This window comes from Enterococcus sp. UD-01 (assembly GCF_044909655.1).
Lineage (GTDB): Bacteria > Bacillota > Bacilli > Lactobacillales > Enterococcaceae > Enterococcus_L.
Genome location: NZ_JBIYEU010000004.1, coordinates 1 through 57,671, shown reverse-complemented (window position 1 = coordinate 57,671; position 57,671 = coordinate 1). Strand labels below are relative to the sequence as shown.

The following is a 57,671-nucleotide window of genomic DNA, read 5'->3' as shown; positions in this document are numbered from 1 at the left end:
GATATTTTTTTGCATATTTCAATAAACCAAACATAAAGACCTCCTAATTTAAAAGCGGAATGAGCCCGTTTAGCCTTGTAAAAAAATGTACAACACTTTCTTACGCAAGTCTTGTACTGATCATCATCAACTCAATTCTTTCGTTGTGATTCTCAGCAAATAGGAAAAATCGATTGTGGCGCTTTTTGCCACAAACTATTTTTATCTTTTTCCCGAAAGGCTGGCTCATGCAGCTGGATAATTTAAAAGCGGAACAGGCTTGCCCAGCTCTTCGGAAAGGTACAACACTTTCTTGTGAAAGTCTTGTACTGTTCATCATCAACTCAATTCTTTCGTTGTGATTCTCAGCAAATAGGAAAAATCGATTGTGGCGCTTTCTGCCACAAACTATTTTTATCTTTTTCCCGAAAGGCTGGCTCATGCAGTTGGATAACACTAAGTGCGGAACAAATACGCTTAATCTTGTAGAAAATTAGGAAATTGGCTTTGAGACGCTTTTTGTCTCACTGGCAATTTATCTATTTTCCTAAAGATTGATTTGTGCAGCTGGATAATTAATGCTAAGGTTCAACACTTTCTTACGAAAGTCTTGTACTGTTCATCATCAGCTCAATTCCATTCACTGTGATTCACAGCAAGTCTTGTACTGTTCATCATCAGCTCAATTTCATTCACTGTGATTCACAGCAAGTCTTGTACTGTTCATCATCAGCTCAATTCCATTCACTGTGATTCACAGCAAGTCTTGTACTGTTCATCATCAACTCATTTCTTTCACTGTGATTCACAGCAAGTCCTGTACCGTTCATCATCAGTTCAATTTCATTTACTGTGATTCACAGCAAGTCCTGTACTGTTCATCATCAGCTCAATTTCATTCACTGTGATTCACAGCAATTCAAGCTAATTTTTTCGTATATTTCTGATAAAACTAGAATAAATTGACCATTTATACAAAACTTTAGAAAATATAAATGAAGCAGCTTTTCCCTCCTTCAAATTTATTCCTCCCTATTGTATATCAATCTTCGTTTCAAAGAAAGTCGCTCGCCTAAAGTCTTGTTTATTTGTTACAATGAGTAAAGCAAGTTAACTTCGAAGGAGAAAACAATTATGAATGAATTTATTAAAGTCATTTTATTATTTTTCATCTACTCATTTATCGGCTGGCTTTGGGAAACGATTTATTGTTCCTTAAAAGCAGGGAAATTTATTTATCGCGGCTTTTTGTTGGGTCCATATTGCCCTATTTATGGTTTCGGTATATTAGGCGTACTTTACTTTTTAGAGCCGCTAAAGCAAAACATCGTTGTCCTTTATCTATTATCCACGATCCTAGTAACTGTTTTAGAATATTTGACCAGTTATGGTTTGGAAAAAATGTTTCATGCTTCCTGGTGGGATTATAAAGATGTTCCTTTAAATATCAATGGACGGGTGGCATTGCCGGTTTCACTGTTTTGGGGTGTTGGCTGTGTGCTAATTGTACGTGTGATTCACCCAAAAATCATGTTGCTGGAAACTTTTTTAGCCAATAAGTTTGGAATTATTTTGCCTATCATTTGTCTTTTCCTATTAATGTGTGATTTAATTTATACATTAGCAAATATGCAAAGCTTCAGAAAAGCGACTGCTCAAATTAGTGCTGCAGTTGAGCAACAGCGACAAGAGTTATCGAATGTGCTAAATGAAAAACGTGGTGCGCTGTCCGCGAATCTTTCCGAGCTAAAAGAAACAGTTACAGAAGAACTGAATGATCGGAAAAAAGCAAAGAAAACCGAGCGCATTGTCCGTTTAGAGGAGTTTAAAGAAATACCGGCAATCAAAAATATTATGACACATATGAACTTTAGCCAAAAACGTTGGGTAAGAAACTACCCTAATTTATCCCTAAAAAACATACTTAATCCTGAAGAAGTAAGAAAAATTATGAATAAATTTCCAAAAAATAAGTGATTTTATTTGATAAGTATAACAGTTTGTAACAGTGTCTTAGGATCATGAGAAACGCTTTAAGTTGGCTGTTCATCCGCAAAAAGCTCGCAGTAAATGCCAAGTAGATGAACAAAAAATATTACAGAAAATGCTTCTTTTCGATAAAATGTAACAAATTGTAACAGTACTGAAATAAAATAGCCTCTATTGATTAGTATAATAGGTGGAGTTGGATTTAGTTAGGAAAGGTGTTGGATTCAGTGAAGGTAAAAAAATTGATACCATTTTTAGCTGTTATCATGTTAATAAACGCCGCTTTGCCAGTCGGTGCTTTTGCAGAGTCGCTAGATGACTTAAAAGAGAAAGAAGCACAAGCTGAACAAACAGGAAAGGCGCTTAATGATGATATCAATACAGCCTTAAATGATGTTAATGAAAAATACGCTGAAATTGAAAAACTCAAAAAAGATATTTCCAAGGCTGCTGAAACAATCGAAAGCTCTAAAGCCGAAATTACAGCAACTGAAAAGAGTATTTCACGCCGTAAAGAAATCGTTGGAGATCGTATGAAGGATATCCAGCTCAATGGGGAAGAGCGTACATGGCAGGTGTTATTAGATGCTGAAAATGTATCAGAATTCTTTAATCGAGCGTTTGCAATGACCATTTTACAAAATGCAGAAAAAGAAAAAATAGATAGCTTATCTAAAGATAAAGAAAAACTTTCTGAGCTTCAAAAGACTGTAAAAGATAAACAATCAGAGCTACAAGCCAACGAAGCTAAGTTACAGGAAGAAGCTTCAGCGATGGACGAACAAGTTCTCGCATTAAAAGAGCAATTATCTGCTAATCAAGCAACCTTGCAGCAAATTGCCGACAAAAAACAAACAGAGCAGCAACGGATTGATAATCAGAAAAAAGCAGCCGCAGCAGCTAAAAAGCAGCAAGCAGAAGCGGTAGCTGCAGCTAAGAAGCAAGCCGAATCAGCATCAAGTTCAGCTGCTGACAGCTCATCAGAAAGCCAGTCTTCTAGTTCATCGTCAAGTAGTGATGAAACGCCAGTTGTGACGCCACCGTCACAGCCAGATGAAACAACGAATACGGATGGCAGTAGCAATGGGGGCAACGACACTACCAACGGTCGCGTTCTTTACATGCAGTCAACTGCGTATTCATGGAGAGAAGCAGGCTCTGGCTACATCACAGCAACCGGGATTGATCTTCGTTCTCAAAGTAATGTGATTGCAGTCGATCCAAGCGTCATTCCTTTAGGTTCACTTGTTGAAGTTGAAGGCTACGGTATGGCGATTGCCGGCGATACAGGCGGAGCCATTAAAGGAAACATTATTGATGTTCATTTCCCAACGGTTGACCAATGTCTTACTTGGGGCCGCAGAAATAATGTTAAAGTTGTTATTCGTTAAAACAGATTTGTTTAGACACTCCTTGCGAGTGTCTTTTTTAGTGCAAATTATTAGAAGTATCTTAAAAAAAATAAGAATTAATGCGCCGCCAAAAAATACATGTTACACTGCTATAAAGAAAGAGAGGAATAACAATGATTCGTTTTGCAACAAAAGAAGATGGACCAGCGATTGCTCCATTAATTTTAGTTATTTTAAAGGATATGGAATTGCCTTTGTTAGAAATCATTTCAGAAGAGATGCTTTTGACAATTCTAGCTGAAGCTGTTGCAGATCCTGATTATCGCTACGGCTATAAACGCGGATTAATCTGTGAATATGAAGGGCAAGTAGCCGGAATTGCTTTTGGTTATCCCCATGAAGATGAAGCAATTATTGACAAGCCCTTGAAGAAAGTTTTGCATAAATATCATTTAGATGAGGAAATCAGAATGTTCGTTGACCCTGAGACATTGCCAGATGAATGGTATTTAGACTCAATTTCTGTAGATGAAAAATATCGCGGCTTGGGAATTGGCTCAAAATTATTAGACGCATTGCCTAAAATTGTGCAAAGAGATGGTAAAAATATTTTAGGACTAAGTGTGGATAAGGGCAATCCTAATGCGAAACGTTTATATTTACGCAAAGGCTTTAAAGATGTCGCTGAAGTAATGATCAGTGGTCATCTTTACGATCATATGCAAAAAAAGATCAGCGAATAGACTCGCTGATCTTTTTATTTAACAAGTTGTCCAGCCGAGTGTCGGCTTATTGTTTCTTTTTTTCTTACGATTATATAACCAATAGTCCAGTACAGCGGCAACACAGATGCATAAGGGCGCATCCTGATCATCGGCTACATTTAAGCAAAAGTAATTGCCGGAAAATAAAGTGGCTTTGCTCATTTCCATAATTTTTTGATTTACATGATAAATCGAATAATAATGGTTTTTAATGTCGCCAAGGACTGTCCAGTGCAGCTGCTGAACGTAATAAAAATCTGCATGTAAATTTAGAATTTTGCGCATTGCGCCGATTTTTTCAAAGCCTTTATACAATTCAAAGCGCGAACCAAAGGTAAAAGAGGTCTGTTTCACGCGAGCGACCAGTTCGCCATTCATCGCATAAAGTGAGAGAATATCCCCACGAGTACCCCAACGACCGACCAATAAGAAAAGAGACTTGCCGTCTTCGTCTTTGACAATCGTACGCGTCACATTACTTAATTGTTGTTCTTGGATAAAAAACTCGGACACCTTGTCTCACCTCTTTTCGTCGTTCGTTTCGCTCAAACAATAATTATAAATTTTCTCGGATTGCCCGTAAAATAGCCTCGCCTACACCGTTTTCCAAATTTGTAGAGGTAACATATTTTGCGTGCTCTTTGACTTCTAATTCGGCATTGCCCATTGCAAAGCTAACACCGGCCCATTGCAGCATGCTAACATCATTAAAATTATCACCGATTGTCATCACCTCTTCAGCAGAGAAGCCGCGTTCCTTCGCTACTCTGGCAACAGCAATGCCCTTTTGGGCGTTTTTATGGTTGATTTCAATATTATTCTGAGCGGAAGCAGTTACTGCTAAATCAGGTAGTTGTCTGATTTGAGCACTGGCTGGCGCTAACACTTTAGGGCCGTCAATACTAAAGCCGATGATTTTTAAGACTTCAATATCTTCCTGCTGAATCAATGTCCGCATGTCTTCAATATATGTGATATTTAATAAAGACAAATGAGCAGCAGCCATCGCAATAGCTACCTTGTAAGTCAAGTGAGGCATCGTAGTCGCTATATGAGAAGCAAAGTTTTCAATTCGTTTTTCTTGTCTCTCAGAATAAATTCCTTTATTTGTAGATACTTCAAAGTAAATATCATGGGCGTCTAAAATATCCAGCACATCAGCCACAACTTGCTTTTCAATGCCGGCTGTAAACAATGACTTGCCGGTTTTATCTAAAACTTCTGCTCCATTTAAGGTAATCATGGCACAATCGATGCCCGCTTCTTCCAGCGCTGGTTTTGCTTCAGTATAAGCTCGACCAGTGGCTACCATAAACTCGATACCAAGACGTTCTGCTTCACGAATTGCTGAAGCATTATCTTTGGAGATCCCCATTGTAGAATTTAATAAGGTTCCATCCATATCTGAAGCTATTAATTTAATCATAAAATTTTCTACTCCTCGTTTATTTAACATATCTATAGTTTACCATGTTTTTTCTATTTCAGCGCAGAAAAAAATTACTTGTCACCCTAAAAAATATCAGCTATGCTAAAGATGCATATGAAACAGCACTCTAAGTAGTATTATTCAGATTAGATGTAGGGGAAATCAGTAAAAACTAAAGGAGGAATATCGTTGAAAACAATTATTCATAATAGCTGGCAAGAGGTATTGGCAGATGAATTTTCCAAAGAGTATTATTTGAAATTAAGAGAATTTTTAAAGCAGGAATATAGTCAACAAACCATTTATCCAGACATGTATCATATTTATTCTGCATTAGAATTAACACCTTACGAAGAGGTGAAGGTTGTCATTTTAGGACAAGATCCTTATCATGGACCTAATCAGGCGCACGGCTTAAGCTTTTCAGTCCAGCCGGGTGTGAGAATTCCGCCTTCTTTGGTTAATATTTATAAGGAGCTGCAGGATGATTTAGGCTATCCGCCCGTTTCACATGGCTTTTTGGAAAGCTGGGCCAAGCAAGGTGTGTTGTTGCTGAATACTGTTCTGACCGTTCGCAACGGCCAAGCCTATTCTCATAGAGGGCAAGGCTGGGAAATTCTAACGGATGCTATCATTAAGAAACTGAATGAACGGGAAAAACCAATTGTCTTTATTTTGTGGGGCAAACCGGCTCAGGATAAGATTAAAATGATTGATACAAACAAACATATCATCATTAAATCGCCGCATCCTAGTCCTTTAGCTGCACATCGGGGCTTTTTCGGATCAAAACCTTTTTCAAAAACCAATCAAGCATTAGAACAGCTGGGAGAAACGCCAATAAACTGGCAATTGCCTGATACAGTGTCATAAAACAGATGTTTCTGTTATAGTGCAGTTTGCTGTTTTTTGAAGTGTGATATTAGAATTAGTGTTTTTTCAACTGATACAGCTAGAAATAACTGTTATTTTCTTAAAGAATGGTGTATGATTAATGAGTATAAATAATCATTGGAGGGTATATCGTGGAACTATTCGATAGCTTAAAATTTAAAGTCATTCGCCGCAATATCAAAATTGTTTTCCCAGAGGCAACAGATCCTCGTGTTTTAGGAGCTGCTGCTCGCTTGAAAGCAGAAGAATTAATGGAACCTATTTTGATCGGTAAACAAGAAGCGATTGTTGAAGCAGCACATGCACGCGGTCTTAAAACATCCAACTTCACCATTATTGATCCTGATAATTATGAAGGCTGGGAAGAGATGGTCGCAGCATTTGTTGAACGTCGTAACGGCAAGGTAACAGATGAAGATGCACGCAAAATTTTGAAAGATGTAAACTACTTCGGTACAATGTTAACGTACATGGGCATTGCCGATGGTATGGTCAGTGGCGCTATTCACTCAACAGGTGATACAGTTCGTCCTGCTTTACAAATCATCAAAACAAAACCAGGCGTAAGCCGTACCAGTGGTGCTATGATCATGGTTCGCGGTCGCGATCAAGAAAAATATATTTTTGCAGACTGCGCCATTAACGTTAACCCAACTGCACAAGAACTAGCAGAAATTGCGGTAGACAGTGCAAAAACAGCACAACTCTTCGACATTGATCCGAAAGTAGCAATGATGAGCTTTTCAACAAAAGGTTCAGCTAAAGCACCAGAAGTTGATAAAGTCGTTGAAGCTACCAAAATTGCAAAAAGCTTAGCACCTGATCTTGAAATTGATGGAGAATTACAATTTGATGCTTCTTACGTCGCTTCTGTTGCTCAATTAAAAGCACCGGATTCAGCTGTCGCAGGTCAAGCAACAGTCTTTGTTTTCCCAGAACTACAATCAGGAAATATTGGCTACAAGATTGCGCAACGTTTAGGTAACTTTGAAGCGATTGGACCAATCCTGCAAGGCTTAAACAAACCTGTTTCTGACTTATCACGTGGAGCGAACGAAGAAGATATCTACAAATTATCAATCATCACTGCCGCTCAAACATTAATGGACTAAAAAAATCAAGATGCTGGAAAGAACCGCTAGGGTGCTTTTCAGCATCTTTTTAATTTATTGTAGTTATTTTTACATTAGTTCGGTATACTACACTACATAGAATAAAAACAGTAAACAATAATTAACAGGTGATGATAATGAAAATTTCAATTAATAATCCAAATGAAACAGAACGCTTGGCTGAACACATCGGCTCTGTTGCTGAGGCTGGCGATACGATTATTCTTTCCGGTGATCTTGGTGCCGGCAAAACAACATTGACCAAAGGCATCGCTTTAGGTCTTGGCATTACGCAAATGATTAAAAGCCCGACCTACACAATTATTCGAGAATACCAAACAGGTCGTTTGCCGCTTTATCATATGGATGTCTACCGGATTGAAGCGAGTGCGGAGGATTTGGCACTGGATGAATATTTTGAAGGAGACGGTTTATCGGTTGTAGAATGGGGCCAGCTTTTGGGCGAATTTTTGCCGGCTGATTATTTAGAAATTACGCTTGAAAAAGATCCAGCTGATCTAGAAAAACGAGAAGCGGTTCTACAAGCAAGCGGCCCTAAAGCCGAAGCCTTTTTAAAACGAATTCAACAAAGACTGGAGGAAGTGAAATGACAAAAGTCGAATTTACAATTCGAGAAGCTATTCCTAGTGATGCAGCAGAAGTGCTGAGCACATTGGAAGTAATCGGCAGTGAAACCCCTTTTCTGGTAATGGATGAAAAAGGGATGGAGATGTCAGTAGAGGAAATGAGTGAAAATCTCGCAAATCTTTATGAATCCCCCAATAATGTGTTGTTTGTTGCACTGGATGGAGCAAAGGTTGTCGGAACGGCGTCAGTCAAAGCTTCCTCCAAAAAACGCATGGAGCATATCGGTGAGATCGGCATCAGTATTTTAAAAGATTACTGGGGCTTTGGGCTGGGGAGCCTATTGATGGAGGAATTATTGCTTTGGGCCAAAGCAAGCGGAGTCATTCGCCGTTTAGAGTTGACTGTTCAGCATCGGAATCAGCGAGCGATTCATGTCTATGAAAAAATCGGCTTTCAAACAGAAGCAATCATGCCGCGCGGCGCCAAGACAGATGACGGTGAGTTTTTAGACGTTCATTTAATGAGTAAAATGATTGATTAATAGGATAAGCAAAGGACAAAAGTTAAACAAGCTTTTGTTCTATTTTTTTGTAACGTAGCGTTACTTGGATGTCACAAGTTACTTCTTCTTTTTCGTGTAACCACTTTCTGTTTTGCTCTATATTCTCTGCTGTTCAGGCGTTATACTAAAAGCAGATAAATTACTGAAGGAGCTGACACACAATGTCAAAAGGAATTAAAATCGTTACAATCGGCGGCGGATCAAGTTATACACCTGAATTAGTAGAAGGATTCATCAAGCGCTATGATGAACTGCCTGTTCGCGAATTGTGGCTAGTTGATATTGAAGCAGGAAAAGAAAAATTGGAAATTGTTGGCGAAATGGCGAAACGAATGGTCAAAGCGGCTGGCGTGGATTGTGAGGTTCATTTAACCTTGGATCGTCGTGAAGCTTTAAAGGATGCCGATTTTGTTACCACTCAATTACGTGTTGGTTTATTAGATGCGCGAATTCTAGACGAACGCATTCCTTTAAGTCATGGTATGATCGGTCAAGAAACCAATGGTGCCGGCGGAATTTTTAAAGCCTTAAGAACGGTACCTGTTATTTTAGATATCGTTGAAGACATGAAAGAGCTATGTCCAAATGCTTGGTTGATTAACTTTACAAATCCGGCTGGGATGGTTACGGAAGCTGTTTTACGTTATGGTAATTGGGACAAAGTCGTTGGCTTGTGCAACATTCCAGTAAATGCTGTTTTTGAAGAAGCAGCGTTATTAGGCGAAGACAATCGTGATTTATTCTTCCAGTTTGCAGGAATTAATCATTTACATTGGCATACAATTACAGATAAAAACGGCAACGATCGAACGGATGAACTAATTAAAGTCATGTACGGTCAAGACGACGCAAAATCAATCGTAGCGAATATTAAAGATAACAATTTAATTTGGGAACAAGTAGAAAACCTGCATATGGTACCTTGTCCATATCATAACTACTACTACTACACTGATAAAATGCTGGCAGAAGAATTAGAAGACTTCAAAAACAATGGGACACGTGCAGAAAAAGTTAAAGAAATTGAGCATGAATTGTTTGAACTATACAAAGATCCAAACTTGGATTACAAGCCAAAACAACTGGCAGAACGCGGCGGAGCTCGCTATAGTGATGCAGCCTGTGAAATCATCAACTCTATTTACAATGACAAACGCACAACCATGACAGTCAGCACGAGAAACAATGGAACCATTACAGATTTGCCGGCTGAAAGTGCAGTTGAAGTAACATGTACTATTACTGGAAAAGGCCCTGTTCCATACAACTTCGGCAGCTTTGAGCCAGAACAACGCGGCTTACTGCAAGTAATGAAAGCAATGGAAGAGTTAACCATCAAAGCAGCTGTGACCGGCGACTATGGAACTTTATTACAAGCATTTACCATGAATCCGCTAATCACAAGCGGGGATGTTGCTAAAGAAGTGATGGATGAACTATTGGAAGCACACAAAGCATATTTACCAGCTTTCTTTAAATAAAAAATAAGAGGACTCTGAAAAAGAGTTCTCTTATTTTTTTTTCTGCACTTCCTTCGCCAGATATTCCACGGTATAAAGGGCAGGAACCTGCGAGGTAATATCGCTGTCGCCGATTCGTTCGGTTGAAATATAATAAGGAATATTCACATCCGATAAAGCAGCGATTGCTGATTTTTCACTATTAGTAATTGAAATAATGGAGCAGTCGTTTGCGATAAAATGGTTTAAATAATTCAGAATTGCTTCGTTTTCGCCACTAACAGAAAGTGCAATGACACAGACATTTTTCGCAATACTTTTATTGAAAAAATTGACCGGATGATTGACCGGATCTTCGATATGAAAGGCCATACTAAAAATAGAAGAAAAATACAGCGCTCCGTATTCCGCGATAATTTTTGAGGAGCCGGCCCCAATAAAAACCACCAGCTCTTTTTCCGATAACAGCTTCGCTGCTGCTTGCATTCGCTCCTGATAAAAGGCTTCTGTTGAACGCTGGATAAAATTAGTAAACGACGTTTCATCTACTGCATGAGTCGTCACTGGTTCTGCCAATGATTTGCGGTAAAGGTTTAACTTAATTTTAAATTCAGAAAAACCTTCACAGCCGAACTTGCGGCAAAAACGCAAAATACTGGCTGTACTGCTGTGGGTTTCCTTAGCTAATTCACGAATGCGCATATAGACAACTTCATCCATATGAGCAGCTACATATTTATAAATTTCTAAATCAATAGGACTTAAATCAGGACTATAATCTAAAAACAGCACATTTTCACCACTTTCTTTTCTTGTAGGTCGTTAAATCAATACTATAAACCAAATGCTTAACTGGCTGACCAGAATAATCCTTATAAAAAGTTTGAATAACCTGCAGCCCGTTTTTGCTGGCAACTTTTTGTGAAGCCAGATTTGTGTCACGAATAATGGAACAAATTCGCTCAGCTTTTAAATAATTGGCGGCATAATTCAGACATAGACAGCTCGCTGCACTGGCATAGCCTTGATTCCAGTAACGCTTGTTTACCAGATAGCCGATTTCCAGCAGCTTTTCTCCTTCAACCTCCGAATAAACAATGCCGCATTGACCGATAAAGTGTTGCGTCGCTTTATCAATAATTGCCCACAAACCAAAACCGTTTTCCTCATAACTGGTCAGATTCCAATGCAGCCATTCCTGTACTTTTTCCTTCGTAAAAGGCGCTTCATACGCATACATCGTTTCCTCGTCCTGTAAAATAGCACCTAATTCCGTTACATCCTCTATCGTCAATTCTCGTAAAAAAAAACGTTTATTTTCAAGTATCTTTTTGGCTGCCATTCATGTTCCTTCTTTCTAAACTACATGTAAAGGTAAAGACATCACTAATTGCTCGCCGGCAGGACCGGCAACATGCCTATTTGTGTAACAGAAACCACTACGTTCATAGAGTTTTTGTGCAGGAAGATTTCTTTGATTAACAGCCAAAACTAGTTCATTGGCTTCTGGAAAATGCTCTTGAACAAATACCGGCAACAGCTGCAGTACTTGTTTGGCATAACCGCGTCCTTGATAACGTGCATCTGTGGAAAAGGTTCTTAACAAGAGCGCTTGTTGATTACTTGTGTATAAGTCTACGTCTTTTCCCTCATCTAATACAAAAAAATTCGTAAGCTGTTTTCCTTCAACACCTATTATGGGATGAATGAAAGGATTCGTCAAAGCGATTTTAAGTGGCAATTCTGGTGTACCGGTATAAATCAGCTGTTGTTCCGTCAATTGATAGTCCTGAATAAGGGCTGAAAAAGCTTCATTGTATTTTCTTAGTAACATCTGAGCACGTCCTTTCCTGAGGGATCAAAGCTTTTACTATTTTACCATATTAATGCTAGTTTACCGTTTATTTCAATGTGTTCATTAAAAAAAGTGAAAGGATTGTGACAGACATTTGACATGATTTTAAAAGAATGGCGGGAGTTTGGTGGTTAAGTTTCTTTGTATACTTGGTTCATCAGGTAAGACAACTGACAAAAATAGTCGCCCGTGACTTTAAATGAGAGGAGATGCAGGGATTTGGACATTAGTTCTTTCGAGCAGCAGGATAAGGCAATCAAAAAACAAGGAAAAATTATCAAGAAGCTGCAAAAAAGAGTAAAAGCTGAACAGCAGAAAAAGAATCAACTTGCGTCTCAATTGCAGCGCTTGCGTAAACAATTGAACGAATGAAAAAGCAATAATTGAAGGAGGAAATCAACAAATGACAGCATTAAGCGGAGTAGATGTAGTTTGGCGTTTTCGATTAGCCGAAGATGAAGGAAATGAAAAAGCTTGGGGCTTAGCCTACAGCACAGAAAATGGTTATTCAAAATCAAAAGAAAGTGAAGCAACGGTTACCAAAGACGGCAGCGTGGTGACACCCGGAGCGACTGAAACAACCGTAACAGCTACGACTCTTTACAAAATCGGTTCCACTCAAATTGATAAATTAGAAACCGCCATGGATGAAAACAAACGCGTGCAAATTTGGCGCATTAATACAAAAGAAATCGGCACTGGCGCCAACGAAGGAAAATACAAAGCAAAATATTTTGAAGGCTATTTTACTTCATTTGAAGAAACCGATTCTGCCGAAAATAAAGTGGAATATTCGCTTGAATGGGCAATTGAAGGAACCGGTAAAAACGGCTTTGCTTCTTTAGTTGTCGATACCACTGAAGGCGGCGATTATGAATTTAAAGATACAGTGAAGGTTGAAGGGCAAGCACAAGCTTAACCAAAACCTGACAGCAAACGAGAGGTTAGCAAGCTCTAGCCTCTTTCACATAAATTAGGAAAGCAAGACAAAAATCAGCTTTCATTATCAGGAGGAAATAACATGGAATTAACAATGAATGAAAAAACATTTAGCTGTAAATTCGGCTATGGCTTTTTAAAAGAAATTAATCAACGTTACTCTATTGAACGCAGCGGCATGCAGCTGAAATTAGGCGTGGGAGCGATTGTTTCGAACCTGCTTATATCAGATGTCGATACATTATTTGAAGTTTTATTGATTGCCAATATGACAGAAAAGCCACGTCTGACTGTTAAATTTTTAGAAGAATATGTAGAACAAAACGGGACGAAGGAATTGTTTGAAGTTGTGATTGATGAATTAAAAAAGTCGGAATATACCGGGATGATGACAGCCAAAATGCTGGAAGAAGCTCAAGTGTAAGCACCGTAGCATTTGACGAAATTTATGCACAGGTTCGCTTAAATTGTCTGCGTTTTTTAGCGATTGACGACCTGCAGGAGATTGATCGTTTAACGATTTCCGAGTATGAATTACGGATGAAAGCGTATCAGTTAAAGCAGTTAGACCGGCAATTTGAAATCCATCTACAAGCCTGGGCGACAGTGATGGCTGGACAAACTAGAAAAGGCAAGCCGGTTTTTCGAACCTTTGAGAAATTCTTTGATTATCAAAAAGCAGAAGAAAAGCTGCTGGGACGCCAAAGAAAAGTTTCTCCTGATAAAGAGAAGCTGCACGATTGGATTGCTAACTTTAATTCATAAGAAAGGAGGAAGTCAATGGGCAATAAACAAGAAATAACAGCGATATTATCTGTGGTTGAGAATAATTTTTTTAAAACCATAAAAGAGGTAGAAGCGACTGTCAATCAAGCGACACAAACCACCAATCAGCTATATGAAGCTCTACAAAAGCTCTCCGGCAATTCTGTCAATGCTCAAAGCTTTGATGACTTTAAATTAGGGGCACAGGAAGCTTCGAATCTGATCGATCGTTTAGGGGAAAAATTAAAGAACCAATTTGCTTTAGTGGTACAAGCTCCGAATCTGTCAGATGCGGTGACGACCGTCGATTCTGCGATAAAAGGGATTAACGACAAGCTAAAACAATTACACCTGCCCAGCTTAGGGGAAATGTTTGCCGGTGAGACCTCTATATTTGCACAAATTAACAGTAAAGTAGACGCAACAACTCAATCCTTTGGCAATTTAGTTCAAGGCTTTGATGACAAACGGAAAAAAATGGCCGGCAGTATCGCAAACTGGAAAAAGAATTTGAGCGACTTTTCGCAAAATACACAATATCAGATGAAGCTTGCTGGCATGCATATTCGTAGTCAGCATCCGGCCGTTGCTGCATCAGGTGCAAAATTTTCTACAATGTCCAGTTTAGTAGGGAGCAGTTTAGCCAATGTAGGCGCTAAATTCAGTGGCTTTGGCAGTCAAATCACTGGCATGGTTAATAATTCAGTTGTTTTATCAACAGCCTTCAGCGGGATTGGTAAGTCGCTTAAGACCTCTACTGATGTAGGAAAAACAGCTTTGAGTACAATGGTGCAAGGCTTGACCTCTGTTTTTGGCTTTGCGCTGAAGGCGTTGGGCCCGGCAGCAATTCTAGGAGTGGCTTTAGCCGGCTTTGGTTTACTGGATAGTGAATTTGGCGGTCAAATAAGCAGTATGATCGAAACCGCAACGACCAAAGGACCAGAGCTTATCAGTGGTTTTATAGAAGGTATTGTAACAAAGCTTCCTGAATTAATTACTACTGGTGCACAGCTAGTCAGTGGATTAGCCGAAGCGATTTCAGTGAATCTGCCGTTTATTATGCAAGGAGCGATCGATTTACTGAATGCACTGGTTCAAGGTGTGATCGAAAATTTACCGACATTAATTCCGGCTGCTTTGCAAATTATTGAGTCTTTAGCCACAAGCTTACTGACAGCAGCACCTCAATTATTAATGACCGGTTTAGATTTATTACTGGCATTGGTAAACGGCATTATTGAAAACAAGGATCAAATCATCAGTACGGTGAAAAACATTCTGGAGACCTTTACCACACAAATTACGGAGAACTTACCGGAAATTATTCAAAAGGGTATTGAAATTTTGACGAAACTGGCCGAAGGAATTGCTTCTGTTTTACCAGAATTAATCCCGATTGCTTTAGAAGCTATTACTACTCTGGTACGAACACTTTCAGAGAACTTACCGAAACTATTAGATGCAGCGGTGGAAATCGTTGGGAAGCTTTGTGAAGGCTTACTTGCCAATCTACCTCAGATTTTATCGGCAGCGGTGGGTCTAATTTTGGCACTCGTTCAGGGAATTGGCGAAAGTATTCCTAAAATCTGTGCTGCTGGCGCGAAGATTATGCTAAAACTGTTGGAAACAGTTATAAAAGCAGTGCCCGATTTAAAAGATGCCGGGATGAACCTGATTAAAGGCTTAATCGATGGTATCACCGGTATGGGCAAAGCGGCTTTGGATGCAGTGAAGGGACTTGGAAAAAGCATCGGCGATACGTTCAAAAGTATCTTCAAGATTCACTCGCCTTCTCGTTGGATGCGTGACGAAGTCGGTGCGATGCTTCCAGCAGGACTTGCTATTGGAATTGAGCGTAATGTGCATGTTGTCGATCAACCAATGGACAAATTGGCCTCGCAGATCATGCTGCCAAGCTTAGACTCTTTAGACCAGCATATGGACACCATTCAAGAGGTTTCTGTTCAATCAAGTAGTAAACTGCAGATGGTTCAAAGTAAGCAGCCGGCCACGTTCAATATTAGACTCGGCAATCAGCAGTTCAAAGCCTTTGTTGCGGATATTTCCGAAGCAATGGGGCAAGACGCTGCGATTAATTTAGCTTTTTAGAAGGAGGAGAAACCATGTACTATTTTGAAGACACACAACTAAAGAACCATAAAGATGATTTATTTCTGCCTTCTTCTGCGATGCTGTATGACGGCAATTATATTGAAAAAATGATTGCAGGGTATCGTACCTTAGCGGTAACAGGCAGAGAAATGCTGTCTCTTGATATTGAAACGCAAGAAACACAGGTCGGCAGTTTAAAACTGAACCAAAAGCTGCCGGCGCGTACTATTAAAGTGACGTACCAGCTAATCGGTCAAGATGCTCAGGATGTACAGAAAAAGTATCATCAGCTAATGCGGCTGCTCTATAGAGAAAAGCCTGTCGAAATACGTTTTAGAGATGAGCTGGACTACCACTATCATGGACAATATGCAGCCTCAGATGAGGTGCGCGGGGATACCAATATGATCATTTCAAGCGTAGAAATTCTTTGTACTGATCCTAAAAAATATGCAGTGTTATTAAAAACTGATGGAACGATTACCACCTATTTACCCTATCCGATTACCCCGGAAAAAATTGAAGTAACGATAGCACGCTTCGGTACAATTAGAATTCAGAATGAAAACAAATCCATTCAAATTACCGGCTACCAGCTGAATGCCGGCGATCAACTTGTTTTTGATTTTCTCAAAGGGAAAGTTTTTGTAAATGGGATTGATCAAACCTTTTTATTAGATTTGGAAAGTGATTTTGAGAATTTCTATATTGAGCAAGGACAAACGATTACGTGTACGAATGGCACAATGCTAATTTCTTATCGGGAGGTGCAGCTATGAGTGAAAGTGTTTATTTTTTTGATGAGCATCAGCATTTACTGCGAATCGTAAACGAAAGTGAACTGGTTGAGGTAATTCAGGAAAAAGAAATTACAGCCAATCAGTCAGAATTATTAAAAGACACATTAAATGTTTCCACTATTTATGACAAAGAATTAACGAACGCATCTTATATGGCAGTAAAAGAAGAAACGAATGTTTATAGTCTGTATCGGATCGTTATTGATAGTGAAGCTGAAAATCTGCTTTCTTTTGTTGGGATAGCTTTTGCACCAGATGAACTAGATTCCTATGTGGTGAAACATCTGCAGGTTAAAAATGCCTCAATTAAAACAACACTAGAAAAATTACTGACAGAAACAGAATGGCAGGTAGGCAAAGTCGCGGCTGACTTACCCTTAATAACAGCTGATTTTAGCTATTCCTCTGTTCGTGATGCACTCAAAGAAATTCAGACAAAGGGCTGTGAAATTTTATTTAAATATGAAATTGACGGCATTGGTATTACCAAAAAATGGCTGGAAGTCTATCAGGAGATCGGCGAGAAAAGTAATCAACGATTCACTTACGGAGACAAAGCCTTAAGCATTGTCAAAGAACAAGATCGCAATCAGGTGTATACAAGCTTGATTGGTCGCGGTCGTGGAGAAGACGTTGGCGATGGTCAAGGCAAACGCGTCGAATTTACCTCAATTGAATGGAAAAAAGCCAATGGAGATCCCTTGGACAAATCTAAAGGGCAAAATTGGTTGGAGTTTCCTGAAATGACGAAGTTATATGGGATTCCGCTGAAAAACGGCGGCATGCGAAAACGTGAAAAGGTCATTACTTTTGACCAAGAAGAAGATCCGGAAAAATTATTACAGCAAACTTACCAAGAGCTGATCGAATATTCACGTCCGCTGACGCAATTTAAAACCGAAATACTTGGCGGCGATACCATTGGAAATACTGTTACGATTCATAACCACGAACGCAGCTATCATTACCAAACACGCATCTTTAAAGTGAAAGTTGATCGGTTAACCGGTAAAGTGGAAGCGGGCTTAGGAGATAATATTACCCAGAGTATGTCAAAAACCATTTCTGAGTTAAAAGGCAATGTAGAAACACTGGAAGAAAAAAAGATGACCTTCTATGATTCTGAGGAAATATCCAAGTGGCAGGATGACATTATTCGCGGAGCTAAAGGCGGTTCGATTAAGTTAATGAACGGAATTGAAACGGGTAAATCTAAAAGCCGCGAGCCCTATCAAATGGTTTGGATGAACAAGGATTCTCTTGAAACGAGTGATCACTTTTTAGTAGCGAACAGCGAAGGAATTGGCTTTATTGATGGTGATTTTAACAAAGGCAACTATAAAACTGCTTGGACAATTGATGGTAAATTTAATGCTGATTTTATTCAGGCAGGCACTATCAGAGGACGAACTATTGAAGGCTGTACGTTTAAGACTTTAGATAAAACTTTCCAAATTAAGATTTTAGATGGAACAATTCTTTTCAGAGACAAGCTGGTTGATAAAACCTTAGGAACCATTTGTGCAACGTTAAGTGACAATCAGGTAAATGGCTTTGCTGTGATTCAAGAGCCGGGCTTCATATTTTCTTTAAATTCTAAAAGTAAGAACGCGGGGAAGGGCTCTAATTATGTTATCCAAATCCCTAAAGAAAGCACGATGGAAGAGCCTAAGCTTAATTCCAGAGCAACCTGGAAGCATAATGGCGATTTGCAAATTGATGGAAATCTTCATATTAAAGGAAAGCTTTTCATAAATGGGAAAGAAATTGTTCCGGGGCAGCAAGGCGGTAATAGCGGCGGTGCTGGAACTGGCGGCTATCCAGCGGAAATAACCAGTCAAATGGACAAATTTGCTTGGGATTTATGGTCCTTTTTATTATCAAGTGGCTACAGCAAAGCGGCCGCCGCTGGCATACTTGGCAACGTTCAACAGGAAACAGGCGGAACGATGGATCCGGATACCCTGCAAGACGGTGTTGGACCCGGTTATGGACTTGTACAGTGGGATGGTTCAAGGTATCCCTTAGTCGGCAGTCCGACATCTGATGGTATTGAATACGTAAAACGTCTAATTAACGTAGCGGGAATCAATGATAAATACAATTCACTTTTAGGTCAAGCACGTTTGTTGGATTGGAGCATGTATAATGGCCAATGGCTAGCAGCTGTAGAACCTGGATCTGTCGCACAGTTTAAAGCGTTAAGTGATCCGCAACTGGCTGCTTATGTCTTTGAGGAAAATTTTGAACGTCCGGCGGAAAATCATCCGGAAAGACAAGGCTACGCACAAAGTTGGTACAATAAATTTAAAGACCTCAAAGCTTCGACGACAACCGGAAAAGCCGGCCTTGATCATTTAGAAACCTTGTATAAACAACCTTTAGGAAATGGTCAATGTTATGCAGTTCCTGCAGAATATTCCGGCTTCTTGGGTGGCTGTGGTTTAGGAGCAGGAACAAGATATGGTTTGAGCCATGTAATTGGTGATACCTCTGCTGCGGCAGATATCGGCAGCGCCTATAATTGGGCGGCAGTCGGCTGGAAGGTAATATTCAATCCGTCCTATCAGGATCTAGTCACCGGCGCAATCATTAACTGGCGACGAGGCGGCAATATTGGCAACTTTGCAGTGGATGGTACTTACGGACATACCGGAGTGATCCGAGGAGTAGGAACTGGCGTTTTTCAAACCTATGAACAAAATATTGGTTTGGGACAAGTTGTAGGAAAATATGAACGAGCATGGGTTGGTTCGAGTGAAATTAGTTCGATTATTATTCCACCCAAATAACTAGTTATAGAAAGGAGTGAGTAAATGTCGATTATTTATCCGATTTTTTTATCTATTACACAACCAAACGACAACATTCCCAGCATTGTGATTCGTCAGTTTGATGAAGGTTCGCAAGTGCTGGATGTGACGGTAACGGAAAATGGGAAACCGAAAGACATTTCAAATTTAACCCCCTTTTTCTGCGTGAAGCAAGGACATCATGCAAGCTTAGGTTTATCTGAACAAAAAGTCAGCAAGGTGATTGATGCGAAAAAAGGGAAGCTACAATATACATTGACCAATTATGATATGCAGGCTGTCGGAGAAAATACCGCTTATTTCAGCTTTAGAGAGCTAAAAGAAGATTTAAGCTGGAGACAGCAATTTTCAACGAGAGACTTTTCTTATCAGGTCAAAGAAAGTATTTATGATGACGGTATTCAAGACAGCAACTACATTTGGACATTTGAAGAAATTTTACGTTATTTTACTGAATGGGTGAAAACATGTCAGAACACATATGATGACTGGTATTTGGTCGCTCAGGCAGAGCTGAAACGCATCATTAGTGAGTTTCAAGAATGGATTGCTGCAGGTCAAACTCGCTATGACGAATGGACAAAGGTGCAAAGAGCTGAATTTGACCAATGGTTTGCATCGATTAAACAGATTTTAGATGAAGCAGCAGCGGGCAATCTTTTAAATCTGATTGAGGAGCTAAAGCAAGCTCATTTTACTTTAAAAAGCAGTGAAACAGGCATCATCCGTACCATCCGTGATGATAAGTTCAGCTTGAATCACAGTGTAGAAAAATTAGGAACCGTTGCACATAAAAAAATAGATTCAGCTTTAGTGATTGCTGAAATTGACAGTCAACAGCAGGATACGTTCTATTTACGAAAGGTGGGATCCATTTAATGGCGGAAGTAGAAATTAAAAAAGTAATGGAAACAGATCAAGCCGGCATCAAACGTCAAGTCTTTCCAGAAACACATGTAAATGCTGTACTTGGGTTGGAAAATATAGCGACAATAGGAACCGGCGTAACATCCATTAATGGCAAAACGGGTGATATTACATTGACGGCAAAAGATTTAGGCGTGGAAGGAACTGGCATTACAATAGACAAGGTGGGATCAGTATGACAGATATCGTTGAATTGAAAAGTAACGGCGTAGTGGTATACCCGAAAACCCATGTAAGTGCGGTAGAGGGAATCACAACAATTAAAGGCGAACAAGGAGAACCCGGCCCAGCCGGCCCAGAAGGACCAGCCGGCCCAGCCGGTGTCAATGCAACAACGACAGCTCCTGCAACTTCAACAACAGCTGGACTTATGAGTGCAGCTGACAAAACCAAATTAGATACATTACCAACAATAACTTTCAATAAGGTGGGATCAGTATAATGGCAGATATCGTACAATTAGAAGAAAAAGGAAATTTACTTTATCCGAAAACACATGTAAGTGCGATTGATAATTTAGATGAAGCAGTAGTAAAAAAGACAGGCGATGAAGAAATTGCTGGGGTTAAGAATTTTAAAGATGCTATTCAAATAAATGGGAAAAATTTATTGGATATTTTTTATCCTGTAGGTGCGATCTTTCAAACGTTAAATTCTACAAATCCAGCAACTCTTATGGGAGGAACGTGGGAACGAATCAAGGGAAAAGTACTAGTTGGCGTTGACGAAGGTGATACAGATTTTTCTCTGGGAAAAACAGGTGGAAGTAAATTACATGATCATGGACTAAGCAAAGCCTATGCTCAACTTCAAATGACTGGCACTACATTGGCTTATAAAGGTTTATCAAAAGATATACCTGAATATAAGGCAAATGTCAGAGCAAATAATTTTACGGCTTTAGCGGATAGTACGACTTTAGCATGGGGAACCGCTCTTGCTGGAAAAACCGATTCTTCTAGTAATTTACAACCATATACTACGGTTTTTATGTGGAAACGAATTGCATAAAGAAAACCATTATCTAAAAAATAAACAGACGAGACTGGGATAGTAGTCCTTTCTCCAAAAAAAACAAGTTCGATTTTGACATTAACCATTAAAATCGGACTTGTTTTTTCTTCTTTAGGATTCTTTTTCTCCGTACAGTTCCCTCATTTTCTTAAATTTAATGCCATAAGAGCCATGCCGATGTCAATTTTTGCCCGTTTTCTCCCTCGTAAATGGAAACGATGGAACGCCAAATGAGCCTTCAGATGACCAAACACTAGTACAGGTTCGATCTTCCGTTTCCGATAGATCGAACCTGTTTTTTCCTCTAAAAGCTTCTTTTTACATTTTGATTTGAAATAGCGCCATACATTATTTCTTCTTGATAAAGGGTTTGATAGAATTCGTTTGATTGCTTATCCAAAATAACGATTGGTCGCTTTGTGTCAGATGAAACTGAATTTGTTGGCATCTGCTTCAATTTTTGTACCATCAATAAATATCGCTTCATTATCAATCACTTGATTGGTGATCAATTGACGGCGAAATAAGACAAATGCTTCAGCTAAAAGGTGAGCGGTTGTCTCCTGACTTTTTTAGATGGTAAGTGGGTCGACCTAGTTGATCTTCTAATTCAAGAAAGAGTGTTTGTGGCATTGCTTCGATTAAAGCATTGACGCAAAAGCGACCTCTGTTTCAGGAATATATTGTTTCATATTTAAATGTAATTAATTTTTCGTCCATGTGTAGGCTAAGAAAAAACTATATGATATGATAGACCTAGTAAATGGAGGTAATGAAATGTTTAAGTGGTCGGCAATCAAACACTCAAAAAAAAATCTATTGCAAGCAATCTTTATTATTGGCATACTATCCTTTCTCATGGTTTCACCTCAGCTTTATAAACATGCACTAATTGTTTCAAATGATTTTTTATTTCATATGAATCGTTTTTACGATCTAAGTCAACAATTAACGACAGGACATTTTAGTTATTTTCAATCATTGTATGGTTTTGCTCAGTCTGGCAGAGTAGTTAATGCAATGTATGGAATGGACTTTGCAATTGTTCAAGCGCTACTATTAACAATAGTTGGAACTTGGTTTAAATTCCAGTTAATTTCTTCTTTTCTGTGTTTCTTTGTTAGTGGTAGTACAATGTATGCGTTGTGTCGGTATGCAAAAATCTCTCATATATATTCAATTGTTGCGGCTATTTTTTATATGTCTACAGCGACGATTGCTTATTATGCACTTGTCACTAATTTTTCTGGTTGGGGGGCAGCCTTTTTACCATTGGCACTTCTTCCAGCTGTCTATATGTTTCAGCATAAAGAACGACCCATTAAACCTTTATTGTTAGGTTTACCAATTGCTCTATTGATTTCTGTGCATCTTTTTTCAACAGTATTAGCTGTGTTGGCTTTAGTTCCTTTTTATGTTTATACGTTTATTTATTGCAAAAATAAATGGCAAATGATTAAAGATACACTTTTAGCGGTTCTAATTGCAGTGTTACTTTCAGCAAATACTTTTGGCAGTGTGCTGGATCTATCTGGAGACCGACTGATTAAACCATATGCAGTTCAAGATATGCTGTCAAACAGCACTTCATTTTCAATTGGAGCGCCCGGCTGGGCAGCCTTAGGGCTGATTTTTTCTTTTCTTTTTATTTTTCAAGCTGTTTCAGCGGGCATATTTTGGAAACAACTTTCTTCTTTTGAGAAATTGATTCATTCAGTCGGTTTATTCTTTTTATTGCTATCTTCAAAATTTGTACCTTGGAATAGTATTGCGGCAAAATTCACTTTTATTCAATCTATGCAGTTTCCACAGCGTTTTGTATGTGTAGCATGTATTTTATTGCTATTAGGTTGGGGAATGAGGATGCAAAAGTTACATGAAGAAAGTTTGAAAAAAAATCCTACTTTACAACGACTTTTTCTAGCTTTTTTCATTACTTTAGCCCTACTAAGTTGTAATAATGTTAATTTGCAAATCGCTTCAAGTGCGGATGCTTGGAAATCTGATCAGCCTATTACTGATAAAGCTGCAACTATTTTTGAAAGTGATCCTGAAAAGATTCGTCAAGCTTTTGGTGGACACAATCCATTAGGCGCTGCTTTTAATACTGTTACAAAGTCCACCTCAGATTACTTACCTAGGTATAGTGATAAATCGTTTAATACGTACGAAACTTACTCAGAAGAAATTTTGCATAATAAAACAGCACTGAAAAAAACGGTGACTGAAAAGAATCAATTAGCATTAACTTGGGAAAATGAAACGAACAATGATGAGGTATTATTACCTGTAAGCATTTATAAGCGAAGTACCGTAACACTAAATAAGAAAAAACTCAGCAAAACTGATTATAAAGTATCACAGATTGGTAGTTTAATTTTAAAAGCTCCTAAAGGGGAAAATACAGTTGTGATCGGTTATAATCCTAGTAATTTTTTCAAGCTATCTTTAGTAATTAAAATCATTTCACTTATTACTTTAATTATATATGGAATAAGTTCTCTGGTGAAAAAATATTTAACGCACAAAAACTAGATATACACCCGTTATACATTCAGAAATTTCTGAGTCTATAACGGTTTTTTTATTTATCTTCACTAAACCTAAACAAAAACCACTTTCTCTCTTGACCTGCCCACCTAATTATCGTAAGATAGTTAGGTCACGAACTATTTAATGAGGAGGGAAAATATGGACAGAAAAGTCGCGCTGAAAATTCGGATTTTGGCGAACGAGTTAAACCGAAAAGCAGCAGAAATCTTAAAAGAAGACGGCGCATCTTCCTCAAGTACCCAAATGAGTATGCTGAACTTTATTCATCGTCGCAATAAAGAGCAGATTCCCGTTTATCAAAAAGATATCGAACAGGAATTTGATATTCGACGTTCAACAGCTACCGGTGTGCTGCAAACGATGGAAAAGCGTTCATTCATTCAGCGTAAAAGCTGCAAAGATGATAATCGACTTAAATCAATCGTTTTGACCGAACTGGGGCAACAAAAAGTGAAGGAGAATATCTCAAAACTGCAAACCTTCAATCGATCGCTGGTGGAAGATATTCCTGAAACAGAGCTAAGTGTTTTTTTTGCAGTGGTAGAGAAAATATCTGAAAATAGTAAAAAAATAGACAAGAAAGGCAGGCGCATTACGTGATAAAAAAACTGATTGCCAATGTAGGCGAGTATAAAAAAGAAAGTATTATTACGCCCTTATTTGTAACCGGCGAAGTAGCTTTGGATATTATTATTCCTTTAGTGATGGCCATGATGATTGATAATGGAATTGAAAAAGGTGATAAAAACGCCATTTTAATGTATGGCGCTGTTTTGTTTGTATGTGCAGTCATTGCCTTGTATTTTGGGGCTATGTCCGGGCGTTATGCGGCTGTAGCATCGGCTGGCTTCGCCAAAAATTTGCGGGATCAATTGTTTAAACGAATTCAAGGTTTCTCCTTTTCGAATATTGATCGATTTTCTACTTCAAGTCTGATTACTCGGATGACAACAGACGTTACCAATGTTCAAAATGCGTATCAAATGATCATTCGAATTTTGGTTCGCAGCCCGCTGATTTTTATCTTTTCGTTGGCGATGGCGTTTCGAATTAATAAGGACTTATCGTTGATTTATCTGGGCGTCGTGCCTTTTTTGATGATTGGTTTAGCGCTGGTCATTTACTTTGCTCACCCAAATTTTAATAAGGTTTTTCGGATTTATGATAAATTAAATAATGTGGTTCAAGAAAATCTTCAAGGGATTCGTGTGGTGAAATCATACGTTCGGGAAGAGCATGAGGATCAAAAATTCAAGTCAGTTTCTCAAGATATTTATAAAACTTTTTCAAAAGCTCAAAGTATTGTGGCGTTTAATAATCCAATTTTGCAATTTGCGATTTATGTCTGTATGCTGCTGATTTCATGGCTGGGTGCTAAGTTTGTAGTCGGCGGCAGCTTGACAACCGGTGAGCTAGTCAGCATGTTTACCTATACGATGCAAATTTTGATGAGCTTGAACATGCTGTCTATGGTTTTTGTGATGGTTATTGTGGCGCGAACTTCTGCAGAACGGATTACGGCAGTTTTATCAGAAGAAAGTGATTTGAAAAATAACGAGGCTCCTGTCTATGAAGTGTCAGACGGTTCTGTTCGTTTTAAAGATGTCAGCTTTAGCTATGCCGAAGATATGGACAAATTAGCTTTGATGGATGCTGATATGGAAATCAAATCAGGAGAAGTGATAGGTATTGTCGGTGGAACAGGAAGCTCTAAGTCTACGTTGGTTCAGCTGATTCCCCGGCTTTATGATGTAACCAAAGGCGTAGTCGAGGTTGGCGGACGAGATGTGCGGGAATACGACCTTAAAACGCTGCGTGACCAAGTGAGTATGGTCTTGCAAAACAATGTTTTGTTTACAGGAACAATCAAAGAAAATTTACGCTGGGGCAATGAAGAGGCAACAGATGAGGATTTAATTCGTGTATGCAAGATCGCACAGGCAGACAGCTTTATCCAAGAGTTTCCGGATAAATATGATACCATGATTTCACAAGGCGGAAATAATGTTTCCGGCGGTCAAAAGCAGCGTTTGTGTATTGCCCGTGCCTTATTGAAAAAGCCGAAAATCTTAATTTTGGATGATTCAACCAGTGCTGTAGATACCAAAACCGACCGCTTGATTCGTGAAGGTATGCGTCAGGAAATTCCGGGAACGACGACCTTTATCATCGGTCAGCGTGTTTCTTCCGTTCAAGATTCAGATCGAATTATTGTAATGGATAAGGGACGAATTAATGCGATCGGTACGCACGACGAGTTGCTGGCAAGCAACCAAATTTATCAGGAAGTTTATGAATCTCAAGCGAAAGGATTTGGTGACGAGAATGCGTAATGGACAAACAAAAGGTGTTCGCGGAAGCCAAAATCCAATCAGAACACTGAAAAGATTATTTTCTTATATGTACAAAAATTACAAGTTCCATCTTGTATCAGTTCTTATTTTTATTCTTTTAAGCACCTTTGCGAATGTTCGGGGATCACTATTTTTACAAGTCGTGATTGACGATCATATTACGCCTTTACTGGGGACGAGCAATCCGGATTTTTCAGGCTTATTAAAAGCTATTACTACGATGGCGTTGATTTACGCTGTCGGTATTGTTTCAAACCTGTTTTATAATTTAATTATGGTTCGTATTAGTGAAGGAACGCAAAAATCGATTCGGGATGAAATGTTTACCCACCTTGAAACCTTGCCGATACGTTACTTTGATGGGAATTCCGATGGTGACATTATGAGCCATTTCACCAATGACACGGATACACTTCGTCAAATGATTTCACAAAGTATTCCTAACCTGATTGCAGCATTTGTTAGCTTTATCAGTGTGTTTATCGCAATGTTTTCAATTAGCGTGCCATTAACCTTACTGGTGATTGTTTCAGTTGGCTTAATGATTGTTACGATTCGTGCAATTGCTAGCCGCAGCGGTCGCTATTTCGGCAAACAACAACAAGATTTAGGGAAAGTAAATGGCTTTATTGAAGAGATGATGCACGGGCAAAAGGTCGTGAAGATTTTTAATCATGAGCCGCAGACGATTTCCCAATTTGTTGCAATGAATGAAGAATTGCGGGAAAGTGCTACGCAAGCAAATAAATATGCCAATAGTTTAATGCCGATTATGATGAATCTGCTCAATATTCAGTATGTTTTATTAGCCGTTATTGGTGGAATCTTTTCTGTCTATGGCATTTCAGGCATGACGATTGGGATGATTGCTTCCTTTCTTCAATTAAGTCGCTCTTTAAACATGCCGATCAGTCAGGTTTCCCAACAAATTAATTTCGTAATTATGGCTTTAGCTGGTGCAGAGCGGATTTTCCAATTGATCGATGAAAAGCCGGAAGTTGACGATGGCTACGTGACGTTGGTAAACGTTATTCGGCAAGGCGACCAATTGGTGGAAAGTGAAGCACGAACTGGACTCTGGGCTTGGAAGCATCCTCACGAGGACGGAACGGTTTCTTATACCGAACTGACTGGCGATGTGCGTTTTGAAGATGTTTCGTTTGGCTACGATCCTAAAAACAAAGTCTTAAAAGACATCAATCTTTATGCAGAGCCGGGACAAAAAGTCGCCTTTGTAGGTGCAACCGGTGCCGGGAAAACAACCATTACGAATTTGATTAATCGCTTTTACGATATTCAAGAAGGCAAAATTCGTTACGATGGCATCAACGTGAAGAAAATCCAAAAAAGCTCGTTAAGACGATCATTGGGAATTGTTTTACAGGATACTCATTTATTTACTGGAACTATACGTGAAAATATTCGCTACGGAAAGCTAGATGCTTCCGATGAAGATGTCATTCAAGCCGCTAAATTAGCGAATGCGGAGGTTTTCATTAACAATTTACCCGAGAAGTACGACACCGTGATTACCGGCGATGGCGAAGGCTTGTCGCAAGGACAGCGGCAGCTGTTGGCAATTGCCAGAGCAGCGATTGCTGATCCTCCTGTGATGATTTTAGACGAAGCAACCTCAAGCATCGATACGCGAACGGAAAAACATGTACAGGCGGGGATGGATCGTCTGATGAAAGGCCGGACTGTATTTGTCATTGCCCATCGCTTATCTACGATTCAAAATTCTGATGCGATTATGGTAATGGATCACGGTAGAATTATTGAACGCGGCAATCATGAGGATCTATTAGAAGAAAAAGGCGTGTACTATCAATTATATACAGGAAAAGTTGAATTGTCTTAAAACGGTACAATAAAAAAACAGCAGTCGTTAGAAAGATCTACTGACTGCTGTTTCTTATTTAATAAAACGGATAAATCGAATACGCCAAGAGAGATTCGAACTCCCGACCGCTCGCTTAGAAGGCGAGTGCTCTATCCAGCTGAGCTATTGGCGCATACTAACGCAACAAAATTTATTATAATGAACATGGAAAACAAAGTCAATCATAAATTAGAAATAACAACAAACTTTTTCTGAAAACAGCCCTATTACTGGAAATCATGAACTTTTCGTTGACGACAAGCGCTAATTTTGATATGATGTTAATGTTGTAATTGTGGTCTCCACAGCTACAACCGCACAGAACAAGTTTGTAAGTATGAGCAATCATCACTTGGGATGGCGAGTCTAAGTCTAGAAGAAGGAGGTGCTTTATAGCATGTACGCAATTATCAAAACTGGTGGTAAACAAGTAAAAGTTGAGGTAGGCCAAGCAATTTACGTTGAAAAATTAGACGTAGAAGCAGGCGAAAAAGTTGTTTTTGACGAAGTTATCTTAGTAGGCGGCGAATCTACAAAAGTAGGTGCTCCAACTATTGCAGGTGCAACTGTTGAAGGAACTGTTGAAAAACACGGCAAACAAAAGAAAGTCGTAACGTTCAAATACAAACCTAAAAAACATACTCACCGTAAACAAGGTCACCGTCAACCATATACAAAAGTTGTGATCGAAGCAATCAACGCATAATTCTTTTAAGTTGTATAGGAAAGAAGGCCTATCAATGATTAAAAGTTCTTTTAAACGAAATGATGCAGGACAAATTCTATCTTTTGAAGTCTCAGGGCACGCTGAAGCAGGTCCGTACGGCAGCGATCTCGTTTGCGCAGCAGTTTCTGCACTAACGATCAGCACTGTCAATGGAATTAACGCTTTAGCAGGTTTTGAACCGATCGTAGAAACCAACGAAGCTGAAGGTGGTTACCTTTATGTGGAGATGATTGAGCATACGAATCAGGAACAAACCAACATTGCCCAAATTCTCTTGGAAAATCTATTATTAGGTTTACAAGCAGTTGAGCAAGAACATAATGAATTTATCCAAGTGAAAACTATCAATGAAAAATAGGAGGTGCAGACGATGTTACTAAACATGAATTTACAATTATTCGCCCATAAAAAAGGTGGGGGTTCTACTTCCAATGGTCGTGATTCAGAATCTAAACGCTTAGGTGCTAAGAGTGCTGACGGCCAAACTGTAACTGGTGGATCAATTTTATATCGCCAACGCGGTACTAAGATTTACCCAGGAACAAACGTAGGTATCGGCGGAGACGACACTTTATTTGCAAAAGTAGACGGCGTAGTACGTTTCGAACGTAAAGGCCGCGACAAAAAGCAAGTGTCTGTTTATCCAGTCGCTCAATAATTTTTGAATTAAAAGCTCTATCCTTTGAATAACAAAGGATAGAGCTTTTTTTGTGATTTGAGTGAATAGAGTGTTTGACCTTGATTTAAGTTTATAAATTAGAAAATATAGTTGTTTTTTTAACTAAGATATTCTTTATTTACTGTTTAAAAATGAGTAGATCGATTTTGATCTTCCTAGACTAGCTTGACGCAATCTCGTTTGTATTTCTTTCATAAGTACACTTACTTCACAAAGCATAGAAGTATACATACCTGTAAAAAAGCTGATAATCTAGAGTAGTGCTGATAAACTGCTTAACATTATGAGTAATCATCTCTGTAATCTAAAAATATGATATTCTTTTTTTTGTGTTAGCTTAGAAAAAAATTCTTTTTATTTAAATTGCAGTGTTTTAAAATTTTACATGTTTTAGCATCAATAGAAACTACTCTATAAGAAGATTCTATCTTGAGAGGTAAGACAGAATAACCATTTCTAGTTAGTGATGATGGTTTATTGATTGTTAACAATCCTTTTTCAAAATTCCTGTTTTCCCAAGTTAATGCCAAAGCTTCACCTCCATGAATACCACTAAATAGCCATGTGCAAAACGTCTAAAACCCATTATTCATACACGTTTCAGGGATATGACTACTCCCTTTATCACTCCAATTTATAGAAACAATCAGCTCCAAGTGATAAAATAATTTTGCCAAAAACTATAAGGAGCTGATTAGTATCTACCGTCAAGAAATTTTTGAAGATATATCTCTTTTTACTTCGCAGCCTGTCGCTCGATTTTATGATCAATTGTTTCTAAATTTAGATTTATCAACAATTGATGAATATCCTAAAACTGGTCGTAAAGGCTACTCCGCTCATGTGATGATTTGTGCTTTTATTGTCATGAAAACTGAAGGTTTTCCTATGATTACTGAACTTCTAGATCATTTGAATAATAATCTGTTGATTGCTCATTATTGCGGATTTGATATTGCCAGACCTTACCTTCTTACTGGTCATTCGACAGATTCCTAAAAAATTTAGAGCATACAATTCTATCCGACCTTATGCAGGATCAAGTACTCATACTTGCAGATAAAGGCATTATTGATACTTCTTTTATCGGTTTAGACTCTACGCCAATTTCTGCGAATACAACTCTTAATAATCCCAAATCTTTTTCCCGTGATAAATTCAAGAAGGAAACTGTCCCAACCAATGATTCTGATTGTAAAATCGGTGTTCATTCTGCTTCAAACCAGATAAATGTACGAAAATACAACTTTTATTGGGGATATAAAAATCATGTATTGGTTGATTGTATCTCTGGACTTCCAATCGCTGAATTGACAACTACCGCAAATGTTGCCGACTCAACCGTTGCACTTAGTATCCTTGCGGATACTCATTCTTTTTTACCCATTACTGAATGCTCTTTTTTAGCCGATAAAGGATACGATACGAAAGCGATTTATAACTAAGTCGCACATCTTTATAACGGGGAATGTTTTATCCCACTAAACAAACGAAGAACTAAAACAGTTAAAACATTACCTAAGGGAAGTCCCATTTGTGAAGCTGGTTTAGCTATGCATCGAGATGGAAAATTTTCAGATGCTGGTCGTACTCGACAAAAATTTTGTTGCCCGTTTAAATGATCTAATGTTGGTCATTGTCCTTGTAACCATAAGAACTTCCTAAATGGGAAGAAAAATCGTGGCTGTACAAAATATCAAAAGATTCCTGATGACTTAAGACTATCTATTGATCGAACGCGTAAAACATTCAAACAAAACTACTCTTTACGTACAGAATGCGAATGATACAATGCTCGCTTTAAAAATGCTGGACAAGAGCGTATGTGGGTAAAAAATATAAATTCCGTTAGGAATTTGACTACCCTCACTCATATTTCTCTTTTATCAATTGCTATTGCTGCTATAAACTCAAATAACAGCCAGTCCTATCGCAAACTTAAAACCTTAAAACGAATTGCTTGAACCTCTTAACTGAATAGCTAAATTTTTTCGTAGTTTTCACTACGTCAACTTTGTGATGCCCTCAGATAATCATTTTTTTATTTTTTAAAGATTACCATGAAGAGTTACTAGATTGAATCAGCCATTTTGCTTTTCACTAACTACTAAATGCTAACAATCTATATATAGTTAAGTCTCACTTAGAAAAATATGTATAGAGTAAATTCTTATTGTTAACTTGTTTAACTTTATTCTCTAGATAAGAAAGAATCTAACGGAAAATTTTAAAGGGTAAGTATATATTAATATTTGTACCTTTTTTATTTAATTTAAGTGTAATAGAATTTCTTATATAAAGGAGAAATACATATGAAACCAAAAATTTTAATTGTGGGCACTGAACAAAAGGAAAGAAAAATAGAATGTCGAGTTAATCAAGAATATTACAAAATTTTATTTGAACTTGGAGCAATTCCAATCATTTTACCTATAGTTAAACTATCTACAGAAGAACTTGAGGGATTAATAGCAGATTTTGATGGTCTACTTTTAATTGGTGGGCAAGATATTTGTCCTAACAATTATGGACAACATAACAAATCAGAGCAACTTTATGAGAATCTAAGTCTTTTGAAGCCAGATGTCAAACGAGATATGTTAGAAATTTCTTTATACCACTTAATGAAACAAGAAGCTAAACCAATATTAGGAATATGCAGGGGCATGCAAATAATTAATGTAGCAGAAGGTGGAGATTTGAAGCAAAATTTGCAAAATAGTAGTATTAATCATCAAATTGAAGAAGATGGATGGATTAATTATCACGAAATTATAATTGATGAAAAATCAAAATTATTTAAGTTACTTGGGAGAAAAGAGTATCAGATTTCTTCTGTCCACCATCAAGCCATTGGAAAGCTTGGTGATGGATTACAAGTTTCGGCAAGAGCTTTAGATAATATTATTGAAGGGATTGAGTGTTGTAATAATCAAAAATTTATTTTAGGAATACAAGGTCACTGTGAGAAGATTTTGAAAAATTATCCACTGTATAAAAATATTTTTAAAGAGTTTATATTATTATCGAAGAAAATTAAGAAGCTCGAAATAATTGATTAAAAACTTAAATTATAAGAAAAAATTAGGGGGTAGGTAATTAATGGAGGAGATTTTTGAATTACCAATATATAAAAAAAGAGGTATGGATTTTATAACTCACAAAAAAGACATAATAAGTAACTTTCCAGATAATTTTAAATCTAAAAAACTGTCAGAGGCAATACATAATAATGATGTTGAGTATGCTTCAACATCTGGTACTACAGGAGAACGAATGCAGATAATTCGAAGAAAAAAATGGTGGGATAGTGAGTATAAGAGGACTTACCAAGCACATCCGTTGTTGCTTTCTAGCTTGGAAAATTTTAGAAATAAGGCTGTATTTACAACTGCTATATGTTCCAATACAACATGTCATTTAGGAGAAGCAACTTTAGAAGAACGAACGAAAGGAAAAACGTTATATCTAAATTCTTCTTTTAATCCATGGACATGGACAGAGAAAGATATTAATAGAATTATAGAAGAATTGGAAATGCATAGACCATATTACTTAGATATTGACCCAGTGTATTTCTATATTTTTTTAAAGTTGAAAGAAAAATTTAAAATTAAAAAGGAGCTATTTCAACCGACAGTTATTACAATCAGTTATGAATATTGTCCCACAAATTTATATGAATATTTAAACGAATTTTTTAGTGGAGAAGTAGTTAATCTTTATGGAACAACAGAAACAGGATATTTATTTATAGGCAATGAGTTGAAAATGAGCTTCATTGATTATAGTTCCGAAGTATCTTTTAAGCAAATCTTAGATTCTAATTATTATGAATTGATTGTGACGAGTTACAAAAATGATTTGATGCCTTTAATAAATTATCTTGTAGGCGATATTGTCTATATAAGTGAAAAACAATACAAAAAATTTGGAAAAAGCAAGGAAATAACAAGAATATCAGGCAGAAAAAGAGATTGTTATATAAGTAACAGCCAGGTCATTACGATTTACGATATTGATTGTTTAATCCGTAAAAATAGTTCTATTCATTTATTTAAAGTTCAAATTAAAAATGATTATATAGAGTTTCAATATATTGAAGATGAGGCAAATGATATTGAAATAACTACAATTGTTAGAGAGATAAAAAAATTGTTTAACAAGCAAGTTAAAGCTATTTCGGTAACAAAAATCATGCCAGAAAATTCTGGGAAATTCCAATTATTTACAATAAAAGGAGAATGATATCCATGGAGGCTATAGTAAGTATTTTTGATTATCCTGAAGTAAGCAATTATATTCACGAGAATTTCAAAGAAGAGTATCAAGTACTCATATGTCATAAAAGTATGATTAAAAGTGACGAAAGAGAATTAGAGAAATTTAATGAAGTAATAAAAATGAATAATATATTCGATTATGATGAGGTTGAGAAAAAGATTAGAGATGTTGAGAAAAAATATAAAATAGCAAATGTAGTTTCTGGATTTGAGCTGACTTTGGAAATTGCTTCTGAAATGAGAAATAGATTCGGGATCAAAAAAGGTCCTAGTTTAGAAGAAATAACTAGAGGTAGAAATAAGTATTTAATGAAAAAAAATGTGCGTAACTTTGGCATAAAGATCGCCAATTTTGAAATTGTTAGAAGCATAGAAGATGTAAAAATATTCGTAGCTAAGTATGATTTTCCAGTTGTTATAAAACCACTTTCAGCTGCAGGTGCTTTAAATACTATAAAAATCAATAAAATGAGTGAGCTTGAGCAATACACATTTACAAATGATGAATACCTCGTTGAAGAGTACATTTTAGGAGAAGAATATCATTGTGACTCTGTTATAGAAGATGGGAAAGTAGTATTCCATAGTGTAGCTAAGTATTTAGAGAAACCCATTAATGTGGAAAATGGAATAAGTAGCAGAGGTTCTATTATATTTCCTTCAATATATGAGAAAAATCCTATTGTTAAAGACATTATAGAAATGAATCAATCAGTAGTTGAAGCACTAAGCATATCGAATTCGGTATGTCATGCTGAATTTTTTGTAACAGATTTTGGAGAACTTTATTTTGGAGAAATAGGGCTTCGGGTAGGTGGAGGAAGTAGAATGACGCCTGCTATCGAATCAGTTCACGGAGTTGATTTGCATTTATGTTTTAATAATACCATATTTGGTTTAAGTAACCTGAAAATTATAGAAAAAAAAGAGAATACATTTTTTTCAGGGTGGAAAGATATTTTAGCTACTCAGGATGGATATGTGAATTCAATAGCATTTAAGGAGAGGCTACCTAAAGCATTAGATCTAAGGGAATTGACCATTTTGTGTAATAATAACTTATTTCTAAAGAAGAGAGAGAGGATTGGTTATGTGAACTTAAATTCTAGCAATTATGCGTTACTTCACGAAACATTAACTGATATTAATTCATTACTACAGATTAAATAAACTATAAAATTATTTTAAAGGAGAGTTAGCAATGTTGGATGTGAGAAAAGACTTTCCAATTTTAGATAACTGTAAAGAAGCTTATTTTGATAATGCCGCTACAACATTTAAACCTTTACCTGTAATCGATGCAGTCAGTAACTATTATTGTAACTATACCGCAAATGCTTTTAGAGGAAATTATAAAAATGCTGAGATAGTTTCAAATTTATTAGATGAAACACGAAGAGAAATTGCTGAGTTTATCAATGCAGATTACGAGGAGATCATTTTTACAAGTGGTGCAACTGATTCAATCAATAAACTTGTTAACATGATGCAATTAAGTAAAAGAGATTGTATTTTATGTTCCAGAGTTGAACACCATTCAAATTTGCTACCTTGGATGAATAAAGCAAAAGTTGAGTTTATAGATATGGATCAAAATTTAAAAATAAATCCAAACAGTTTAAAAGACAGGCTATTAATTGGAGATGTAAACTGTGTAACATTTTCAGATGTTTCAAATGTTACAGGTATCAGGCAGAATTCAAAAGAGATAATTTCAATATGTCGTTCAAACGATGTAAGAACCTTTTTAGATGTGACACAATCCATAGGACATTTTAAAGTTGATGTAAAAAATCTAGACTGTGATTATTTAACATTTTCTTCGCATAAAATTTTAGGACCTAGTGGGGTTGGAATTCTATATATAAAAAAAGAACGTCAAGAAGAACTTAAGCTTTCGATATTTGGTGGCGGCATGGTCAATCATATAGGGGAAAAAAACGAGTACAAACCAGCACCATTCTGTTTTGAAGCTGGTACCCCTCCTATTGAAGGCATTATTGGTTTCAAAGCGGCAGTTCAATATTTAAATAATCTTCAGTACAAAAATATTCAGGCATACGAAAATAAGTTGTTTTCTAAGATAGTAAACGAAATTATTTCTCTTGATTTTATAACTGAAATAAATCCTAGTGATGATAAATCAATTCCGATATTTACTTTTAGACCTAAAAATCCTGATATAGATATAAATTTTGTTACTAAACTACTTTCTGATAGTTATGGTGTAGCTCTTAATTCAGGGTTTCAATGTTGTCAGCCGCTTTATAGTTATTTGAAAATTGATGGCGGTATTAGGATTTCAGGGTATATTTACAACAATGAAAAGGATGTATTACGACTGAAAAATGCACTTTTAAGTATAGAAAGTATATTAAAATAAATGAAAGAGGGATAGAGATGGATTACAATTTACTTGTTGGATATGATGGAAAAATGGACACTTTGAAAAAAGTACTTGCAACATCAGAAAAAATTTCTGATGTGTATACTGGGGGATTGAAAAACCTAATTAATAGTGGAAGATATCAATATGCAGAGTCTGTAAGTTCGTTAGTTGAGCAGATAAATTATGTTCATAGTAAAGGTGCGACCTACTCGGTCACCTTAAATGCTGTTGCCGGAGTTCCCCCTAAAAAAGATACTTTGTGGTGGGAGGAAATTTCAGATTATTTAAAAAAATTAGAATTTATCGGGGTAGATAATATCATTCTTAGTCATCCATTTTTAATGGAATTAGCAAAGAGCAAAACCTCTTTAAATGTTATGACATCAACGATGTGTGAAATAAATAATACAAGAACAGCTTTGTATTATGAAGGTTTTGGAGCGGATTATCTTTGTCCTTCAGTTAGTATCAACAATGATTTGAAGGAATTAAGACAAATGAAAAATGCTTTGAAGAATTCAAAATTAAAGCTTCTGGTAAATGAATATTGTCTTGGAGGATGTCCCTACAGAAGATTTCATCAGAATAATTTATCTCAACCAATTGGTGATGGGCAAGATATTGACTATGCTCTTTCTTGTACATCAATCTACCAAGATTCTCCCCATCTATTTCTTACTAATAATACGATTAGGCCGGAAGATTTGATTAACTACAAGGATATCTCTTCGGATTTTAAACTAGTAGGAAGAACAATCAAATCTGATACACTCTTGTTAATGATTAAAGCGTATAGTCAGGGATTTTATAATGGTAACTATATTGATTTAATAAATAACCACTTTAGCGATAAAGTCAATATCCCAAATGAAAAATTAACAGAATTATTCACAAAGAAAAGTAAATGTAAAAACTATTGCCATCAATGTAATTATTGTGAAACCTTGTTTAATAAGGTGGCAGAGACTAGCTTTTAATGAGTTAGAGATAAAAAACATTATTAGTGAAAGAGTGATTACAGATATGAAAAGAGTAATTAATATTGAGGCCACACCAAGATGTTTTGCTGATTGTTCCATGTGTCCAAGGGAATTGATTAAACAGTTTGGGGATATGGAGATTGGAATGGCTATTAAGATTGGGAATGTTCTAAACAAAATACCTAAAGATGAAATTAGTGAGGTTTCTATCGCTGGAAGAGGAGAACCAACACTACATCCATATTTTGGGAAATATATAAAGTCCATATCATCAAAACATAAATTGTCAGTTGTTAGCACCTTAGCAAATATGAATGATGAAATCATTGATTCTCTAAATCAGTATGTTAGTAAGTTAAGAATTTCAATTAGCTCAGTTAAGAAAGAAACTTTTCTTAAAGTTCACAGAGGGTTAGATTACAAAATTTTTTGGAAGAACTTTGATTTACTTGTTGAAAATTTTGATTCACAGAAAATTATAATTCATTTAGTGGGTGGTTCCGTTATTGCTGACGGATTAGAGGAAACGATTCTGTATTTAAAGAATAAAGGGATAAATAATATTTTTATTTTTCCTTTATGGAACAGGGGGGGAAGTAAGGAACAAACATTTTTAGATAGAGATTATTATATGAATAAATATGATATTAAAGCATCAGAAAGTGAATATTTAGATTTGTCATCTAACAAAAGACATTGTATTTTGGGAGACTCTAGTTTGAGTATTAATTATAATGGTGATGTTACAGCATGCTTTCAAGATTTTGCTTACAATAATATTATTGGAAATATTCAAACAGATTCTTATGATTTACTCTTGAATGTAAGAAAAAAACATCTAAAAAGAATGGAAATTTGCAAGAAGTGCAACTCTGGAAATGAAATAAAAACTTACAAGAAATCATTGGGGACATGAGGAATGCAAAATATTTATCAGTATGTTGAAAGTTTTCTCTGGAAAAAGTTTACAAGTAGCAAAGCTAAGAATATTGGTATAGAATTAGAATTTCCTTTGCTTGATGAGACAAAAAAATATGGAAATATAGAGGTTCATAGAAAACTAATAGAGTATTTTGTAAGAGAAAAAAAATTTATTCAAATAGAAAATCAGTTACAGTGTTACTGTCCAGTTAACTATGATGAGATATCATTTGATTTCTCGACAAATATTGTTGAGTTTTCTATGGCTAAATCAAAGAATATTCTAGATATAAAAAAGAGGTTTGAAAATTACTACGGTTTTGTTAGTGACTTTTTGAAACCATATAAATTTAAACTAGGAGATACGGGCATTCATCCAGATATTGATTTGATTAATTTTGAATCACTTGATACTCCATACTATAGAATGGTTCAAGCTCACTTAAGTAGTGAAAAAACGAAGAGGGTAGAAAACTCCTTTTGCTCTTACGCTTGTTCTATCCATACTCACGTTGATGTTTCATTGAACGAAATGGAAGAGTATATTGAATTGTTATCTTTTATTAGTTCAATTAAAGTAGTATTATTTTCTAACTCACTTTTGAACACTAATCTCCATAATGATAATAACTGTGTAAGAGATTATTTATGGAGAAATAGTAGATTTGGACATTATCCTTGGAATGTTAAGCATTATAAGCCTAGATGTACTTTAGAGGAAATAATACATGGAATTACAAAGCGCGAAATATTTTTTGTATGCAGAAATAATGAATATATAAGAATCCATCCAAGGACTTTAGACAGTTTTTATTCAACTAGAAGTATAAAAGGCAAGAATGTTACAACTAATGAAGAAGTTATTATTCAACCAGAATATAGAGACTTTGATGTGTGTAGGTCGTATAAACCAATAGAAGTAAGGAATCAAGGTACTTTAGAAATTAGGGATGATTGCCAACAGCCTTTAACGAGATGTTTTGCGCCTAGTGCCTTCATTAAGGGATGTTTGAACAATATGGAGGAGAGTAAACAAATTAAAAATATTTTTATAAAAAAATATCCTGTAATATTTTCAAATTATGAGAAATCAAGATTGTTATTGTCAAGTCATAAGTTTATTAACAATCATCTGGATAGTACATTTAATTCTTTGGTTAAGGAATTGCTTAGGATTTCTTTTATTGGTCTTAAGCATGAAGGATTAGGGGAAGAAACCTTGATTGAACATTTGTTATATGATGACATAATTTCCCCAGCTGAAGAGTTTAGACGAAAAAATGAAATAAACAATCTGAGAAAGAGTGAGTCTATATGAAAAAAGTGGGATTTTGGTTTTATCAAAATGAAAATGGAGATAAGGTTTTAGAAAAGATAAAGAGTGCGCTTGAAAAACAATGTATTGAAGTTATTACTGATTTTGATATGAGAAATTGTTATGTATACAATGGGGATATTTATACAGAAGATGGACGTTGTATCAGTGATTTGGATATGCTGTATCATATGAATGCGGATGAACAATCAAATTTCCAAGAAGATATTTTAAAGGTGTTATCTTATTCTAAAGTCAAAGTAATAAATGATTACTCTTCATTTTCAATTGCAAAAGATAAAATGTTAACAAACTTCTTATTGAGAAATAATGGATTAAGGGTTCCAAACGCATTATTTTTTAGTTCACGTTCAGATTTTGAAAAAGTTGAACCTTTATTAAAAGAATGGTCAACTTTTCTAGTAAAACCTAGAAGAAATCATTGTGGAAATGGCATTGTTAAATTTAGTGATACTGAGACATTGAACGATTTTATAAAATGTACAGAGTCATTTTTTTCTGATTACTACATTGAAGAATTTATAAAATTTGAAAAACATGACTATCGAATTGAGATTTTTAATGGAGAAGTAGTAGGGGGCTATAGCCGGGGACACAAACATAGTTATAAAACAAATATTGGTTCTGGTGGAGAGATGATGCCAATCCCTATGAAAGAAGAACATAAAAAAATAGCATTAAAGGCTTCCAAAATTATTGGTGTCACCACTACAATTGTTGACATAGTAGAGGATAGTAAAAATCAAAAGCCATATATTTTGGAGGTTAATCCAATTATGGGGATATTTATAGAAAATGCGATGAAATCAGGTTCGAGAATGCCTATACAAAGTAATTTTCCTGAAATATTTAAATCAGATGATAAAAAAATAGCTTGCATTGTAGACTATATTAAAAAAAATATATAATCATTTTTTGATTTTTAGGAGGAAGTAAGCAATGAAAAAGCGATTAGCCATACTGTATTTTTTTCGGAATGATTTTATTGATTTAAATAGACTGTTTAAACATAGTGATGTAGAAATTTGTTTATTTACTTGGAATGATTTTGAAAATAATTATTCAGAACATGCTGATAAAATAATCTCATATGAGCAGCTTAGACAACCAGAACTTTGTTTTTGGGATCTTATCAAGGAACACGAGGATAGTAATTTTACAAAAATAATTTCGTTTACAGAGAGAGAGATGATTGTAGCAGCTGCTGTCAGAGAATATTTAGGAATAGAAGGGCAATCTCTGGAAGATGCAACTAATTTTAGAGATAAATATATAATGAAAAATTACGTATCAAAATTGGTAAAAACCGCTTTTTATTTTAATGTGGATAGTATTATAGACATTCACAAATTTATCTCCTTAAATGGATATCCATTTATTATAAAACCTAGATTAGGAGCAGGTTCAAAAAATGTAAGCATAATCGAAAATGACATAGAACTTAGAAAGTATATATCCTCTAACTCAATAAAAGAATCTTTAATTGAAAGTTTGGTTGAAGGGACAGAGTACCATGTTGATGGGATATATGATCCTGAAAGAGATAAATTTAAATTTTTTTGCGCATCAAAATATCTTGTACCTTGTTTAGATTATCAAAAAGGAGAATATTTAGGTTCTGTCATAATTGAAGATAACTCGTATTTTTATCATAAAATTAAAACGGAAAGCAAAAAGGTTTTATCAAAACTAGTACGAAACCGCAAAGCACCTTTTTGCTTTCATGGTGAATTTTTCCAAAGAGAGAATGGAGATTTAATTTTTAGTGAATTATCGCCAAGATCAGGTGGAGGGCAAATAAATAGTTCAATAAAGAGCAAATATGGAGTTGATTTAACACTATTGGATATTGCTTTTCAGATTGATGAGAAGATTGGAAATCAAATATTTAATTCTGATTTCAAAAAGAATAATAAAAATATTGGTTGGGTATCGGTTCCTCCACATGTAAAAATCACTGCCCCATATTCAGACAATAAAAATGTTATAGATTCTTTTATTAATGAGCATAATAAAGAAAAAAAATCGAAACAAGCTAAATCCAGTGTAGATTATCAAATTGCCCATGTTGTTTCAGCACATTCTGAGCTTGAATTAAATGATACTATTTCTACTATTATTGATTGGTACAATGGGAGTTGAATCGTTTAATTTGACCATATTTTGTGTAGGTCAATGTTGCCTTTTGTATCAAATACAACACCATTTAAGTCTGGATGAAGTTGGTAATGTTTCATTGGTCGGTAAAGGTAGTACAGGAGCCCATTGGCTTGAATATAGTTTTCAACTTCTTCTCGTGCTGCTAACCGAGAAGATTCAGTAATACTAAATCTATATTGATTTAAAAGGATATTTAATTTTTTTTTGTGCTTAGCGCTAAAAAGATTTGCTGGGAAGAGAAATGGATTTAATAAAAAATCAATAAAGGCTAAATCATCAATCAATGTAGAAATATCAGTACCAATGATCATATCTGATTGAGTTTTAAGCTTTGTTAAATATTGATCATCCTCTAATGAGTAATGGTCTAATTGGATTTCTAATCCAAAAAATATTGCTTGGTTTATGAACCAATTTAATTCAGAGTGCATTCGTTGATTATTTGGAGCCGATAATATAAGTTTCTGACCAGCATAGTTGGATTTCTCTAGAAGGTTTTCGATAGTTTGAGTCTCGCGTTTTAAAGAACTATCACTAAAGAAGCTATTTATTGGTTTCAACATAGTAATATTTAGATCTGAAATCATTTGATAGATATCATAAATCAAACCAATAGCTTTTCTCATATATATATCTATTTTTTTATTTTCTTTCATAGTATTAAAAATAAGAAAACTACATCCTTTTAGCTCAATAGAAACAGATTCTTTCTTCTCATTTTCACTAGATTGATGATTTAATGATGGTAATAGAATTGAATTGTTAATATTTTTGTCAATGGTAATGATTTCAATTGTGTTAATAATGGGTTTTTCCTTGAAGTATGCTGAAAATGATTTTAATTTAAGATAATTTCTATTTTGAGAGATGACCTGAAATGCCCCACAACTTACTAAATTTTCTTCTTTTAAACTATTTGCTGGTTGAATGATAAGTGAATAATGTACAATCATATAGGCAAATAAGGGTTCAGACTGTTGAAATTTAAAGGTTATAGAGTGCTCATTTTCACATATTATTTCTAAAAGATTGTTTAATAACCAATAACCTGTATTACTCTTTTTAGAAATTCTAATAAAAGAGGCTTTTACGTCAGAGCTTGTGAGTCTTTCTCCATTGTGAAAAGTAATATTTTTTCTTAATTTAAAATTCCATACTTTAAAGTCTGATGAATGGTTCCAATGAATTGCAATCGAAGGCAATATTTTTTTTGAAGACTCACAAAAGGATAACAAATTTTCTCCGATTTCATTAATTAGAAAAGTTTCAAATAGAAAAGTTGCTCTGTGTGGTTGCAAAGATCTAAATGTTTTATTTGAAAGAAGAACTATGGAATCTAAATGATCTTCATTATTTTTTTCAAAAAGTTGATGAAAGGAATGAATGAAAGGAGAAAACCAAGATTCAGGTATATTCAGTTCTAATAATTGTAATGGAAATGTGATATCTTCAAAGTCTAAGCTAGTTATTAAAGCATTTTGTACATCATCCTTAAAGTTGTTTGAAAAAAGGATACTAGACAAGTTGCCTCTGCCTATACCAGAAGTATATTTTAGAAGTCCTGCTTTTTCGTAGTTTTTTATTTTTTGTTTTGTATTTTGTTTACTGTAATTCCATGAAGTAGCTAATTCAGATAGATTAAATTTTACAAACTGCTCTTTTTCAAACAAATACAAAATGCTCCGTAATAAAAAATAATTAATATCATTCATAATATGTGGGAAACCCATTTGACACTCCTTTCGACGTACTGCTTATTTTACTTACAATAATTATAATATTACAAAAGGAGTTGATTAGCAATGTTTAAAGGAATTAACCGGATTTTGAAAGTCAGATTAATGATAAATTTTTTTAGTAAATTGAGTGCTTCAATGCTGCTACCTTTCATGGCAATATATTATTTGAATTATTTTACAGTAGGTACATCTTCATTACTGGTTTTGATTACAACTGCGTTGCAATTGATTTCTAGTTTATATGGTGGATTTAAGACAGATAACATTGGTAGAAAAACAATGATGGTATCTGGTGAATTTTTAAAATTAAGTTGTATATTTTTTATGATTTTTCAACTATCTCCTATTATAATGTTTACTCTTTTTAGTGGAGTATGTGTATCACAAGGTTTGATAAATCCAGCAGCTGATGCAATGTTAATTGATCTAAGTAACTCGGAATCCAGACCCAAAATTTTTTCAGTTAATTATTGGATAACAAACCTTTCTATAATTATTGGAACTATTATCGGTGGATGGATGTTTGAGGCCTATTTTAGTGAGTTATTAATATTTTTATTTATGCTATCATGTGTAACGTCCTTATTAACGATTTTAAAAATTGAAGAGACTTTTTCTCCTGGAAAGGATATTGGCCAAAAGCATAGTACCTTAGAATCTTTATTATCAATATTTAGAAATTACGTTAATGTATTAAAGAATAAAAGATTTCTTTTTTTTACACTAGCTAGCATACTTATTGTGTCCGTGGAAAATCAACGAAGTAATTATATTTCATTGCATTTTGCACAAAACGTGTTAACTTCTTCAATATCTGTTTTTGGTAATAGACTTGAACTTGATGGGATTCGTTTATTTAGTGTGGTTTCTATAATTAATCCAATAATTATTGTAACACTGACACCGTTTATCATTAAAGTTTTTAATTCAGAGAGAATAAAATTATTCTTATTTTTGGGGATTATGTTATTTTCTTTTGGGTATGCTGGAATGGCTTATTTCACTCTGCCTACTGTATTAGCTGGTTCGATGATTATAGCATCATTGGGTGAGTTGATATATATCCCTTCCTCTCAGACAATTCTTGCTGAAGTTATTGATGAAAGCAAAAAAGGATCTTATATGGCTTTTAGTGGTATTAATATGCAAATTGGTCGGATGATCAGCGCGTTGTTTATTATGCTTAATGGTCGAGTATCACCATTGATAATAGCTATTTTAATCTTTATTAGTGGCATTTTAGGGCTGTTTTTTATGGTTTTTACTCTAAGAAGCAATGTAATTGTAAAAGTAACAAAAAAAGAGAAAATTTGATATCTTTTACCATAAGTGTGAGAAATAGGGAGAATGGATATGAAAATGGCAATAGTTTTGGTTGGTCAAAATAAAGCTTTTATAAAAGAGCTAGAAGAACTCAAAATTTGTGATCATTTTATAATTATTGAAAGTAATTCAATAATTAAAAATTTAGGATTATATGAAAGCCCAATTATCAAAAAACGGCTAAATATAGAATATTATAATAATCCAGATTTTTTAAAAACAGTGATTGTAGCTTAGAAGGATATGAAGTTAAAGCTGTAATTCCAGGATTTGAATACAGTGTTGTAGCTTCAAGTAAGCTATCTACTTTTTTTAAGGTACCTGGGATTGGTATAAAAGGAGCTACGATCTTTACGAATAAGTATAATTTAAGAGAATTTTGTGAAAAAATAATATAAATTCTTCTAACTTTAGCTTTATATCGACTTATAAGGATATTGAGGAATTTTATAACGGTCACAAAATTGTAATAAAGCCTACTAATCGGCAAGGATCAATCGGCATTGAATTTATTGACTCAGAAAGTGATATAATTAAAGGCTTTAGGAATAGTCAGATAATCATAGATGAGCCAATATTATCCAAAAAACAAATAGAACTAGAATTTTTGGTTGAAGATTATATACAAGGACAAGAGGTTAGTACAGAGGTTCTAGTAAGTAACGGTGAGGTAATCTTTAAAAACTTCACAAAAAAAGTAGGAATTCCAGGTCAAGAACATATAGAATATGCTAATTATATTCCAGCAAATAGTATTATGGAGCAAGTTGAACTACTAATTTCATCAGCCTCAGTTGGGACAGGTGTTCTTCATGCTGAATGGAAAATTTTTGAAAACAAAGCATATTTAATTGAGTGTGCTGCACGAATGCCAGGCGATTTTATACCGAATGGGATATCACTTTCTTACGATATGAATTTCAGAAAACAGTACATCTTATTAATGTGTGGCTTTCCGACTAGCATAAAAAGCGTTATAGTGAAATATTCGATAATTCAATATTGTTCAACTTCTAATAACGGAAAGCTGAGATCGATAGAAAATATTGAGTTGATTAAAGGATATAAAGAGTATATTACTGAGTTTCAATTATATGTAAACATAGGAGAACAAGTCGCTATTGCAAAATCATTTTGGGATAGGTTAGGGTACTTTATTTTATTTGGAGAAAATAAAGAGGAAATTTACGATATCAGAAATGAAATTTTGTCAAAAGTAGTTTTTGTTACGTAACCACGTAAGTACTCAAATTTTTGCTAAGCTAGATAAGTTTGAAATATTTTATCCAGTTTATTTGTTTCTTATCAGTATTCGCCTGCAAATTTTCAATCTCAGAGGCTTTAAGAAACTTACGCTCATCATTGCACAAGTTTCTTCAGTTGTTTCAGTAGGAAAAGTAATCAATGTACGATGGGTAAATTCGTTTTCACCAATATCCAATGTAATAAGCTGTGTTTGGTTATGATTTTAGTCATTAATATCAGATCACCCTGTTTTTCAGTTGTGGCAACCATTAAAATGTAGCCTCTACATTAGATATTCCAAGATTGAGCCAAGATATTTAATAACGTGCTGTGTGTTAAATTTTTGGGGAACTGAGTTTTTTTATTTTCACTTTTGAAACTCTTTATTGTTTTTTTCGCATAGTTGTTCCAGAAGAAACCGCGACAGAAATAAGAAATGGAAAATAATCTATTATAAAACTTTCCCAGGATATATCTTAGTAGAAATGACTATAACCGCCGATTCTTAGTACATCGTTCGTGTTACAGGGGTTATCAATTCACATGGGCAAAAACCAAAATATTTGCCCATAAGACAAAGTAACTGAAGTAGATTCCAAAGAGGTTAATTTTTAGGATGAGGAGAATAAAATATATAATGCATAAAATTACTTGAAAAAAATGGAAATGATAGAACAATTCATTTTATGTTTTGTCGGAGTATCCAGTTAATAGAACGCAATGCCTAGCTTTTTATTAACCTTGAACTGATTCGTACTGGAACGGACACATGCGGTTTTAATTAATTTAAATATGCTTGAAATCTTTTGTGGTAGTACACAAAAGGATACATTATGAAATCGAGAACGCTATATCCAGTCGCTCAATAATTTTTGAATTGAACTGCTCTATCCCTTGTGTAGTAAGGGGTAGAGCTTTTTTATTTTGGATAAACAAACACTTGAATGCCATTTTGAATGCCATCTACTAAAAATTAGCAAATTAAGTTAGTTTTTCTGTACCGCCATAGAAAAGTTATAATGACAAACGAACTTTATTTAAGCAAGAAGAGTACCATATACAAGGATAGCGTTATTTTATACGAATGACTATCATGCTTGAATTTTAAGTACATTAACCACGAAAATGTTCCGCATAGCTTTCACAGACAAGCAAATCGAGTGGTTGCTTCATTAAGACAAACTATTCGCACCTTTTTTATCTACGATCTTATTCGATAAAGGATAGTAACATAGTTATAAAAAGTAAGAATGTAGTACAACGGTTTTTTTGGGTGAATAATGACAGAACTGTGACAGTCTAAATAGCTAACTAGTGTATATAATTATCTTGTAAGATCTTACAAAATGAATAGTTAGGAGGTAAAAAATGGTTAAAGTATTAGATGTTGTAAATTATACTAATAGTTTGATAGGACGCTCTATTGACGAAGACGGGATGTATGGCGCTCAATGTATGGATTTAACGATTCATGTCATGAATCGTTATTTTGGCTGGCATCCAACAGGAAATGCCATTAATTTGACTTCACAAGTGATTCCAAGCGGATTTACAAGAATACGAATTTCGAATGCTTCTGAAATTAAGGCAGGAGATGTTCTTATCTGGGGATTGGGCACGTTTGCTGAATATGGGCACACGGCAATTGCTGTTGAGAATGGAAGCTCTAATGGTATTTTTGTATCCATTGATCAAAACTGGCTAAATCCAAGCTTAACGGTAGGTAGTCCTGCAGCTCGAATAACACACAATATGAATGGCGTGTGGGGCGTTATTCGACCTAATTACTCAGATGGAAATGATAGCTCTGGAGGGGGCGAATACTCAGGTGGAACATTAACTAATGCTGGAAATACAATTTCTCAAGAAACTATCCGTTTTGTTATCCAAGCTGCCAAGCCATACAATATTAAACCGAGCTTTCTAATTGCTCAAATGTTTATTGAAAGTCATTGGGGAAATCCGAATACGTCAATTGTAGGTAGTAAAGATAACAACTGGAGTGGTATTTCAGAACCATTTAATGTTCCCGATGAGTTGGGTATCAGCATGAGTCGTGGATCAGCAAGACCAGCAAATGAAGGCGGATATTATGTGCATTTTGCAACAGTGAACGATTTTTTCAAAGCTTTTGCTTTTCTGCTGTCCAAACGTAACGGTTTATATAATGTAGAAGGAACTACAACTATTCAAGATTACTGCAAGGGATTATTTCGAGTGGGTGGAGCAAGAGCAGATTATGCCGCAAGCGGCTATGATCACTATCTAAGTTTGCTCGTGCCTTCGTATAATGCAATCAACAGACAAAATCCAGGAAAGTTGGAGCAAATAGATTCCAGTACTGGAAATAATAATAATGAGATGGAGGAATTTTTAATGTGGGTATTTTATCAAGCAAATAGTAGTTCACCGGTAAAATGGTTTAATGGACAACATATATACTCGTTAGCTCATCCAGATGAAAAAGTAGCAATTAATCAAGTTTACCGAGCGAATACGGGGAAGGATGTTCCGACTCTAAGTAGTTGGAATGATAGTAATCCACTACATGCAAGGTTAGCCAATGTTTTAAAACGGCAAGCTGATTATTAAAAACTTGAGCCGAGATTGAGCCAAAAGCCTGACTTTTGTGCAATGTTTATTCGTAAATAAAGGGTGAAACGAAACTGCTTTTTAGTTTTGTCTCGCCCTCATCTCTTTCTTTAGCTTTTGGTAGCAGAGAAAATGAAAAAGAAATATGGGTTTTGCTTTGAGGAATCGCAGAAGTAGCGAAAGTTAGCTGCACCGTGGGCTCATCATTTTCTATATGTTAAGAGTGGAAGGGCTTCGGAAATAAGAGTTGCTAACAATTACTTCGTTGGCTACAGTTGCTTTTTAGTTTGATGGAATGGAACGCTCAATTAATAACAAAATAAAAACAAATGTAATCGTTGTTTAAGATAGGTACGTAAATATGTATTTTTTTAATATAAATAATAATATAGATATTAATCGGCTGTTTTTCCTAATTGGATATATAAATGTAATTTTGGAAATATTTATTGTATAAAAAATTGAAAAAAATAAATATCAAATGACCTGTTTTCTTGTGGTATAATTGAATAAAAAAATGAGGTTTCTAATGGTTAAAAGAATGATAAGTAATAAAAATTTAAATAAACAACATGTGATATATGTTCTTTTAGGTATCTGGATAGCTTTTTTATTTTTTAATTTTTATATGCCTACAGTACGAGCTGATGATTTATTTTATGCTAAAAGATTAAGTCAATTTGGTTATCTAGGTGCTTCGGCAGATCACTATAAAACATGGAGCTCTCGAATAATTATCGAGTTGTTTTTGATGTTTTTCTCCAATCATTTTGCATTGTGGAAAATCATAAACTCATTTGTGATGTTAGGTACTGTCCTCCTTTTATGTTTGTATATTTTTGATAAGATTCGAGTGAATCATTTACTGATAGTTTTTGCTGTTTATTGTTTCACACCCTTAACTATCATGGGAGAAACTGGGTGGATAGCGACAACACTTAATTATCATTGGCCGGTAACCTTTAGTTTGTGGGCGTTCCTTCCTTTTTACCAACGATTAAAAGATAGACCAATAAATGTGAAAAGTTATCGATTGATTATTCCTTTACTTATTTTTGCTGCCAATCAAGAGCAAGTAAATGCCTGCTATTTTGTTTTGACCGGTTTGCTGTCAATTGTCTTGTGGGTACAGGGAAGATATAACGTTAAATTAATGATACTTTCCATCATCAGCTTCATTGAGATTTTAATTACCCTGATAGCGCCGGGAAATGCTGCACGAAGTATAAGTGAAACCACGAGATGGTTTCCGCAATATAAAGATTTTAATTTGATTAATAAGCTTGATTTAGGGATTTCTTCTTTTGGAAAAGTATTTTTTCTGGATACGAATCTGATTTTTCTGTTTTTATTTGCGCTAGTCTTTTTTTTGTCTTACAAAAAATATCAACGTTATTCTTTGAAAGTTGCAGCAGGAATTCCTTTATTTTTGAACTTGATTATTTATATTGGAAACACAATGCAGCGCAGCTATACAAATATTGGTGAAAAAAGCAGTAGAAGAGCAATGATCTGGAGCAGCAGTAATTTAAATGAAGTCTTTTCAAAAATGGGGACAAAGCTATCGCTGACACATCCAGAAACTTGGGTACCTACTCTTTTAATAGTTGCTCTCTTAGCTTGCTTCATTATTGGATTATATGGAAGTTTTGCTAGCAGCAGGCAAGGAAAATTTGCTGTTTTGTTATTGTTGATGGGATTTTGTTCAAGAGTATTGATGGGTTTTTCGCCAACAGTTTGGGCATCCGGTTTGAGAACCTATTACATTATTTATATTGTTGTGGTGATTCTTATATTACTATTATTAAAAGAATTGTTTAAAGAAATCGACCAGAAACAAGTAGAGCATGTACAATTCGTTCTGATAGTCGTGGCCATCTGTACGTTTACTTTAATGATTTTGAATCGAGGATAGCGGCATAGATCTCTTTTCAGACCAGTTGTGTTTATAGGTGAGAAGGTATTAAAAGTGAATAAAAGTTGCTATAACGTTGAATAGAAAGAAAGCTTACCAGATATACCACAGTTTTATGATATAAATTATGTATATAAATATGGTACGAGTAAAACTTTTCCTGAAGGGAAAATAGGAAAGTATTATTTTCGTTTGACTAATTACTCTCCAGGAAAAGTAACCTATTTGATAAGTTTATATATGGGATGGAAAATACTATGTAAACTTAAGATAAGAACGTCTACCGTCTATTGGTGGGCGTTCTATTGTGTTATTACTAATCTGACAATTAACGAACAGCTCATTTAACTCGAGACGAACGGTGGTTTTCAAGATTTTTACGAACGATAATAATTAGACTTAATAAAGGATTGCCGAACGTATAAATCATCCCTGTTACCGATACAATTGCTGCCTCAGTCTGATTAACAGAAGCCGGAATATTACTGATAAGATATGTTATAAAGAATACAAGAAATAGCAATGCTGAAACAGATATGATGAGTAGAATCAAAATACTTAGTAAAAAAGTCTGGTTGTAACGCAATAAGCTATAAAAAATAATTAGCCAGACAAGTGCTCCCCCTACCCAAACAAAGCTATCATGTTCTATGAATAAAAGTACCAAGCAGAACAAGAGATTAACAGATATTAATGAAATATGTAAAAATTTAGTTATCATGATGAATCAACTCCTTTAAAAAAATTATAACATAGGGAGAATAAGCAAAATGAGAATATTTATACTTATTTCTTATTTATAGTAAAGCTGTTCTAGCAGACGCCTATAAAACCGATAAATGTATCAAACAGAGGAAAGATGATTTGATCTATGTACAGTTATCATCAGTTAAGTCAATCTGATGACTAGTATCGAATAAACTAAGGAGTGTAGTGACCTAGGTCTCTTTTTAGACAATCTTCTAAATCAGTCATGTTTATAGGTGAGAAGGGTGTTAAAAGTGAATAAAAATTGCTATAATAAGTTATTGTTATTCACAGAGGAGGCCTTCAAATGGAGTTGCATGAACGAATTCTAAAATTGCTTAACTCAAGCACAGTATTTTTAATTTCGACCATTGACAAACGTGGTTTCCCTACAGTGATAGCAGTTTCTGCACCGTTGTGGCGGGAAGGTTTATTGAAGTTTCAGTTTTATTTAGATGGAAACGGAGAAACAGCCAAAAATATTCAGCTGAATCCCAGTGGTGCGATTTGCTGTTATAAAGAAGTGGAGCATGAAAGCTTGTTGCTTAAAGGTAAATTTTCTCTGCAGCCAATAGAATCAGCAGATGAGCTGGAGCCGCGATTATCCGTTTATCAAAAAGAGCTGGCTCATTCAGAACCTGTACTTGTCATTTTTGAAACTTGGACGGCCAGAATTCATATGGACAAAAAGACGAAAAATATAATTGTATAAAATACAGGAGCAGCTGATTTCTTTGATCGGCTGTTTTTTATTAGCAACTATTTAAGAAGTTTGGCAATTTTTAATAACTCTTCACAGTTTATTCAAGGATCTTTATGGTTGAATTAAGCTTTCTTCGTTATAGTAAAAATAACAAGAAGAAAGGGGCGATGTTCATGTACGCTGTGAAAGTATTACATGGTTATATTAGTAAGGAAGGGCAACGTACAAGAGATAAAACATGTGCGAAAATTTTTACGACTAAAAATTATGCTGAAGCCTTTGCTGATAAAATCGGCGGTCGAGTGAAAAACTTAGCTGAATAAAACAGGAATCAGTTAGGTAAATTTATGAAAAAACCGAGTGTGAGACAAAAGTAAAGAACACTTTTGCCACACACTCAAAACACGAATAAACGGCGGGAACAGAAGCAGACCCTTCGGAAATAAGCCGAAATTCACAAAAATTTGAAAAACACCTAGTAGGAATCATTCAACATCGAAAGAAATCTTTCGTGTTTCATGTCATTTTCGTGAATTCCTTCTTATTGCGTTGAATCACGAAGAACGTAGTGATTCGATGATGAACGTACCTTCTCTTGGTTCTCAGGGCTTAGCACTTCTGTCCCGACCTCGGTTTTTAAAGATACAGATCAAAGATCGCAATTTCTGGCGGTACTCTAAAGCGTGCGGATATTTTCGTTGTGCCCAAACCGGAATTGACATATAAGGTTGTGTCGTTAGCCAGGTGGTAAAAGCCTTTTTCATAGTTTTTAGCTAAGGTATTTTTTATAGAGAAGAATGGGATTCTTATTTGTCCACCATGACTATGACCAGCTAAAACAAGCTGAATATCTTGATCTATTAAGTGATCAGCTGTATCAGGCTCATGCGTTAAGACAATGGTATAATCGCTTTGCCGCTCTTGAAGTGCAGCTGAAATAGAAGCATTACCTAATAAAGAGTCGTCTAAACCAGCAATGTAGAGCGATTTTTGGTTAGCTAAAGTAATCGTTGTACCAGAATTTTCCAATAATTGAAAATCAGCTGCGGCTAAAATTTCGGGATAAACACGAGAGGCGGCACCGCCGTAATCATGATTGCCCCAAACAGCAAACTTACCTAAAGGTGCTGATAAGTTACCCAAAGCGGAAGTAACAGCTTCGGCGGGACCGTACTTAGCGTAATTATCAAACAAATCTCCTGTAAATACGATAATGTCCGGCTGCTCGTCATTAACCTTGGCAACAATTTTTTCTAACTGGTCGGAGGTGTAGTCTTTTTTTATATGTATATCTGATAGCTGAACAATGCGCAAAGGTTTCTGCTCATTCTTTTTGCCTAAAACATAGTGATGGCGGACGATTCTTTTGGGTTCAATTTTAAACGCATAAAACAACAGGCCAACCAAAATTAACATTAATAAATAAATGATTCCTCTTTTTTTCATAATCCCTCGCTTTCATTGCCATTAAGATAACAGGTAGAACTTAAAAAAGGTTAAATATAATGGAAACTTTAGAATAATTTAGAGGTTATGCTTCTTCAGTTTTTTTTAAAATTAATCTTTGTTATAATAAGTAGGAATTCTAAATAGGAAAGAAGGGCCAACAAATGATGATGCGAGTAAATAAATTACGGGAACAAATGAAGAAAAACAATTTATCTGGCTTTCTAATTACTAGTCCATATAATTTGCGCTACTTAACTAATTTTACTGGAACGACCGGCTTGGCTGTTATTACACTGGAAAAAGCTTTTTTTATCACGGATTTTCGTTACACGGAACAGGCTGCGGCACAGGCTCAGGGCTTTGAAATTATTAAAAATGAAGGTCCGATTTTTGATGAAGTTGTCGCACTAGCTGAAAAAGAGCAGTTAGAAAATTTAGCTTTTGAAGAAACTTACGTCAGCTTTGCGGAGTACAGCTTGTTGGAAGAGATTACGCCCTGTGACTTAATTCCAGTTGCCGGTATGATTGAAGAGCTGCGTGAAATAAAAGACGAAGAAGAAATTGCCATCATTGAAAAAGCCTGCAGTATCGCTGATGCTGCGTTCAAAAATATTTTAACACTCATTAAACCAGGTATGACTGAAATTGAGATTGCCAATCAAATGGATTTTTATATGCGCTCATTAGGTGCTTCTGGTGTTTCGTTTGATACGATTGTAGCCAGTGGTGTGCGTTCCGCAATGCCTCATGGTGTGGCCAGTGAGAAAATAATCGAAAAGGGTGATTTAATTACGTTGGATTTCGGTTGCTACTATCAAGGCTATGTTTCAGATATGACGCGAACCTTTGCGATTGGCGAACCAGAAAGCAAATTAAAAGAGATTTATCAGATTGTTTTAGAGGCGCAATTAAAAGTTATTGATGCAGCTAAACCGGGTATGACAGGGATTCAATTGGATAAAATTGCCCGCGATCATATCTCTTCTTATGGTTATGGCACTGCCTTTGGTCATAGTACAGGTCACGGCATTGGGCTGGAAATTCATGAAGGTCCGAATGTTTCCTTTAGAGCAGACAAACAATTTGTACCGGGCAATGTTATTACAGATGAACCGGGCATTTATTTACCGGGATTGGGCGGTGTTCGAATTGAAGACGATCTGCTTATTACAGCAGAGGGCAACCGTGTCTTAACTCACTCTCCGAAGGAATTGATTATTTTATAGGCTTTGGTACAAAAGAATTAATTATTTGTTTTGATGCGCTTTCTTCTAGTTTTTTTGGTAGCGAAACGCATCATTTAATGATAAACTAGTGATGAATGTAAACTTAGATAGGTAAATGGACGAAGCAGCAGAAAATCAAGTTCTATCAGCTTTTGTGCATAACTATTGAGGAGGATAAAAATGACTGACGAAAAAAATCTAGTGATTAATACAAAAGATTCATTAGGCGAGATTGTTATTGCGCCAGAAGTAATCGAAGTCATTATTGGTATTGCAGCATCTAAAGTGGATGGCGTATATGGTATGCGCGGCACCTTTGCTAATAATGTAACAGAATTCCTAGGTCGTGCTGCTCACGGCAAAGGCGTTTATTTAAAAGCAGAAGAAGACGGCCTAAAGGTGGATATTTACTGCTATTTGGATTATGGTATCTCAGTACCTAAAGTCGCTTTGGAAATGCAGGATTTGGTCAAACAACAGGTTCTGTTTATGACGGACATTGATTTAGTGGAAGTAAACATCCATGTTGTCGCTGTTGTACCGGAAAAATTACCGGAACCAGATTTTGACGAACTATTCCCGGAAGAAGAGGGCGAAAATGAGTAAGCCAAGTTTTACTCGTCGTGAGATTCGTGAAAAAGCACTGCAAGCCTTGTTTCCTTTAGATTTTAATGCGGATTTGACCAAACAAGATGCGATTTCCTACGCATTGGAATTGGATCATCATGAGATTATTAGTGAAGATGAAGAAGCCTTTGTTCCATCCTATTTAGATTTATTAGTTGGCGGCGTGTGCAATAGAAAAGCAGAATTAGACGAGGTTATTGAAAAGCATTTAGGCCGTAACTGGTCATTAAATCGCATTGCGAAGATGGATCTGATTGTTTTACGTATCGCTATTTTTGAAATGCTGTATGCAGCTGACGTTCCGAATACCGTCGCATTAAACGAAGCGCTTGAATTAACGAAAAAATATAGTGATGACCGCTCAAGAAAGTTTGTCAATGGCGTGTTGTCGAATGTGATGAAAGAAATTGAAGTGAAAGAATAGTTTTTTATTAGCTATTTTTATTTTCATTATATAAAAATGGTGAATAATTCTTTTAAGAACAACTTTTTAGACTAAGATGAAATGTGCTTAGTCTTTTTTTGTTTTATAAGATTTATTATTTTAAATTTTTTCAATCGCTTATGAATTGTGTGTATTTAAAATGAAGGTTTAAGCTATTATATGAATTTAATAAACTGGTTATTGTATGTTTTTTACCTGCTAAATAAATTGAGACATTTCAAAAGGATCGATAAGGTAGGATAAAAATGAAAAGAGAGGAAAAGAAAAAGGGGGCGCAAATAACCATCAGCTTACGATTGAGTATCTACAGAAATATGAACTTGGGGAAGAAAAAATTCTAAATTGGTTGAGAGATAATGGCGGCTATTGCGACTGTGAAGTTTTACTGAATGTAGAAGAGCTGAAAGCTTCTCAAAAGGAGTAATAGAAGATGAATGAATTATTGCACAATGAATTTGGCAGCTACGAAATAGATTATTATGAAGAGTAAAATAATGAATATGCTGGAATCGTAATAAAAACTTCTTCAAAAATAGAAGGATGAGCCAAGGGACTAGAAGAAACTATTTCAAGAAGAGGATAAATTTCGGCTTTTAAAAAAAGGAGCACATCTGTTGGTTGGTTTTATCATGCTGCTTAGCAATAATAGGAACTCTTTCAGTCGGAGCAACGATTTTAGGGTTATTAGCAAAAAAAGTAATTCCTGACAGAATATCCACCAGCTTATGGCCGTCTAGACACGAGAAGATTTTTAAAGGCTCTACGGAAAAAGCATAACTCAAATAGTACTTGGGAAAGATTATTAGCTACTATAGGAAACTCCAAAGAGTGAAGCTTCTCCCAAAGAGGCTCATAACTGCATTTTTGTTTCTATGTAAGTAGCGCGACATTATCCTTTTCACTATATTTCATATTTTTATATTGGCTGTTGTAAAGATCTTGTGCCATATTTTCAGTTTTCTTCTTAATTCCTATTATCGCCTGAGCCGCAAAGGCGTATGATGCTTATCATGTAAGGATAGAAAAACTTTTACCATCCCATTTAATACAAATAATATCGACATTTTTGATTTTAGGTTTTTTTCGCAACATTTCTTTTGAAAACAAATACAGCAATGTTTTAATAGCAAAAGCATGGGTAACAATCAGGACGTTTGGATTATCCAAGTGAATAAAATTATCACCTGTATCTTTGAGAAAACTTTCCAATCTATCCATAATCATCTGAAACGGTTCAACCATACCTGTGATGTCGGATTTATAAATAACCTCATGAACTTCTGGCAGACGGTAATTAAGTGCTGCAAAATCATTTTGTATCTGTAATTCATTCATCATACTGGAAATAAACTTATTATTATTTTCTGCTTCCCAACAGCCCAAACACCACTCACGGAGCCTTTTATCAGTAATAACTGGCAGTTCATTTTGTCCCTGTGCAGTTAATATGGTTTTTCCAGTCTGTAAAGCTCTAGATGTATCACTGGAAAATGCAGATGAAAACTGGACATTTTTCAGTTGTAGTCCTAATTGTGAGGCTGCTTGGATTCCTCTTTCAGTTAATGGGGAATCCACCCAACCTTGTGCTTTATGTAATTGGTTAAGTAATGTTTCCCCATGTCGAGTAACATAGAAAGTAACTGTTGAATTCATGTTTTATCCTCCGAAATAATCCTATGTAATCGCTTCACCTTATTGGTAATAGTCGAATCAAGAAATTATTAACATTGTACCAGAACCACCCACCCAAAACAACGCTAAAGCAAAAGCGTAACGGCGGGATGTAGATATTAGAAGGAGAATATACATCTTCGATCGCCTCTAGGAAGTATGTAAGAAAGAACAAGGTGAAGATTTTTCAGACGGAGAAATTCAACAAATGAAGCCGTTTTATATCCAGCATCAACAGCTACCGTATGTATCGCTAGAAATTTAGTACAGATAGAAGCAACTAAATCAGGAGCAATTTGACTATCATGACGGTTACCAGGAGTCACAATAACATCCAAAATAAATCCATATTCATCACAATCTGTATGGGC

Annotated in this window: 60 protein-coding genes, 1 tRNA gene, 2 pseudogenes and 1 other annotated feature (1 of these 64 running past the window's edge); of the genes and pseudogenes, 49 read left to right on the top strand and 14 right to left on the bottom strand. The window is 35.6% G+C overall.

Annotated features, from left to right (window positions below; genetic code table 11):
* Positions 1–34, bottom strand: partial view of an ABC transporter ATP-binding protein gene (locus tag ABH902_RS05170; RefSeq protein ID WP_404589486.1) — the beginning only. It extends 1,700 nt beyond the left edge of the window; 34 of the gene's 1,734 nt are visible here — the first part of the coding sequence; it begins with the start codon at positions 32–34; the stop codon falls past the left edge of the window.
* Between the two features lie 1,079 nt (positions 35–1,113).
* Here ABH902_RS05170 and ABH902_RS05165 point away from each other — a divergent pair.
* The 3 genes from ABH902_RS05165 (at position 1,114) to ABH902_RS05155 (ending at position 4,063) form a co-directional block, all read left to right on the top strand.
* Positions 1,114–1,956 (top strand): putative ABC transporter permease, encoded by an 843-nt coding sequence (locus ABH902_RS05165; RefSeq protein ID WP_404589485.1) that lies wholly within the window; start codon positions 1,114–1,116, stop codon positions 1,954–1,956.
* A 278-nt stretch (positions 1,957–2,234) separates the two neighbouring features.
* Positions 2,235–3,359: a 3D domain-containing protein gene (locus tag ABH902_RS05160; RefSeq protein ID WP_404589617.1), complete on the top strand. Its 1,125-nt coding sequence runs from the start codon at positions 2,235–2,237 to the stop codon at positions 3,357–3,359.
* Between the two features lie 134 nt (positions 3,360–3,493).
* The gene (locus tag ABH902_RS05155) at positions 3,494–4,063 is read left to right on the top strand and encodes a GNAT family N-acetyltransferase (RefSeq protein WP_404589484.1); all 570 of its coding nucleotides are present in this window, start codon (positions 3,494–3,496) and stop codon (positions 4,061–4,063) included.
* Between the two features lie 18 nt (positions 4,064–4,081).
* Here the strand turns inward: ABH902_RS05155 and ABH902_RS05150 are convergent, their stop codons facing one another.
* Positions 4,082–4,597, bottom strand: a complete 516-nt coding sequence (locus ABH902_RS05150) for an LURP-one-related/scramblase family protein (RefSeq protein WP_404589483.1) — start codon at positions 4,595–4,597, stop codon at positions 4,082–4,084.
* A gap of 43 nt (positions 4,598–4,640) precedes the next feature.
* Positions 4,641–5,510 (bottom strand): Cof-type HAD-IIB family hydrolase, encoded by an 870-nt coding sequence (locus tag ABH902_RS05145; RefSeq protein WP_404589482.1) that lies wholly within the window; start codon positions 5,508–5,510, stop codon positions 4,641–4,643.
* 192 nt (positions 5,511–5,702) lie between these two features.
* Between ABH902_RS05145 and ABH902_RS05140 the strand changes: the two genes are divergently transcribed.
* The 5 genes from ABH902_RS05140 (at position 5,703) to ABH902_RS05120 (ending at position 10,150) form a co-directional block, all read left to right on the top strand.
* Positions 5,703–6,386, top strand: coding sequence for a uracil-DNA glycosylase (locus tag ABH902_RS05140; protein WP_404589481.1), 684 nt, complete (start codon positions 5,703–5,705; stop codon positions 6,384–6,386).
* 152 nt (positions 6,387–6,538) lie between these two features.
* Complete coding sequence (pta, locus tag ABH902_RS05135; RefSeq protein ID WP_404589480.1) at positions 6,539–7,519, top strand: phosphate acetyltransferase; 981 nt, start codon at positions 6,539–6,541, stop codon at positions 7,517–7,519.
* Positions 7,520–7,656: 137 nt separating this feature from the next.
* Positions 7,657–8,130: a tRNA (adenosine(37)-N6)-threonylcarbamoyltransferase complex ATPase subunit type 1 TsaE gene (gene tsaE, locus ABH902_RS05130; protein WP_404589479.1), complete on the top strand. Its 474-nt coding sequence runs from the start codon at positions 7,657–7,659 to the stop codon at positions 8,128–8,130.
* A complete protein-coding gene (locus ABH902_RS05125; protein ID WP_404589478.1) occupies positions 8,127–8,648 on the top strand; it encodes a GNAT family N-acetyltransferase in 522 nt (173 codons plus the stop codon). The genes tsaE and ABH902_RS05125 overlap by 4 nt, the downstream gene beginning before the upstream one ends.
* Before the next feature lie 182 nt (positions 8,649–8,830).
* Positions 8,831–10,150 (top strand): 6-phospho-beta-glucosidase, encoded by a 1,320-nt coding sequence (locus ABH902_RS05120; RefSeq protein WP_404589477.1) that lies wholly within the window; start codon positions 8,831–8,833, stop codon positions 10,148–10,150.
* 30 nt (positions 10,151–10,180) lie between these two features.
* Here ABH902_RS05120 and ABH902_RS05115 read toward each other — a convergent pair whose 3' ends face one another.
* The 3 genes from ABH902_RS05115 to ABH902_RS05105 are packed head-to-tail and all read right to left on the bottom strand — an operon-like array spanning position 10,181 to position 11,963.
* The gene (locus tag ABH902_RS05115; protein ID WP_404589476.1) at positions 10,181–10,921 is read right to left on the bottom strand and encodes a MurR/RpiR family transcriptional regulator; all 741 of its coding nucleotides are present in this window, start codon (positions 10,919–10,921) and stop codon (positions 10,181–10,183) included.
* A gap of 4 nt (positions 10,922–10,925) precedes the next feature.
* Positions 10,926–11,471, bottom strand: coding sequence for a GNAT family N-acetyltransferase (locus tag ABH902_RS05110; RefSeq protein ID WP_404589475.1), 546 nt, complete (start codon positions 11,469–11,471; stop codon positions 10,926–10,928).
* 15 nt (positions 11,472–11,486) lie between these two features.
* Positions 11,487–11,963 carry a GNAT family N-acetyltransferase gene (locus ABH902_RS05105; RefSeq protein WP_404589474.1) on the bottom strand — a complete coding sequence of 159 codons (477 nt, stop codon included), beginning with the start codon at positions 11,961–11,963 and terminating at the stop codon, positions 11,487–11,489.
* A gap of 240 nt (positions 11,964–12,203) precedes the next feature.
* Between ABH902_RS05105 and ABH902_RS05100 the strand changes: the two genes are divergently transcribed.
* The 11 genes from ABH902_RS05100 to ABH902_RS05050 all read left to right on the top strand — a co-directional run bounded on the left by ABH902_RS05100 (position 12,204) and on the right by ABH902_RS05050 (position 21,351).
* Positions 12,204–12,356, top strand: a complete 153-nt coding sequence (locus tag ABH902_RS05100; protein WP_404589473.1) for a hypothetical protein — start codon at positions 12,204–12,206, stop codon at positions 12,354–12,356.
* A 31-nt stretch (positions 12,357–12,387) separates the two neighbouring features.
* The gene (locus ABH902_RS05095) at positions 12,388–12,903 is read left to right on the top strand and encodes a phage major tail protein, TP901-1 family (protein WP_404589472.1); all 516 of its coding nucleotides are present in this window, start codon (positions 12,388–12,390) and stop codon (positions 12,901–12,903) included.
* 102 nt (positions 12,904–13,005) lie between these two features.
* Positions 13,006–13,347, top strand: a complete 342-nt coding sequence (locus ABH902_RS05090) for a tail assembly chaperone (protein WP_404589471.1) — start codon at positions 13,006–13,008, stop codon at positions 13,345–13,347.
* A gap of 116 nt (positions 13,348–13,463) precedes the next feature.
* Positions 13,464–13,688 (top strand): hypothetical protein, encoded by a 225-nt coding sequence (locus tag ABH902_RS05085; protein ID WP_404589470.1) that lies wholly within the window; start codon positions 13,464–13,466, stop codon positions 13,686–13,688.
* A gap of 15 nt (positions 13,689–13,703) precedes the next feature.
* Positions 13,704–15,797: a hypothetical protein gene (locus ABH902_RS05080; protein WP_404589469.1), complete on the top strand. Its 2,094-nt coding sequence runs from the start codon at positions 13,704–13,706 to the stop codon at positions 15,795–15,797.
* Positions 15,798–15,811: 14 nt separating this feature from the next.
* The gene (locus ABH902_RS05075) at positions 15,812–16,579 is read left to right on the top strand and encodes a distal tail protein Dit (RefSeq protein ID WP_404589468.1); all 768 of its coding nucleotides are present in this window, start codon (positions 15,812–15,814) and stop codon (positions 16,577–16,579) included.
* Positions 16,576–19,392 carry a phage tail spike protein gene (locus ABH902_RS05070; protein WP_404589467.1) on the top strand — a complete coding sequence of 939 codons (2,817 nt, stop codon included), beginning with the start codon at positions 16,576–16,578 and terminating at the stop codon, positions 19,390–19,392. Before ABH902_RS05075 ends, ABH902_RS05070 begins: the two co-directional genes overlap by 4 nt.
* A gap of 24 nt (positions 19,393–19,416) precedes the next feature.
* The gene (locus ABH902_RS05065; protein WP_404589466.1) at positions 19,417–20,292 is read left to right on the top strand and encodes a phage baseplate upper protein; all 876 of its coding nucleotides are present in this window, start codon (positions 19,417–19,419) and stop codon (positions 20,290–20,292) included.
* Positions 20,292–20,519 (top strand): hypothetical protein, encoded by a 228-nt coding sequence (locus ABH902_RS05060; protein ID WP_404589465.1) that lies wholly within the window; start codon positions 20,292–20,294, stop codon positions 20,517–20,519. The genes ABH902_RS05065 and ABH902_RS05060 overlap by 1 nt, the downstream gene beginning before the upstream one ends.
* A complete protein-coding gene (locus ABH902_RS05055; RefSeq protein ID WP_404589464.1) occupies positions 20,516–20,782 on the top strand; it encodes a collagen-like protein in 267 nt (88 codons plus the stop codon). Before ABH902_RS05060 ends, ABH902_RS05055 begins: the two co-directional genes overlap by 4 nt.
* Positions 20,782–21,351 (top strand): phage baseplate protein, encoded by a 570-nt coding sequence (locus ABH902_RS05050; protein ID WP_404589463.1) that lies wholly within the window; start codon positions 20,782–20,784, stop codon positions 21,349–21,351. Before ABH902_RS05055 ends, ABH902_RS05050 begins: the two co-directional genes overlap by 1 nt.
* Before the next feature lie 143 nt (positions 21,352–21,494).
* Here ABH902_RS05050 and ABH902_RS05045 read toward each other — a convergent pair whose 3' ends face one another.
* Entirely contained in the window at positions 21,495–21,734 is a 240-nt protein-coding gene (locus ABH902_RS05045) for a transposase (RefSeq protein WP_404589616.1), read from the bottom strand.
* On the bottom strand, positions 21,659–21,841 hold the full coding sequence (locus ABH902_RS05040) for a hypothetical protein (protein WP_404589462.1): 183 nt from the start codon (positions 21,839–21,841) through the stop codon (positions 21,659–21,661). The genes ABH902_RS05045 and ABH902_RS05040 overlap by 76 nt, the downstream gene beginning before the upstream one ends.
* A 290-nt stretch (positions 21,842–22,131) precedes the next feature.
* On the opposite strand from ABH902_RS05040, the gene ABH902_RS05035 reads away from it, so the two are divergent.
* From ABH902_RS05035 to ABH902_RS05020, 4 genes are all read left to right on the top strand, one after another.
* Positions 22,132–23,889 (top strand): hypothetical protein, encoded by a 1,758-nt coding sequence (locus ABH902_RS05035; protein WP_404589461.1) that lies wholly within the window; start codon positions 22,132–22,134, stop codon positions 23,887–23,889.
* Positions 23,890–24,045: 156 nt separating this feature from the next.
* Positions 24,046–24,507, top strand: a complete 462-nt coding sequence (locus ABH902_RS05030) for a MarR family winged helix-turn-helix transcriptional regulator (RefSeq protein ID WP_404589460.1) — start codon at positions 24,046–24,048, stop codon at positions 24,505–24,507.
* Positions 24,504–26,240, top strand: a complete 1,737-nt coding sequence (locus ABH902_RS05025; RefSeq protein WP_404589459.1) for an ABC transporter ATP-binding protein — start codon at positions 24,504–24,506, stop codon at positions 26,238–26,240. The genes ABH902_RS05030 and ABH902_RS05025 overlap by 4 nt, the downstream gene beginning before the upstream one ends.
* Positions 26,233–28,122: an ABC transporter ATP-binding protein gene (locus ABH902_RS05020; RefSeq protein WP_404589458.1), complete on the top strand. Its 1,890-nt coding sequence runs from the start codon at positions 26,233–26,235 to the stop codon at positions 28,120–28,122. Before ABH902_RS05025 ends, ABH902_RS05020 begins: the two co-directional genes overlap by 8 nt.
* A gap of 80 nt (positions 28,123–28,202) precedes the next feature.
* Here the strand turns inward: ABH902_RS05020 and ABH902_RS05015 are convergent.
* A tRNA-Arg gene (locus tag ABH902_RS05015) sits at positions 28,203–28,276 on the bottom strand.
* A gap of 169 nt (positions 28,277–28,445) precedes the next feature.
* Positions 28,446–28,521: a sequence feature (ribosomal protein L21 leader region), on the top strand.
* 19 nt (positions 28,522–28,540) lie between these two features.
* Here ABH902_RS05015 and rplU point away from each other — a divergent pair.
* The 3 genes from rplU to rpmA are packed head-to-tail and all read left to right on the top strand — an operon-like array spanning position 28,541 to position 29,528.
* The gene (gene rplU / locus ABH902_RS05010; RefSeq protein WP_154774372.1) at positions 28,541–28,849 is read left to right on the top strand and encodes a 50S ribosomal protein L21; all 309 of its coding nucleotides are present in this window, start codon (positions 28,541–28,543) and stop codon (positions 28,847–28,849) included.
* 34 nt (positions 28,850–28,883) lie between these two features.
* Positions 28,884–29,228, top strand: a complete 345-nt coding sequence (locus ABH902_RS05005) for a ribosomal-processing cysteine protease Prp (RefSeq protein ID WP_404589457.1) — start codon at positions 28,884–28,886, stop codon at positions 29,226–29,228.
* Between the two features lie 12 nt (positions 29,229–29,240).
* Entirely contained in the window at positions 29,241–29,528 is a 288-nt protein-coding gene (gene rpmA, locus ABH902_RS05000) for a 50S ribosomal protein L27 (RefSeq protein WP_404589456.1), read from the top strand.
* A 353-nt stretch (positions 29,529–29,881) separates the two neighbouring features.
* Here rpmA and ABH902_RS04995 read toward each other — a convergent pair whose 3' ends face one another.
* Positions 29,882–30,079: a hypothetical protein gene (locus tag ABH902_RS04995; protein ID WP_404589455.1), complete on the bottom strand. Its 198-nt coding sequence runs from the start codon at positions 30,077–30,079 to the stop codon at positions 29,882–29,884.
* A 241-nt stretch (positions 30,080–30,320) separates the two neighbouring features.
* Between ABH902_RS04995 and ABH902_RS04990 the strand changes: the two genes are divergently transcribed.
* The 11 genes from ABH902_RS04990 (at position 30,321) to ABH902_RS04940 (ending at position 41,600) form a co-directional block, all read left to right on the top strand.
* On the top strand, positions 30,321–30,548 hold the full coding sequence (locus ABH902_RS04990; RefSeq protein WP_404589454.1) for a transposase: 228 nt from the start codon (positions 30,321–30,323) through the stop codon (positions 30,546–30,548).
* 32 nt (positions 30,549–30,580) lie between these two features.
* On the top strand, positions 30,581–30,994 hold the full coding sequence (locus tag ABH902_RS04985; RefSeq protein ID WP_404589453.1) for a transposase: 414 nt from the start codon (positions 30,581–30,583) through the stop codon (positions 30,992–30,994).
* Positions 30,995–31,861: 867 nt separating this feature from the next.
* A complete protein-coding gene (locus ABH902_RS04980; protein ID WP_404589452.1) occupies positions 31,862–32,611 on the top strand; it encodes a gamma-glutamyl-gamma-aminobutyrate hydrolase family protein in 750 nt (249 codons plus the stop codon).
* Positions 32,612–32,651: 40 nt separating this feature from the next.
* Positions 32,652–33,797 (top strand): hypothetical protein, encoded by a 1,146-nt coding sequence (locus ABH902_RS04975; protein WP_404589451.1) that lies wholly within the window; start codon positions 32,652–32,654, stop codon positions 33,795–33,797.
* Positions 33,798–33,802: 5 nt separating this feature from the next.
* Positions 33,803–35,002: an acetyl-CoA carboxylase biotin carboxylase subunit family protein gene (locus tag ABH902_RS04970; RefSeq protein WP_404589450.1), complete on the top strand. Its 1,200-nt coding sequence runs from the start codon at positions 33,803–33,805 to the stop codon at positions 35,000–35,002.
* 31 nt (positions 35,003–35,033) lie between these two features.
* Complete coding sequence (locus ABH902_RS04965; RefSeq protein WP_404589449.1) at positions 35,034–36,215, top strand: aminotransferase class V-fold PLP-dependent enzyme; 1,182 nt, start codon at positions 35,034–35,036, stop codon at positions 36,213–36,215.
* Positions 36,216–36,232: 17 nt separating this feature from the next.
* Positions 36,233–37,198 (top strand): U32 family peptidase, encoded by a 966-nt coding sequence (locus ABH902_RS04960; RefSeq protein ID WP_404589448.1) that lies wholly within the window; start codon positions 36,233–36,235, stop codon positions 37,196–37,198.
* Positions 37,199–37,244: 46 nt separating this feature from the next.
* Complete coding sequence (locus tag ABH902_RS04955; RefSeq protein WP_404589447.1) at positions 37,245–38,117, top strand: radical SAM protein; 873 nt, start codon at positions 37,245–37,247, stop codon at positions 38,115–38,117.
* Positions 38,118–38,120: 3 nt separating this feature from the next.
* Positions 38,121–39,440 carry a hypothetical protein gene (locus tag ABH902_RS04950; protein ID WP_404589446.1) on the top strand — a complete coding sequence of 440 codons (1,320 nt, stop codon included), beginning with the start codon at positions 38,121–38,123 and terminating at the stop codon, positions 39,438–39,440.
* Positions 39,437–40,366 (top strand): RimK family alpha-L-glutamate ligase, encoded by a 930-nt coding sequence (locus ABH902_RS04945; protein ID WP_404589445.1) that lies wholly within the window; start codon positions 39,437–39,439, stop codon positions 40,364–40,366. The genes ABH902_RS04950 and ABH902_RS04945 overlap by 4 nt, the downstream gene beginning before the upstream one ends.
* Before the next feature lie 31 nt (positions 40,367–40,397).
* Positions 40,398–41,600, top strand: coding sequence for an acetyl-CoA carboxylase biotin carboxylase subunit family protein (locus tag ABH902_RS04940; RefSeq protein WP_404589444.1), 1,203 nt, complete (start codon positions 40,398–40,400; stop codon positions 41,598–41,600).
* A 5-nt stretch (positions 41,601–41,605) separates the two neighbouring features.
* Here ABH902_RS04940 and ABH902_RS04935 read toward each other — a convergent pair whose 3' ends face one another.
* A complete protein-coding gene (locus tag ABH902_RS04935) occupies positions 41,606–43,288 on the bottom strand; it encodes an ABC transporter substrate-binding protein (RefSeq protein WP_404589443.1) in 1,683 nt (560 codons plus the stop codon).
* Positions 43,289–43,420: 132 nt separating this feature from the next.
* Between ABH902_RS04935 and ABH902_RS04930 the strand changes: the two genes are divergently transcribed.
* The 8 genes and pseudogenes from ABH902_RS04930 (at position 43,421) to ABH902_RS04895 (ending at position 52,205) form a co-directional block, all read left to right on the top strand.
* A complete protein-coding gene (locus tag ABH902_RS04930; protein WP_404589442.1) occupies positions 43,421–44,671 on the top strand; it encodes an MFS transporter in 1,251 nt (416 codons plus the stop codon).
* A 39-nt stretch (positions 44,672–44,710) separates the two neighbouring features.
* Complete coding sequence (locus tag ABH902_RS04925; protein ID WP_404589441.1) at positions 44,711–44,917, top strand: hypothetical protein; 207 nt, start codon at positions 44,711–44,713, stop codon at positions 44,915–44,917.
* A 157-nt stretch (positions 44,918–45,074) separates the two neighbouring features.
* Complete coding sequence (locus ABH902_RS04920; RefSeq protein WP_404589615.1) at positions 45,075–45,914, top strand: ATP-grasp domain-containing protein; 840 nt, start codon at positions 45,075–45,077, stop codon at positions 45,912–45,914.
* Between the two features lie 404 nt (positions 45,915–46,318).
* Positions 46,319–46,503: pseudogene (locus ABH902_RS04915) on the top strand (transcription termination/antitermination NusG family protein); the annotation flags it as partial.
* 790 nt (positions 46,504–47,293) lie between these two features.
* A complete protein-coding gene (locus ABH902_RS04910) occupies positions 47,294–48,517 on the top strand; it encodes a glucosaminidase domain-containing protein (RefSeq protein WP_404589440.1) in 1,224 nt (407 codons plus the stop codon).
* A gap of 541 nt (positions 48,518–49,058) precedes the next feature.
* Entirely contained in the window at positions 49,059–50,432 is a 1,374-nt protein-coding gene (locus tag ABH902_RS04905) for a hypothetical protein (protein WP_404589614.1), read from the top strand.
* Positions 50,433–51,486: 1,054 nt separating this feature from the next.
* Positions 51,487–51,891 (top strand): pyridoxamine 5'-phosphate oxidase family protein, encoded by a 405-nt coding sequence (locus tag ABH902_RS04900; RefSeq protein ID WP_404589439.1) that lies wholly within the window; start codon positions 51,487–51,489, stop codon positions 51,889–51,891.
* Positions 51,892–52,055: 164 nt separating this feature from the next.
* Positions 52,056–52,205 carry a hypothetical protein gene (locus tag ABH902_RS04895; protein WP_404589438.1) on the top strand — a complete coding sequence of 50 codons (150 nt, stop codon included), beginning with the start codon at positions 52,056–52,058 and terminating at the stop codon, positions 52,203–52,205.
* Between the two features lie 313 nt (positions 52,206–52,518).
* On the opposite strand, the gene ABH902_RS04890 is transcribed toward ABH902_RS04895, so the two are convergent.
* Positions 52,519–53,328: a metallophosphoesterase gene (locus ABH902_RS04890; RefSeq protein ID WP_404589437.1), complete on the bottom strand. Its 810-nt coding sequence runs from the start codon at positions 53,326–53,328 to the stop codon at positions 52,519–52,521.
* 164 nt (positions 53,329–53,492) lie between these two features.
* Here ABH902_RS04890 and ABH902_RS04885 point away from each other — a divergent pair, with 164 nt between their 5' ends.
* From ABH902_RS04885 to ABH902_RS04870, 4 genes and pseudogenes are all read left to right on the top strand, one after another.
* Positions 53,493–54,557, top strand: coding sequence for a M24 family metallopeptidase (locus tag ABH902_RS04885; protein ID WP_404589436.1), 1,065 nt, complete (start codon positions 53,493–53,495; stop codon positions 54,555–54,557).
* 180 nt (positions 54,558–54,737) lie between these two features.
* Positions 54,738–55,163: an Asp23/Gls24 family envelope stress response protein gene (locus ABH902_RS04880; RefSeq protein WP_404589435.1), complete on the top strand. Its 426-nt coding sequence runs from the start codon at positions 54,738–54,740 to the stop codon at positions 55,161–55,163.
* Positions 55,156–55,608: a transcription antitermination factor NusB gene (gene nusB / locus ABH902_RS04875; RefSeq protein ID WP_404589434.1), complete on the top strand. Its 453-nt coding sequence runs from the start codon at positions 55,156–55,158 to the stop codon at positions 55,606–55,608. Before ABH902_RS04880 ends, nusB begins: the two co-directional genes overlap by 8 nt.
* A gap of 310 nt (positions 55,609–55,918) precedes the next feature.
* Positions 55,919–56,053, top strand: a pseudogene (locus ABH902_RS04870) (DUF2695 domain-containing protein); the annotation flags it as partial.
* Positions 56,054–56,637: 584 nt separating this feature from the next.
* Here ABH902_RS04870 and ABH902_RS04865 read toward each other — a convergent pair.
* Together ABH902_RS04865 and ABH902_RS04860 are read right to left on the bottom strand one after the other, a co-directional pair.
* Positions 56,638–57,282 (bottom strand): histidine phosphatase family protein, encoded by a 645-nt coding sequence (locus ABH902_RS04865; RefSeq protein ID WP_404589433.1) that lies wholly within the window; start codon positions 57,280–57,282, stop codon positions 56,638–56,640.
* Positions 57,283–57,419: 137 nt separating this feature from the next.
* Positions 57,420–57,671, bottom strand: a 252-nt coding sequence (locus ABH902_RS04860; protein WP_404589432.1) for a transposase, incomplete at its 5' end; no start/stop codon positions are given.

Excerpts from the sequence above, each read along its gene's own strand:
- ABH902_RS05110 (WP_404589475.1), bottom strand. The coding sequence starts at position 11,471 with ATGGCAGCCAAAAAGATACTTGAAAATAAACGTTTTTTTTTACGAGAA.
- ABH902_RS04925 (WP_404589441.1), top strand. The coding sequence starts at position 44,711 with ATGAAAATGGCAATAGTTTTGGTTGGTCAAAATAAAGCTTTTATAAAA.
- ABH902_RS05165 (WP_404589485.1), top strand. The coding sequence starts at position 1,114 with ATGAATGAATTTATTAAAGTCATTTTATTATTTTTCATCTACTCATTT.
- ABH902_RS04970 (WP_404589450.1), top strand. The coding sequence starts at position 33,803 with ATGGAGGCTATAGTAAGTATTTTTGATTATCCTGAAGTAAGCAATTAT.
- ABH902_RS05070 (WP_404589467.1), top strand. The coding sequence starts at position 16,576 with ATGAGTGAAAGTGTTTATTTTTTTGATGAGCATCAGCATTTACTGCGA.
- ABH902_RS05060 (WP_404589465.1), top strand. The coding sequence starts at position 20,292 with ATGGCGGAAGTAGAAATTAAAAAAGTAATGGAAACAGATCAAGCCGGC.
- ABH902_RS05155 (WP_404589484.1), top strand. The coding sequence starts at position 3,494 with ATGATTCGTTTTGCAACAAAAGAAGATGGACCAGCGATTGCTCCATTA.
- ABH902_RS05090 (WP_404589471.1), top strand. The coding sequence starts at position 13,006 with ATGGAATTAACAATGAATGAAAAAACATTTAGCTGTAAATTCGGCTAT.
- ABH902_RS04985 (WP_404589453.1), top strand. The coding sequence starts at position 30,581 with ATGCAGGATCAAGTACTCATACTTGCAGATAAAGGCATTATTGATACT.
- ABH902_RS05160 (WP_404589617.1), top strand. The coding sequence starts at position 2,235 with ATGTTAATAAACGCCGCTTTGCCAGTCGGTGCTTTTGCAGAGTCGCTA.
- ABH902_RS05125 (WP_404589478.1), top strand. The coding sequence starts at position 8,127 with ATGACAAAAGTCGAATTTACAATTCGAGAAGCTATTCCTAGTGATGCA.
- ABH902_RS04865 (WP_404589433.1), bottom strand. The coding sequence starts at position 57,282 with ATGAATTCAACAGTTACTTTCTATGTTACTCGACATGGGGAAACATTA.
- ABH902_RS05065 (WP_404589466.1), top strand. The coding sequence starts at position 19,417 with ATGTCGATTATTTATCCGATTTTTTTATCTATTACACAACCAAACGAC.
- ABH902_RS05095 (WP_404589472.1), top strand. The coding sequence starts at position 12,388 with ATGACAGCATTAAGCGGAGTAGATGTAGTTTGGCGTTTTCGATTAGCC.
- ABH902_RS04930 (WP_404589442.1), top strand. The coding sequence starts at position 43,421 with ATGTTTAAAGGAATTAACCGGATTTTGAAAGTCAGATTAATGATAAAT.
- ABH902_RS04980 (WP_404589452.1), top strand. The coding sequence starts at position 31,862 with ATGAAACCAAAAATTTTAATTGTGGGCACTGAACAAAAGGAAAGAAAA.
- ABH902_RS05120 (WP_404589477.1), top strand. The coding sequence starts at position 8,831 with ATGTCAAAAGGAATTAAAATCGTTACAATCGGCGGCGGATCAAGTTAT.
- ABH902_RS04895 (WP_404589438.1), top strand. The coding sequence starts at position 52,056 with ATGTACGCTGTGAAAGTATTACATGGTTATATTAGTAAGGAAGGGCAA.
- ABH902_RS05035 (WP_404589461.1), top strand. The coding sequence starts at position 22,132 with ATGTTTAAGTGGTCGGCAATCAAACACTCAAAAAAAAATCTATTGCAA.
- ABH902_RS05075 (WP_404589468.1), top strand. The coding sequence starts at position 15,812 with ATGTACTATTTTGAAGACACACAACTAAAGAACCATAAAGATGATTTA.
- ABH902_RS05050 (WP_404589463.1), top strand. The coding sequence starts at position 20,782 with ATGGCAGATATCGTACAATTAGAAGAAAAAGGAAATTTACTTTATCCG.
- ABH902_RS05080 (WP_404589469.1), top strand. The coding sequence starts at position 13,704 with ATGGGCAATAAACAAGAAATAACAGCGATATTATCTGTGGTTGAGAAT.
- ABH902_RS04965 (WP_404589449.1), top strand. The coding sequence starts at position 35,034 with ATGTTGGATGTGAGAAAAGACTTTCCAATTTTAGATAACTGTAAAGAA.
- ABH902_RS05020 (WP_404589458.1), top strand. The coding sequence starts at position 26,233 with ATGCGTAATGGACAAACAAAAGGTGTTCGCGGAAGCCAAAATCCAATC.
- ABH902_RS05105 (WP_404589474.1), bottom strand. The coding sequence starts at position 11,963 with ATGTTACTAAGAAAATACAATGAAGCTTTTTCAGCCCTTATTCAGGAC.
- ABH902_RS04940 (WP_404589444.1), top strand. The coding sequence starts at position 40,398 with ATGAAAAAGCGATTAGCCATACTGTATTTTTTTCGGAATGATTTTATT.
- ABH902_RS05085 (WP_404589470.1), top strand. The coding sequence starts at position 13,464 with ATGAAAGCGTATCAGTTAAAGCAGTTAGACCGGCAATTTGAAATCCAT.
- ABH902_RS04905 (WP_404589614.1), top strand. The coding sequence starts at position 49,059 with ATGATAAGTAATAAAAATTTAAATAAACAACATGTGATATATGTTCTT.
- rplU (WP_154774372.1), top strand. The coding sequence starts at position 28,541 with ATGTACGCAATTATCAAAACTGGTGGTAAACAAGTAAAAGTTGAGGTA.
- ABH902_RS04900 (WP_404589439.1), top strand. The coding sequence starts at position 51,487 with ATGGAGTTGCATGAACGAATTCTAAAATTGCTTAACTCAAGCACAGTA.
- ABH902_RS05030 (WP_404589460.1), top strand. The coding sequence starts at position 24,046 with ATGGACAGAAAAGTCGCGCTGAAAATTCGGATTTTGGCGAACGAGTTA.
- rpmA (WP_404589456.1), top strand. The coding sequence starts at position 29,241 with ATGTTACTAAACATGAATTTACAATTATTCGCCCATAAAAAAGGTGGG.
- ABH902_RS04880 (WP_404589435.1), top strand. The coding sequence starts at position 54,738 with ATGACTGACGAAAAAAATCTAGTGATTAATACAAAAGATTCATTAGGC.
- ABH902_RS04885 (WP_404589436.1), top strand. The coding sequence starts at position 53,493 with ATGATGATGCGAGTAAATAAATTACGGGAACAAATGAAGAAAAACAAT.
- ABH902_RS04950 (WP_404589446.1), top strand. The coding sequence starts at position 38,121 with ATGCAAAATATTTATCAGTATGTTGAAAGTTTTCTCTGGAAAAAGTTT.
- ABH902_RS04890 (WP_404589437.1), bottom strand. The coding sequence starts at position 53,328 with ATGAAAAAAAGAGGAATCATTTATTTATTAATGTTAATTTTGGTTGGC.
- ABH902_RS05055 (WP_404589464.1), top strand. The coding sequence starts at position 20,516 with ATGACAGATATCGTTGAATTGAAAAGTAACGGCGTAGTGGTATACCCG.
- ABH902_RS05005 (WP_404589457.1), top strand. The coding sequence starts at position 28,884 with ATGATTAAAAGTTCTTTTAAACGAAATGATGCAGGACAAATTCTATCT.
- ABH902_RS05040 (WP_404589462.1), bottom strand. The coding sequence starts at position 21,841 with ATGAAGCGATATTTATTGATGGTACAAAAATTGAAGCAGATGCCAACA.
- ABH902_RS04945 (WP_404589445.1), top strand. The coding sequence starts at position 39,437 with ATGAAAAAAGTGGGATTTTGGTTTTATCAAAATGAAAATGGAGATAAG.
- ABH902_RS05145 (WP_404589482.1), bottom strand. The coding sequence starts at position 5,510 with ATGATTAAATTAATAGCTTCAGATATGGATGGAACCTTATTAAATTCT.
- ABH902_RS04975 (WP_404589451.1), top strand. The coding sequence starts at position 32,652 with ATGGAGGAGATTTTTGAATTACCAATATATAAAAAAAGAGGTATGGAT.
- ABH902_RS04955 (WP_404589447.1), top strand. The coding sequence starts at position 37,245 with ATGAAAAGAGTAATTAATATTGAGGCCACACCAAGATGTTTTGCTGAT.
- nusB (WP_404589434.1), top strand. The coding sequence starts at position 55,156 with ATGAGTAAGCCAAGTTTTACTCGTCGTGAGATTCGTGAAAAAGCACTG.
- ABH902_RS04910 (WP_404589440.1), top strand. The coding sequence starts at position 47,294 with ATGGTTAAAGTATTAGATGTTGTAAATTATACTAATAGTTTGATAGGA.
- tsaE (WP_404589479.1), top strand. The coding sequence starts at position 7,657 with ATGAAAATTTCAATTAATAATCCAAATGAAACAGAACGCTTGGCTGAA.
- ABH902_RS04960 (WP_404589448.1), top strand. The coding sequence starts at position 36,233 with ATGGATTACAATTTACTTGTTGGATATGATGGAAAAATGGACACTTTG.